The sequence below is a fragment of the Thioclava sp. 'Guangxiensis' genome, from assembly GCF_045348365.1.
GTDB lineage: Bacteria > Pseudomonadota > Alphaproteobacteria > Rhodobacterales > Rhodobacteraceae > Thioclava > Thioclava kandeliae.
Genome location: NZ_CP155822.1, coordinates 1420031 through 1476458 on the forward strand (window position 1 = coordinate 1420031; position 56428 = coordinate 1476458).

Genomic DNA, 56428 nt, shown 5'->3' on the forward strand with positions numbered 1-56428 from the left:
GAGAACCGACAGGAATTTGGCATGGAGCAGGCAGCCTGAGGTCCGTTCGCCGCCCCATTCATCATAGGTCAGGTTCAGGTTGCGGGGCAGGGCCATATGGGTCGAGCTGAGATAGACGTAGTGCTTCTGCCAGCGGATCAGCGGGATCTTGTTGAGCGAGGGTGCCTGATCGGGGGCGTCGGCAAAGAATTTCCGCGCGCGTGGCCCGCCCTGTATCCACAGGTTCTGGTGCAGATGGTTCTTGCTGATCGTGTAATTGCCGCTATCGAACCAGCAGGCGATATCGAACGGGTTCTGGCCCTCCTGATAGGGCTGATCCTCGAGCCGACCCTTGGGATACATATCCAGCAGCATCGCCGGAAAATGCGGGATCTCGTAGGTATCAAGCCAGTCGGTCAGCGCATCGATCGTGCGGGTATCGCAGAAGGGGAAGATAAAGAATTCGTCGGGATCGACGGTCAGGCACCAATGCCCTGTGCCATAGCGGCGCAGTAGATGGTTGATCCAGTCCATCCCGAAGCGCGAGCGCCGGTAGCTCGCATCGGTGCGCCAGAGAGAGACATCGGGCTGGGCCGCGAGATATTCGCGTGAGCCGTCATCCGAGCCGTTATCGACCATGATGAAATGATGGCAGCCCATCTCGCGATAGTAGCGCAGGAAATAGGGCAGGCGGATACGCTCGTTGCGCAGGGTCACGAACACGAGGATATCATCGGGACGGATCGCGCGGGTTCTATCGGCAACAGAGCGCAGCTCGCGGCGTTTGCGGAACGCACGGAACAGGAACTTCTTGCGTTCCAGACGTAATTTATAAAGTTGCCTGACTGTCACTCAATCACTCGCGCCCGCATGTGGCTTTATTGCCCGATCTTCTTTTCAACAGGATTAACGGGCCAATATTTTACCATGGCATCTGTCGTCTGATGGCGGGTTGACCGGGTGCGGTCACGCTAGGCCATCTCGCGGTGGGGGTAAATAATTCGTGGTTAATTAGCTGTGGTTTCATCGGATTTTGTGCCCCTGCTGCCGCGCGTGATCAGGCCCAGAGCCTCGAGATGCGCGGCCGTGGGGCCCGTGGCGGTTGGCGGTCCTGCAAGAATCGGGTCATCGGTCAGGGCGTCGTAATACCGGGTGTAATTCTCGACATGGGTGAAATGCTGCTTGCGATGCTGGTCCTCGCGGGCGCGATCCATCGACGAGGCCAGAAACTTGCTATGCAGAAGGGCACCTGTCATCAGTCCATGCCGTGGATCGAAACCGCGGTTCAGGCGGCGCGGCAGCAGAAGATGGGTCGAGCTGAGATAGGCATAGCGCCAGTGCCAGCGCAGCAGCGGTGTTTTGTGCAGATGGGGCGCATGATCGGGCCTCTCACGGAAGAAGCACCGCTTGCGGGGGCCACCACGGATCGAGATGTTTCCATAGCGGGGCTGATATTCCCAATCATAGCCCCATGCGTCGAATGCGGTAAGATCATCGAGCGACAAGGCACCAGACAGCGGGCCTTCGGGATAGAGATCCAGCATCAGCGCCGCCATCACGTCCTGGCCAGCCGCGTCGAGCTGGCGGGTCAGCGCGGGGAGGGGGGTTGTGTCATGGTCGGGATAGACAAGAAGCTCGTCGGCATCCACCGTCAGACACCATGCGCCCTGCCCATGGGCCAGAAGAAGCCCGTTGATCCAGTCCATACCGAAACGGGCATCGCGGTAGCTCGCACGTGTCTGCCACAGCCAGACGTCGGGTTGGGCGGCCAGATAGGCGGCGCTGTCATCATCCGACCCGTTATCCACCATAAGAAAATGGCGCACCCCGAGACGGCGGTAATGTTTCAGGAAATCGGGGAGGCGCTCCATCTCGTTGCGCAAACAGCAGAACAGCCGGATGTCATCCGGGCCGGCGGTAAATGCGCGCGCGGGCGGCGACAATTTTCTGCGCGCCAGATAGGCGCGCAGAAGGGCGTTCCGTCGTTTTTGTCGCAACCGGTATGCAGACCAGAGCGTGTGGGTCTGCATCGGACAGCACTCCTGACTGGGTCAGGAATTATTCTGCATATTCCGGCGCCTGATGCCAGCGCCATGCATCGGCAATCATGGTTTCCAGCTCGGCGCGTTTGGGCTCCCAGCCAAGGACATCCTTGGCCTTCACCGACCCCGAGACCAGAACAGCGGCATCGCCCTCGCGGCGTTCGCCCTCGGTGATCGGCACTTCGCGATTGGTGACATTGCGCGATTGCGCGATCACTTCCCGCACCGAGAACCCGTTGCCGGTGCCAAGGCAGAAGACCTCGGAGGGCTTGCCTTCCTCGAGCCATTTCAGCCCCAGAACATGGGCATCGACCAGATCCGAGACATGGACGTAATCGCGGATGCAGGTACCGTCGCGGGTGTCGTAATCCGAGCCGAAAACGGTCAGCGCCGCGCGTTTCCCGGCAATCGCATCCAGCATCAGCGGGATCAGATGGGTCTCGGGCACATGTTGCTCACCCACCTGCGCCTCCGGATCGGCACCGGCCACGTTGAAGTAGCGGAAAATCACCGAGCGCAAGCCGTGGCTCTTGCCGAAATCGCGCAGCATATCCTCGATGGCACGTTTCGAGCCGCCATAAGCGTTGATCGGGAATTGCGGGGTTTCTTCATTGAGAACCACACCGTCCTGATCGCCATAGGTCGCGCAGGTCGAGGAAAAGACGAATTTGTCGATCCCCGCATCGATGGCGGCCTCGATAAGGTTGAGCGCGCAATTCACATTGGTCGCCCAGTATTTCGAAGGGTTCTTCATCGACTCGCCAACGAGCGAGAGCGCCGCGAAATGCATCACGGCGACAGGCTGGTATTTGGCGATTACCTCGTCAAGGCGGGCCCGGTCATGAAGATCGCCGACTTCGAGAGGACCGAATTTGACGGCCTCTTTCCAGCCGGTGGAAAGATTGTCGAAACAGACGGGGACATAGCCCGCCTGCTGGAGAGCTTTACAGGCATGCGAGCCGACATAGCCCGCACCACCCGTCACAAGAACATGTTTCGTCATATTATTCGGCAGCAGCCCGCATGGTCATGACATCGCCGAGATATTCCGCGAATTCGTCCTTGAGGTCGTCGCGCGCCAAGCCAAAGGCCACGGTGGCCTGCAGAAAGCCCGCTTTGGAGCCGCAATCGAAGCGCTGGCCGTTGAAGCGGTAGCCATAGACCGGATTGCCGGCTTCGATTTCCTGCGCGATCGCGTCGGTCAGCTGGTACTCGCCACCGGCGCCGGTGGTCTTCGATTCGATTGCGGCGTCGATATTGTTCAGGATCTCGGGCGTCAGGATATAGCGGCCGATTACAGCGAGATTGGACGGCGCTTCTTCCGCCGGCGGTTTCTCCACCATGCCATTGACCTTATAGGTCGTGCTGTTCACCTGATCGCAATCAAGCACACCGTAAGACGAGATCTTCGAGTTCGGTACTTCCATCGCGGCCACATAGTTGCCGGGATTCTCGTTATAGGCCTCGATCATCTGTGCGAGACAGGGTTTGTCCGCGGCGATCACGTCATCGGTCAGGATGACGGCAAAGGGCTCGTCGCCGATCATGCGGCGTGCGCACCAGACAGCGTGGCCCAGACCCAGCGCGCGACGCTGGCGGACATAGGCGATGGCGCCCGACGGCATGTTCGTTTTCTCGAGTTCCTCGAGGATTGCGGTCTTGCCCTTGGCGCGCAGCGAGGCGTCGAGCTCGGGGGCGTCGTCGAAGTAATCCTCGAGCGCGGACTTGCCGCGCGAGGTGACGAAGATGAATTCGGTGATGCCTGCAGCACGCGCCTCGTCGATCGCATACTGGATCAGTGGGCGGTCAACCAGCGTAAGAATTTCTTTCGGAATGGATTTGGTCGCTGGCAGGAATCGGGTTCCAAGACCTGCCACGGGAAAGACAGCTTTAGTGACCTTGCGTGTCATCAAGCACCTTTTTTGTTATCCGAGTGCGGAGCTGCACCCAATGCATGTTGCTCAATGCTACACACGGAGTTTGGTTCCAAACAAGTCTGCGTGTGCGCATAAATTAATCCGGCGCGATTGCGATTCTGTCGCGGCTACCGGCCGGCTCTGTTGTTCAATGTGTTGAGATTTACCGATTAATCAAGTTAGCATATGGAACCTTCGGCTGAACTTCGCCATCTTTGCGTTGATCAATCAGTATATGAACAGGTTAACGTAGCGAAAATTTTAAGCAAAACAGTGGATCTTTGACTGGATCTTGGGGCGCATGGCTCGATACGCCATGCGCCAAAGCCGTCAGGCGAGTCCCATTTCGGCCATCATGGCCTCGATCCGCGCCACATCCGAGGGGTTGTTCAACTCCCAGAACTGCCGGCCTTTCGATTCGACCTCCACGCAGAGGATGTCATGGCCGTTCTCGAGGAATCGCAGCTGCTCGAGCCCTTCAAGCTGTTCGAGCGGGCCGATCTCCCATTCGGGATAGCGGGCCAACGCTTCGGCCCGATAAGCATAGGCGCCCACATGGTGGAAGACGGGGGTCGGCGCATCGGAGGCATAGGTCTGGCCGGTAAAGGGAACGACCTCCTTCGAGAAATAAAGCGCCTGATGGGCCGCGCCGAAAACCGCCGTCGTGCCGCCCACGCGGTCGTTGCGGCGGTCTTCCTTCAGGGCCTCGAGCATGGCGCCCTCACAGCGCAGCACCGGTGTGGCCAGATCCAGGTCACTTCCCTTGATGCCCTCGATCAGCGCCTCGATGAACCAAGGCGGCGTCAGCGGGGCATCGCCCTGCAGGTTGACCACATAATCGAACCCGCCACCCAGATTGGCATGGGCCTCGGCACATCGCTCGGTGCCATTGCGGCACTCGGGCGAGGTCATCACGACCTCGGCGCCAAAGCTCTCGGCCTCGGCCTTGATCCGGTCGTCGTCAGTGGCCACCACGACCCGCAGGTCGCCTTCCACCGACATGGCCGCGTCCCAGCTCCGGCGGATCAGGGTCTTTTTCTCGCCGGTCGAGCCGGTCAGCGCCACCAGCGGCTTGGCCGGATAGCGGGTCGACGCGTAGCGCGCCGGAATAACGATAAGGGTCGACATTATTTTACCAGCAGAACGCCCGGAGCATAGGCGATGAAGAAGGGATTGCGGAAGCCGTCCTTGCCATAGACGAAGGTCTTGTGCTCGTCGAAGGTGACCATGAGGCCACCCGCGCCGCGCAGGACCGCGTCACCTGCCGCCGTATCCCATTCCATAGTCGGCCCGAGGCGCGGATAGAGATCTGCCTCGCCTGTGGCCACCAGACAGAATTTCAGCGAGGAGCCCGCCGAGGTCATATCCTTCACGCCATACTGGCCGATATAGTCGTCGGTGGCCTGATCGCGGTGCGATTTTGAGGCCACGACCATCAGAGCGCGGTTATCGGGGGTGGAGACGGCAATCGGGCTCAACTCGCCCGGCTGATCCTTGTCAAAGCTGCCCTTCTCTTCGACCGAGCGCCCATCGGCCAGCGTATAGAAGAGACGCTTGATGGCAGGCGCATAGACAATACCCGCCTTTGGCACGCCATTCTCGACATAGGCAATATTTACGGTGAACTCGCCGCGACGTTTGATGAACTCTTTGGTGCCGTCGAGCGGATCCACGATGAGGAAGGTCGAAACCTCCAGATTATGGCTTGTAGCCTGCTCTTCGGTCACTAGCGCTACATCGGGGAAGGCCGCGCGCAGCCCGTCCGAGATGATCTTGTCGGCCGCTTCATCCGCCGCCGTGACAGGGCTGTCATCGGATTTGGATTTGATCTCGAAATCGGGGCCATCATAGATTTCCATGATTCGGTCACCGGCTTCGAGCGCCAGCTTGCGCATGGTGGGAACGAGCTTTTCATAATCCATGAGGTCTCCAATTCGTCGCGATTGCGGCTTATTACTGTCTAGCTGTCACAGTTATGCTAGGGCATCAAGCAAACAGCAAGTTTTGCAAGACATATTGTGTCTTACGCGGCAGAGTGCGGGATTATGTTCAAAGCGCAACAGAGTAATTCAACGATCGGGTCGGGCTTCAGTCTTCTGGGGCTGATCTATCACGCGACCGTCCGCGAGCTGCGCAAAAGCCACGGAAACGCGGTCATCGGGCTTTTGCTCAATATGCTGCAGGTGGTGATCCTCGTCTTCACCTTCTACATCATGTTCGGTGTGCTGGGGCTGCGCGGCAGCGCGGTGCGGGGCGATTTCCTTCTGTATATCATGAGCGGGATCTTCCTGTTCCTGACCCATACCAAGGCGATGAGCGCGGTCTTCGGGGCAGAGGGTCCGACCTCGGCGATGATGAAGCACGCACCGATGACGACTGCGATCTCGATCTCGGCGGCGGCCCTGAGCGCGCTCTATATCCAGCTGCTCTCGATGATCGTGGTGCTTTATCTCTACCATGCCGCTTTCACTCCGATCACTATCTATGATTGGGTAGGGGCGATGGGGATGGTGTTTCTGAGCTGGTTCACCGGCGCCGCCATCGGCATGGTCCTGCTGGCGGCAAAACCCTGGGCTCCCGATGTCGTGCGGGTCATCCACCAGATCTATTCCCGCGCCAATATGATCGCCTCGGGCAAGATGTTTCTGGCCAATACCCTGCCGCACAAGATGCTGGTCCTGTTCAACTGGAATCCGCTCTTTCACACGATCGATCAGGCGAGGGGCTTTACCTTCATCAATTACAACCCGCATTTCTCGAGCTGGCACTACGCACTCTATGTCGGGCTGGCGCTTATGATGATCGGGCTGATGGGCGAATTCTATACACGCCAATATGCGTCGGTCTCTTGGGGCGCCAAGCGTTAAGCCCTTTTTCGGCGAGGGCTTTGTGCGGCAAGTAAAAGCCCCCGCAACTGAAAGCTCTGCGGGGGCCTGCAGTTTGTCAGGATGCGCTTATTGTGCGGCTTCGATGGATTCACGCTGGACCACATGGCCTGCGGTCGTCACGTCCTGCCCGAAGCCATGCACGGTCGAGCAGGCGGATACGCCAAGCGAGGCCAGAATAAAGGCGGGGATAAGTAGTTTGGTCATGATGCGACTCCTTTGTCTCTGTCGCCATAACACACGAAAAACGCGCCGGTTCCGCAAGTTCCGTAATTATCGTAAATATTGCCCCATGAACGGTTTTCTGCCTATGAACGGTCGGATATCAGCCGATCGAACATGCTCAGGCAGGTTTGCATCTGGTCAAGGCTGACAAATTCGTCAGGCTTGTGCGCTTGCGCAATGGATCCTGGCCCGCAGATCACAACATCGGTGCCCAGCGCTTGAAACAGCCCCGCCTCGGTCGAGAAGGGCACACAGGACGCCTCGTTACGCCCTGTCAGGCCGAAGACCAGATCGCGCGCTGCATTCTCGGGCATCGGTTCCAGTCCCGCGACCTCGCCGATGGTTTCGGTGGTGATCGAGGCGTTGGGATGCGTCCGGCGCATCTCGCCCAGCAGGGTTTTGACATAGCCGGCAACTTCCGTTTTCACGAAGCTCATATCCTCCGTGCTCACGGGCCGGAATTCCCAATCGAGAACTGCATGATTGGCAATCACATTATGCGCGACGCCCCCTTCGAGCCGTCCGACATTCAGCGTGGTCCAAGGCGGGTCGAACCGCGATCCGTCGGGCGCGCGGGCGACCAGATCGCTGCGCAGGTCGAGGAGTCGCCCGATATAGCGCGCGGCATATTCCACCGCATTCACCCCGCGCTCGGGGGCCGAGCTATGGCCCTCGAGCCCTGAGAAGGTCACGCTATACTCACAACAGCCCTTGTTGCCTTCGATTACCTGCATCTCGGTGGGTTCGCCGATCACGCATAGGCGGGGCCGCAGCCCGCGCTGGGCCAGAACCTCGGTCAGGGCGCGGGCACCGAAGCAACCGATCTCCTCGTCATGGGTGAAGGCGAAATGGATCGGCTGATGATGGGTTATCATCGCCAGCTCCTCGGCCTTGGCCAGACAGCAGGCGATAAAGCCCTTCATGTCGCAGGCGCCACGGCCAAAGAGCTTGCCGTCCTCCTCGCGCATCACAAACGGGTCCGAGCTCCAGTTCTGGTTTGCCACCGGCACCACATCGGAATGCCCCGACAGCACCAGCCCGCCATCGCCCTCCGGCCCCAACGTGGCCCAGAGATTGGCCTTCCTGCCCGTCGGATCACGCAAGACCTCGACCCGCGCGCCTGCCGCCTCCAAGTGACGGGCGCAATAGCCGATAATATCGAGATTGCTCTCCGACGAGATGCTGGCAAAGCCGATCAGGTCGCCCAGGATCGCCTTCGCACGCTGGAGGTCCGACATGATCAGTCTTTCACGAAGAGCTTGCGCTCGATATTGCACAAAGGCTCGGCGGGGCCATCCTCGCGGATGAGGATGGTTTCAGTGGTTTCCATCCCCCAATCGTCCATCCAGAGCCCCGGCATGAAGTGGAAGGTCATCCCCGGTTGCAGCACGGTCTCGTCCATCGCGCGCAGCGAGACGGTATGCTCGCCCCAATCCGGCGGGTAGGAGCAGCCCACCGCATAGCCGCAGCGGGCAGGGCGCTCGATGCCCACTTTCAGCAATTCGGTATCGAGGGCGCGGGCGATGTCGCAGGCACGGTTGCCGGGGCGGGCGACCTCGATGCCGGCATTGAGGCCCGCGGTCAGCGCCTCGGCGGCATCCAGCATATGTTGCGGCGGCTTGCCCAGGTAAACCGAGCGGCAGAGCGGCGCATGATAACGCCGGTAGCAACCCGATTGCTCGACAAAGGTCATCTGGTCTTTCTGGAACGCCTCGCCATTCCATGTCAGATGCGGGGCCGAGGCATCCGCGCCGGATGGCAGCATCGGCACGATGGCGGGATAATCGCCCCAGCTGTCATCCTCGCCCTGCACGGCGGTCTTATACAGCTCGCCCACCAGATCATGCTTGTGATAGCCCGGCTCGATCAGCTCGACCGCGCGCGAGATCACCAGTTCCGAGATCCGCGCGGCACGGCGCATGAAGCGCAGCTCCTCGTCGGATTTGATCAGCCGCTGCCAGTTCACCAGCACCGAGGCATCCACCAGCGTGGCCTCGGGCAGCCCCTCGGCCAGCACGGCATGGGCGCGGGCGGTGTAGAAATAGGTCTCCATCTCCACCCCGATTCGCGCCTGACCATGGCCAAGGATACGCAGATGGGAGGCGAGATCTTCCATCGGATGCACGGTGTCGGATTGAACCATGCGGTCGGCATACCAGCGGATCTGGTCGTCACTCATCCACACGGTGCGCTTGGCACCATTGGCATCCATCATCCGGCCCCACCAGATCGGGTCGCCTTCCATTGTCAGGATCACGCCCTGATGGGTGTAGAAGGACCAGCCGTCATAACCTGTCAGCCAGAACTGGTTGGAAGGATTGGTGACAAACAGCACATCCAGCCCGCGCTCGGCCATGGATTGGCGCACCAGCGCGATCCGGCGTTGATATTCGGGCAGGCTGAAGGGGGCATTCTCGATGGGCATGGGATCTCCGTCTGAACCAGCAACGCGTCACTCGGGCGATGGTCCCATGGGACACCGCATGGAAGCGGGCGTCAAACGGAAATCCGTAAGTCTGGTCTAAGTGCCTATTGTCGCGGCATTATATCGCCGGAATGCAGCACCGGAGAGGCATCCATCGCATTGGCATCGAGCATCGCGGCGACCCGTTCCAGCGAGGCTACGAGCTGTGCCTGTTCCCAGTCCTGCAGACCCTCGAATTTCTTCACGAAGCGCTGCTGCAGGGCGTCGGGGGCCTCGTCGAGCGCATGATGACCGGCCTCGGTGATGACGATATCGGTCTGGCGGCGGTCGATTTCCGAACGCTGGCGTTTGACCATTCCCTTGTCGACCAGCTTGTCGACGAGCGAGGTGATGGTGGCCTGACTGACCCCCATGCGCGTCGAGATGGTCTTGGCGGTCGACCAGCCCTTTTCCGCCACGACTTGCAGCACGCGGAATTGCACGGGCGTCAGCCCGGCAGATTTGGCCAGATCCCGGCCAAACAGTTCGGTCGCGCGCAGGATACGGCGCAGGGCAATAAGACTCATATCGGTACGGTCGCTGCTCATACCGTCTCCATAACTGGTTAGAAGCTTCGAATGGCTTAATATTGCAGAGCTGGAGGCGGCAGGCAATTACGATCTCCTTTAGTTGAGCTAAGATTTTATCCCCGTTTCACTTAGGGTGCATAAAGGTTATTAGCAAATTATCGCTCTAATTTTCAATATTGGAAAAGAAAATTACTTTGAATGTTGAAATTTATGCTTCGATGATCTAATTAGATTGGCGAAGCAACTGAGGAAATGAAATCGTGCCGACAGTCGAAGTCATGAAACAGCCCAAGCTTACATTCCGGAAGCCGTCCGCCGAGGACGGATCAGAAATCTGGTCGCTTATCTCGCGCTGCAAGCCGCTCGACGAGAATTCGATGTATTGCAACTTGCTGCAATGCGACCATTTCCGCGACACCTGCGTGCTGGTCGAGAAAGACGGCGCGCCTATGGGCTGGGTCTCGGGCTACATCACCCCTTCGGCACCCGATACATTCTTCGTCTGGCAGGTTGCTGTGGCGCCCGAAGCGCGTGGTCTGGGGCTGGGCAAGCGTATGCTGTCCCATCTGCTCGACCGTCCCGAAGCGGCGCAGTGCACACGCCTGCAAACGACGATCACCAAATCGAACGAGGCCTCATGGGGCCTGTTCAGGTCCTTCGCCCGCTCGGCTGGCGGCGAGCTGACCTCCAAGGCACATTTCACTGAAGACGATCATTTCGACGGCCATGCGGCCACCGAGCATATGGTCACCATTACTTTCGAGGAAGAGGCAAAAGTGGCGGCCTAAGGGCTGCCCCCTCCTTCCATCATCCAGAAATACCAAACCCAAGAGGTTCTTATGCCGTTTGATAAAACAAACGATCGGTCGATCTTTACCCAACGCGAATCTGACGCCCGCTCCTATTGCCGTGGTTTCGATACCGTATTTACCCATGCCCGTGGCTCGGAGCTGTTCGATGCCGATGGCAAGCGCTACATCGATTTTCTGGCAGGCTGTTCCTCGCTGAATTACGGCCATAACGACCCCGATATGAAACAGGCGCTGGTCGATCACCTGATGGGTGACAAGCTGGGCCATGCACTCGATTTCCATACCGATACCAAGGGCGCATTCCTCGAGGTGTTCCAGGATCTGATCCTGCGTCCGCGCGATATGGACCACAAGCTGATGTTCATCGGCCCGACCGGCGCCAATGCCGTTGAAGCCGCAATGAAGATCGCGCGCAAATCGACCGGCCGCCAGAATATCATCGCCTTCACCAATGGCTTCCACGGCGTGACGATGGGCGCGCTGGCCGCGACCGGCAATGGCTACCACCGCGGCGGTGCCGGCATGATGCCGCAGGGCGTGACGCGCATGCCATTCGATAACTATGCCGATGGCGTGGATTCGGTGGCGCTTCTTGACCAGATGCTGTCGGATGCCTCGGGTGGGGTGGATGCGCCTGCCGCGATCATGATGGAAACCGTGCAGGGCGAGGGCGGTCTGAATGCCGCATCGCCGGAGTTCGTGCGCGGCGTCGAGGCCGTGGCCCGCAAACATGGCGCGCTGTTTATTGTTGATGATATTCAGGCAGGCTGTGGCCGCACCGGCACTTTCTTCTCCTTCGAGGAGATGGGCGTGACCCCCGATATTGTCACCATGGCGAAATCGGTCTCGGGCATGGGCTTGCCGATGGCGCTGGTTCTGGTGCGTCCCGAGCATGACGTGATGGGCCCTGCCGAGCACAACGGCACCTTCCGCGGCAATACCCATGCCTTCCTGACCGCGAAAACCGCGATCGAGAAGTTCTGGGCCGATAACGCCTTCCAGCGCCAGCTGGCCGATAAGGCCGTGGTGCTGACCATCGCGCTGTCCGAAGTTGCCGAGATGTTCGACGGTGCCTTCCTGAAGGGCCGTGGCCTGATGCAGGGTGTGGATGTCGGAACCGGCGAACGCGCCTCCGAGATCTGCGGCCTCTGCTTCGGGAAGGGCCTCGTGATCGAGACCTCGGGCAACGAGGATCAGGTAGTCAAGGTGCTGGCACCGCTGACCACACCGGATGCGATTTTCCGCGAAGGTCTGGACATCCTGATCCAGTCGGCCCGTGAAGTGAAAGCATCCGAGGCCGCTGGCCAATAACCCGGACTGGTGACTGGTGTAGCGTCCCCGGGCGCTTCCTTCCCAAAACCGATAGGAGATCAATATGATTGTACGCGATTTCAACGAACTGAAGCACACCGACAAGAACGTAGGCAACGAGCGCTGGACCTCGGTCCGCATGCTGCTGGCCGATGACAATATGAACTTCTCGTTCCATATCACCACGCTGGAAGCAGGCTCGGAACACGAGTTCCACTATAAGCACCATTTCGAGAGCGTTTATTGCATGTCCGGCACGGGGCGCATCATCGAGCTGGATAACGGCAACAAGACTCACGAGATCAAGCCGGGCGTGATGTATGCGCTCAACCTCCATGACCGTCACCGCCTGATCGCCGATGAAGGTGCGGATCTGGTCATGGCCTGCTGTTTCAATCCGCCGGTGACCGGCAAGGAAGTCCATCGTGAGGACGGCTCCTATGCGCCGGCCGACGAAATGGAGAAAGCGTAAGCCATCATGGCCAGTGCACCGCAATATCCCGCTCATACCGTCGAGAAGATCGGTGGCACGTCGATGAGCCGTGTGCGCGAACTGCGCGACACGTTGTTCATCGGCACACGCGAGGGCGCAGACATTTACGGGCGCGTCTTCGTGGTCTCGGCCTTCGGCGGCATCACCAACCTGCTTCTTGAGCACAAGAAGACCGGCGAGCGCGGGGTCTATGCCCGTTTCGCCGATGCCGATAACGATCACGGCTGGCTGGAAGCGCTGGATAGCGTGGCGCAGGCCATGGGAGAGGCGCATCGCAAGGTGCTCGACCATCCCGCCGATCTGGGCGCGGCTGACAGTTTCGTGCGTGACCGGATCGATGGTGCGCGCAACTGCCTGATCGATCTCGGAAGACTGTGCTCCTACGGGCATTTCCGTCTGTCGGACCATATGCTGGCCATGCGCGAGATGCTGTCGGGGCTGGGCGAGGCACATTCGGCCTATGTCACCGCGCTGATGTTGCAACGCGCGGGCGTGAACGCGCGCTTCGTGGACCTGTCGGGCTGGCGTGAAGAGGCGGAATACGATCTCGAGGACCGCCTGAAGGCGGGGCTCGCGGGCGTGGATCTGACCTCCGAGATGCCGATCGTCACGGGCTATGCCCAATGCGTCGAGGGGCTGATGGCCGAGTTCGACCGTGGCTATTCCGAAGTGACCTTCTCGCGCTTGGCGGCTCTGACCGGCGCGCGCGAGGCGATCATCCATAAGGAATTCCACCTGTCCTCGGCGGATCCCAACCTTGTGGGTCAGGAGGCCGTGCGCAAGCTGGGCCATACCAATTATGATGTGGCGGACCAGCTGTCGAATATGGGGATGGAGGCGATCCACCCCAAGGCGGCCAAGGCGCTGCGTCAGGCCGAGGTGCCTTTGCGCGTGACCAACGCCTTCGAGCCGGAGGATCCGGGCACGCTGATCGATGACAAACCGGCGGATACTCCAGCGGTCGAGATCATCACTGGCCTAGATATCCTCGCCCTCGAGTTGTTCGAGCAGGATATGGTGGGGGTGAAGGGCTATGATGCCGCGATCCTCGAGGTGCTGACGCGCCATGATGTGCGTATCATCTCCAAGGCGTCGAATGCCAATACGATTACCCATTATGTCGATTGTTCGCTGAAAGTGGCGCGGCAGGTGGAGAAGGACCTGAACCGGATCTACCCCTCGGCCAAGGTCTCGGCGCGGCCTCTGGCGATGGCCTCGATCATCGGGCGCGATCTGAACGGGCTCTCCACGCTGACACGCGGGCTGCAGGCGATTGCGGCGGCAGGCCATGAAGCGCTGGGCGCGACGCAGGGTCCGCGCAATGTGGATGTGCAGTTTGTGCTGGAGCGCCCGAGCCTGAAGCCGGTGATTGCGGCGCTGCATGGCGAGTTTATCGCGCCTTGCGAGCTGCAACTGAAAGCGGCCTGAGGGCGCTTTCCCGACCAGGTTTCCCGTTGCGGGGAAGGGGGCACCTTTCGGGGTGCCCTTTTTTGTTCTGAGGGGGGCGGTTTTGCCGCGGCCATCGAGGCCCCGACAAAACCGGTCGGGGGCGTTGCCCCCTCCCTAGCGGCCCGAGGTGAGGGAGAGGAACACGTCTTCCAGATCGGCCTCGGTGGTTTTGACATCGGCGATCTCGATATTGGCGGCGCGGACCGCATCGAGAATGGCATTGGCCGAGGTCTGGTGGCGGTTATAGTCGAACGCCAGCAGCCCGTCGGCGCGACGGTTGAGCTGCACACCCTGCGGCAGGGTAATGTCGGGCGCATCATTCATCGGCGTGATCAGCATGGTCTTGGCATCCATCTGGGCCAGCAGCGCCTCGGTCCTGTCGCGCACGATCAGCTCGCCATGATTGATGATGGCGATCTCGTCGCACATCTCCTGCGCCTCTTCCAGATAATGCGTCGTGAGGATGATCGTCATCCCCTGCTCGTTGAGTTTGCGGACATTGCGCCAGAGCATGTTGCGCAGCTCGATATCCACCCCCGCCGTTGGCTCATCCAGAACGAGAATCCGCGGCTTGTGGACCAGCGCCTTGGCCAGCAGCAGGCGGCGCTTCATCCCGCCCGAGAGGCTGCGGGCATAGGTCTCGGCCTTATCTGCGAGGCCCACCAGTTCGAGGATTTCGTCGGTCCAGCGCTCGGCCTTGGGCACACCGTAAAGCCCCGCCTGCAATTCCAGCAGATCGCGCGGTTTGAAGAACGGGTCCATGTTGATTTCCTGTGGCATCACCCCGATGGCCGCGCGCGACTGGCGGGGGTTCTCGTCCTGATCGAAGCCCCATATTTTCACCGAACCTGCGCTTTTGCGCACAAGCCCTGCGAGGATATTGATCGTGGTCGATTTTCCCGCGCCGTTGGGGCCGAGGAGGCCGAAGATCGAGCCTTCGGGGATATCGAGGTCCAGCCCTTTCAGCGCCTCTTTCGGGGCGGCGTGACGCGAGCCCGCGTAAGTTTTGCGTAAACCTTTGATCTCGATTGCCGATCCTGCCACTTGCCGGTCCTTTTCGCCTTGCTGTATCATAGGCCCCAGAACAGGGCACCTTTGCCTGACCTCAATATAGTGGAGCTATCGATGACCGCCACCACCCAGACCGAAACGACCCCCGCTGTAACCGCTCCCGATGCGCCCGAAACCGAGGTCGTGACCTCCTGGAAAGTGTGCTGTGATGGCGGTGTGGGGGCCTTGGGCCATCCGCGTGTCTGGCTGTCGATCCCCCATGACACCGGCTTTGTCGAATGCGGCTATTGCGACAAGAAATATGTGATCGACCGCGCCAAAGCGGGACATTGATCCGCCGCGCGATTCAAATTTGAGTCAACGGGCGTTTCAGTCTTAGGTCTTCGTTAAACAGCCGTCTTCTACTCTCACCCTAGAGTTGAAGCGGAGTTGTGTCGTGCTGGACCAGTCGACTGTTGCGATCGTGCGGGAAAGTTATGCGCTGGCGCTGTCGCGCAGGCCCTGCCTCATGCAGGATTTCTATCTGTTCCTGCTGGCGCGCCACCCCGATCTGGAGCCGCTCTTTCCCCGCTCGCTCGCAAGGCAGGCTGACAAGTTCTCGGGGGCGCTGCAGCTCCTGCTTTCCTATGCCAACGCGCCCGACGATCTGTCGCGGGCGCTGCGCCGGCTCGGGCGGGACCATCAGGGCTATGGGGCGCGGCCCGAGCATTATCCCGCCGTGATCGATGCACTGGTCGAGACATTGGCGATCCAGCTAGGCCGTGACTGGACTGAGTCATATGAAACAGCATGGCGCGGGCTTCTGGGTTTCGTCGGTGCCGAGATGCTGGCTGGTGCGGCCAACGCGGCCGCCTGACCTCCACGGTGTCGCAACCGCGACTGGCTCTCGCGCGTCGGTGATCGGTTTGTGCCGATCGCAGGAGCCCGGCCATACGGGGGCGCACCCGCCGATCCGCGCGCCGGTTGCGATAGTTTATGTCGGCGGTACGGGCTCCGCTTTCGCGGACCACGCCCGATGTTTCGGTTCTCCTCATTGTCTGCTGCAGCGTCAGAACCTTGCCGGTGATCGGCGCAAAAGAAAGTCCCGGTAGAACTGGAAGAAAGATGCGGATCATGCCAATAACGTCCCGGAATACGGGTATGTAGAAGCTGACCGAAGGGAAGAAAAATGGCGGAAGGTTTTGGCAAAGGGTGCCATCTGCATCTGATCGACGGGTCGGCGTTCATCTTCCGAGCCTATCACGCGCTCCCGCCGCTCACGCGCAAATCCGACGGCTTGCCGATCGGGGCGGTCTCGGGCTTCTGCAACATGCTCTTCAAATATGTCGAGGAGGCCAAGGGAAGCGATGCGCCGACCCATGTGGCGGTGATCTTCGACAAGGGCAGCCATACGTTCCGCAATGATCTCTATGACCAGTATAAGGCCAATCGGGATGCCATGCCCGAGGATCTGCGCCCGCAGATCCCGCTGACGCGCACGGCTACCGAGGCGTTCAATATCGCCTGCAAGGAATTGGCGGGCTATGAGGCCGATGACATCATCGCCACTCTCGCGCGTCAGGCACGCGAGGCCGGTGGCCGTGTGACGATCCTCAGCTCCGATAAGGATCTGATGCAGCTGGTGGGCGGCGGTGTCGAGATGCTGGACCCGATGAAGAACGTCCAGATCGGCCCCGACGAGGTCGAGAAGAAATTCGGCGTCACCCCCGATAAGGTCATCGACGTGCAGGCGCTTGCAGGCGATTCGGTCGATAATATTCCGGGCGCTCCGGGGATCGGTATCAAGACGGCGGCGCTCCTGATCAATGAATTCGGTGATCTGGAGACCCTTCTGGAGCGCGCGGGAGAGATCAAGCAGCCCAAGCGCCGCCAGACCCTGATCGACAATGCCGAGCAGATCCGCCTGTCGAAGAAACTGGTGACGCTTGATCCCGAGACGCCTATCGATTTCACGCTGGACGATCTCGAGGTCCGCGATCCCGAGCCAGCGACGCTGATGAAATTCCTCAACGAGATGGAATTCCGCACGCTGACCCGCCGTGTCGCCGAGAAATCCGGCACCACGCCGCCACCCGCGCCAGAGCCCGTGGCGCAAGCCGCGGGCGGGGCCGCCGAGGCGGGGGGGAGCGCAGTGACCCTCCCCGAAGCGGCCCCCTTCACCCCCGAGACCTACGTGCACATCAAGGATGCCGCGACGCTTGCCAAATGGCTTGATCGCGCCCGCGCATGCGGCTGGCTCGCCATCGATACCGAGACCACCTCGCTGGACGAGATGCAGGCCGAACTGGTTGGCGTCTCGCTGGCCATTACCCCCAACGAGGCCGCCTATCTGCCGCTCGGTCATACCGAGGGCGGCGATGATCTCTTCGGCGGTGCCCAGCTTGCGCCCGAACAGATGGACCTCAAGGAGGCGCTCGCGCTTCTCAAGCCCGTGCTGGAAGACCCCTCGATCCTCAAGATCGGGCAGAATATGAAATACGATTTCAAGATCCTCGCCCGCCAGGGCATCCGCATGGCGCCGATCGAGGATACGATGCTGCTGTCTTACTCGCTTCATGCAGGGCTGCATGGCCACGGCATGGACACGCTTTCGGACCGCTACCTCGGCCACCAGCCGATCCCGATCAAGGATCTGATCGGTTCGGGGAAATCCCAGATCACCTTCGACAAGGTGCCCGTCGACAAGGCCGTGGCCTATGCCGCCGAGGATGCCGATATCACCCTGCGCCTGTGGCAACTGTTCAAGCCGCAGCTCCACACCCAGAAAGCCACCACCATTTACGAGACCGAGGAACGCCCGCTCGTGCCGGTTCTGGCCGATATGGAGATGGCGGGCGTGAAGGTCGATGCCTCGGTGCTGGCGCGCATGTCCAATGTCTTTGCCCAGAAGATGGCCCAGCTTGAGGACGAGATTACCGAGATCGCGGGCCAGAAATTCAATGTGGGTTCGCCCAAACAGCTGGGCGAGATCCTGTTTGACGTGATGGGCGTCGAGGGTGGCAAGAAGGGCAAGACCGGCGCCTATTCGACAGGCGCGGATGTGCTGGAAGACATCACCACGATGGAAGACCGCAACCCCGCAGCCGCCAAGCTGGCCTCGGCGGTGCTGGACTGGCGCGGGATCTCCAAGCTGAAATCCACCTATACGGATGCGCTCCAGACCCATGTGAACGCCCATACGGGCCGCGTGCATACGTCCTATTCCATCGCGGGGGCAAACACGGGACGGCTCGCCTCGACCGACCCGAACCTGCAGAACATCCCCGTTCGCTCCGAAGAGGGCCGCCGCATCCGCGAGGCGTTTGTGGCCCCCGAAGGCCGCCGGATCGTCAGCCTCGATTACAGCCAGATCGAGTTGCGTATCCTCGCCCATGTCGCAGGGATCGAGGCACTGAAACAGGCGTTCCGCGAGGGCGTTGATATTCACGCGATGACCGCGTCGGAGATGTTCAATACGCCGCTCGAGGGTATGGATCCGATGATCCGCCGTCAGGCCAAGGCGATCAATTTCGGCGTCATCTATGGCATCTCGGGCTTCGGCCTCGCGCGCAATCTGCGGATTCCTCGCGCCGAGGCGCAGGGTTTCATCGACCGCTATTTCGAGCGCTTCCCCGGTATCCGTCAATATATGGATGACACCACCGCCTTTGCCAAAGAGCATTCCTATGTGGAAACGCTCTTCGGGCGCCGGATCAACACGCCCGAGATCAATGCCAAAGGTCCGGGGGCGGGCTTTGCCAAACGCGCCGCCATCAACGCGCCCATTCAGGGGGCCGCGGCCGATATCATCCGCCGTGCCATGGTGCGCATGCCCGAGGCGATCAGGGGCATCGATGCGACCATGCTGTTGCAGGTTCATGACGAACTCATCTTCGAGGTGGCCGAGGCCGATGTGGACCGGCTCATCGCCACGGCGCGCGCCGTTATGGAAGGGGCGGCCGAGCCTGCGGTAAAGCTCGACGTTCCGCTGATCGTCGATGCGGGGCAGGGCATGTCCTGGGCCGAAGCGCATTGATCACGCGACCGTGACGCGCGGACCGGCTGTTCATCGGCCGGCCGCGCGCTAGGGTGGGAGCCAAAGGGAGGCCACCTATGCCGCATGATCACCATCACGGTCATTCACATGACCACGGGCACCACCATCACCACTATCTCGACCCCGATAGTGGCGACAAGGCGGTGATCTGGGCGGTGGCGATCAATATGGCGCTGACGGTCGCGCAGGTCGTAGGCGGAGCGCTGGCGGGGTCCATGGCCTTGGTGGCCGACGGGGTGCATAACTTCTCGGATGCGGCGGCGCTGATCCTTGCGTTTGGGGCGCGGCGTCTGGCGCGGCGCGGCCATGACGCGGCCATGACCTTCGGCTGGTCCCGCGCCGAAGTGCTGGCCGCGTTCACCAATTACATCACGCTGATCCTGATCTCGATCTGGCTGGTGGTCGAGGCGGTGGGCCGCATGATCGACCCGCCCGAGGTCGAGGGCTGGACGGTGCTGATCCTCGCGGGGCTGGCGCTGGTGGTCGATCTGGGCACCGCCGCTCTGACCTTCAAACTCTCGAAAGACAGCCTCAATATCCGCGCGGCCTTCCTGCACAATCTGGCCGATGCAGGCGCGTCGGTGGCCGTCATCATAGGCGGCGCGGTCATCCTGATCTGGGACTGGCGCATGGTCGACCCGATCCTGACTGTGCTGATCTCGGTCTTCATCCTGTGGCATATCTTTGGCGATCTCAAACCCGTCACCCGCATCCTGATGCTGGGCGCGCCTGCCGCGCGTGACACCTCCGAGGTCAAGGAGGCGCTCGGCCAGATCGAGGGGGTCGTCGGGGTCCACCATGTCCATCTATGGCAGATCGACGAGAAGCGGACCTCGTGCGAGGCGCATCTGGTGTTGGCGGAGGGCGCGGATTACGCGCAGACCATCGCGCGGGCCAAGGCGATGCTGGTCTCGCGGTTCGGACTGGCCCATGTCACGCTGGAGCCCGAGAGCCCCGCTCTGGGCTGCGCCGATACACAGCCCGCCTGAGACAGAGCGGCCCGAGAGTTACTCGCGCCACGCCTCCTCGATCCACGGGGTAGGTTTCATGAAATGGCGCAGATAGCGGAAGGCCGAGCCCTCGTTGGCCGGACGGTTCGGGAAATTGGCGAGGTGGTCGCGCAGGGTGAACCCCTCGCGCCCCTGCCAGCCGCCCTCGATCGCCGTTTGCGGATAGACCCCGCCCGGGAAGATCACGACCCGCGCATCGGGGTGCTTGCGCGCGGGCAGCATCCAGTTGAGCGGGAAGGTCGGCAGGCATTGATAGCGGAAATGCTGCACCCAGTTTTTCGGGAAGAGGTCGATCCCCCCCGGCGCATTGCGGGTCACGAAACGCTGCTCGTAGACATATTCCTCGGCGACCCCCAGCGGATCAGCGCAGAATTTCTCCTGCAACGGCAGGAGTTTGCCCACGGGGAAGCGGAAGCAGGAGGTCTGGCCCAGCCGTTCGAAAGGTTTGGCGGGGTTGCGTGACAGAACCACGCCATCAGGGTCGCCATAGGTAAAGAGATCATCGAGCGATCCGGTGATTACCAGATCCAGATCGAGAAACAGCACATTCCCTTTCAGGCTGCCCAGCTTCGGCCCCCAGAGGCGCGATTTCGGCCAGATGCCCTTTTTTGTCTTGGGGATCTCGATCGGGATCTCGGGCAGCGGCTCGGTCAGCACCTCGGGGCGGATGCCCTCGGGATTGTCGCAAAAGCAGGTGAAGGTGAAAGGCGGCGTGATATTGCGCGCGACCATGGCATAGAGGCGATTGATGAAGGGAGGCCCATATTTGGTGCCCCAATTGATGCAGATCACCTGTTTGATCATGGCGCTCTAGCCTTTCGCCTTGCGGGGCCGCCCCCGTGCCTTCTTGGGGGCAGGCTCCTCGGAAGGGGCATCCCCGATGATGCGTCTCAGCCATGCCAGCCCGCCTTCGGTGGTCTCGCGTGGTGTGTAACTGGCGCAGACATAGCCCTTATAGCCGGCCGCGTCGAGATGGGCGCATAAACCGGCCAGATCCATGTCATTGGGCTCTTGCCCGTCGGCGCCCGCCAGTCGGATATGACCGAGCTTTGGCAGATACGGGGTTATTTCGGCCAGTGGGTCGCACCCTTGCGCCAGAATGGCCCCGAGATCGGCCGAGAGCGCGAGATTTTTGGCGCCCACCGTTTCCAGCACGCCCGCACAGGCATCCAGATCTGGCAGGGGGCTTTGCGCCCCTTCCGGCCCGATCAGGAAACGGGCCTTGGGATGGGTCTTGCAGGCGGCCTTCAGATTGGCAGCCAGCACACCCAGATTGGCCTCCGGCCCCGCAACCAGCGTCAAAAAGCCGGATTTCAGCACATCGGCCACCCTGAGCGCGCGCTTGAGATCGCGCAGAAAACGGTCTTCCTGCCCCGCCACGCCTGCAAAACCGGGCAGCCCGCCGGTATAATTGGGCGGCGGCGCATCGAGGCCGGTCCAGAAAAGATCGTTCATCACCAGCTGGTAGCGCAGATCCGAGGCGGGCGCATCATAGGGGCTGCGCATCTCGACCGCGTCGAAACCGGCGGATTTGGCGGCAGAGAAACGGGTCATCAGCGGGCGGTCGGAAAACAGATGATCCAGATCGGCTGCAAATTTCGGCATTCAGAGCTCCGCCATGGGGATGATGGGGAAGAATCGGTGTTCCGACCACAACCCTAACCAGTCTTCTTTACCATGTTTCCCGCTTTGCGCGAGGTCAACCAGCCGGTAGAAAGTTTTCCGGTCGATCAGCGCCTCGAGCCCGCGCCGGATATGGATATAGGGCGAGGGCTCGCCCGAAGCGTCGAAGCTTATGCGGATCGGATGTTCGGGCCCTGCGGTGACCTCGTCGCCCACATTGGTGCGAAACCGCAGGCTTTGTGCCTCGCCTGCGCCGACCGCCTCGGCATCCACCGCAACAAAGGGTGCATCCACCACGCGGATGCCCACCTTTTCGACGGGCGTGACCAGAAAGTAATCATCGCCCTCGCGTTTCAAAATCGAGGCAAAGAGTTTTACCAGTGGCTCGCGGCCGATGGGTGTGCCAAGATAGAACCAAGTCCCGTCGCGCCGGATCTCGATATCCAGATCGCCACAGAATGGCGGATCCCACAGATGCACCGGCGGCGGCCCCTTTTTTGCTGCCTCCCCGGCCGCGGCCGCGAGGCCATCGGCGGTAGGTGTCTTCACAGGCTTGTGTGTCTCAGTCATGCAGCCTCAAGAATTAGCTATTTGGTTTTGGGGTGTAATCTGGTTTTCTATACCTAATACTTTTCGCGGAGCATTGTCATGACCGAGCCTACAGATCTTGTTGCTGAAATCGAAACGCTTGGCACGAAGCTGATGGAGGCCAAAGCCTCGGTCAACAAGCGCTTCATAGGGCAGGAGAGGGTGGTCGAACTGGTTCTGGCCTCGATGCTGTCGGGGGGGCATGCGCTTTTGATGGGCTTGCCCGGTCTGGGCAAGACGATGCTGGTGGATACGTTGTCTACCGTGATGGGGCTGAAATCGAGCCGCATCCAGTTCACGCCGGATCTGATGCCCGCCGATATTCTGGGCTCCGAGGTGCTTGAGACCGCAGCCGATGGCTCGCGGGCCTTCCGCTTCCTCGAGGGGCCGGTCTTCTGCCAGCTCCTGATGGCTGACGAGATCAACCGCGCGAGCCCGCGCACCCAGTCGGCGCTGTTGCAGGCGATGCAGGAGCAGGAGGTCTCGATTGCCGGCGAGAGCCGTCCGCTGGGCCGTCCGTTCCATGTGCTGGCCACCCAGAACCCGATCGATCAGGAGGGCACCTATCCGCTGCCCGAGGCGCAGCTTGACCGTTTCCTCGTGCAGGTGAATGTGGTCTATCCCGACCGCGCGACCGAGCGCGAGATCCTGCTGGCGACGACGGGGGCCGAAATGGGCGAGGCCCATGAGGTTTTCACCCCCGAGGAGCTTCTCAAGGCGCAGCGCCTCGTGCGGCAGATGCCGGTGGGCGAGAGCGTGGTCGAGATGATCCTCGATCTGGTGCGCGCCTGCCGCCCGAATGAGCCCGATGCCTCAGCACTGGTGCAGGACAAGCTCAGCTGGGGTCCGGGCCCGCGGGCGGCACAGGCGCTGATGCTGACGGTGCGCGCACGCGCCCTGATGAACGGGCGTCTGGCGCCCTCGATCGAGGATGTGCTGGCGATGGCCGAACCCATTCTGGTGCACCGTATGGCGCTGAGCTTCTCGGCGCGGGCGCGGGGCGATGACCTGACCAAGATCATCGCGGCCGTGGCCGAAGAAGTGGCGTCCAAAGCCATGAAAGAAGCTGCGGCGTGAACGCAACCGGCTCCCCGGCAACCGTTCTGGGCCTGCGGCAGGCGGCCGATCAGGAAGCTTCCACCCTGCCGCCCCTGATGCTGGCCGCCGAGCAACTGGCGCGCACGGTGCAGATGGGGTTCCACGGCAAGCGCCGTGCGGGGATGGGCGAGGAATTCTGGCAATACCGCCCCATGCATGCGGGTGACGAGGCCCGCTTCGTGGACTGGCGGCGCTCGGGGCGGTCGGACGCGCAATTCGTGCGCGAGCGCGAATGGCAGCTGGCGCAGACGCTGCATCTATGGGTCGATGATGCGGCCTCGATGCGGTTTACCGGCATGGAAACCGGCCGTGCGGCACGGCCCGAGAAGGGCGCGCGGGCACGGCTTCTGGCGCTGGCACTGGCAATTTTGTCGGTGCGCTCGGGCGAGCGTGTGGGGCTGACCGGCGCGCTGGTGAACCCCAAGCCGGGACGCGGGCAGATCATGACGCTGGCGCAGATGATGTCGCAGGCGGGAGAGGTGGATGATTATGGCATCCCCGAGACCTCCGCCGTGCGCGCACAGTCCAAGGTGGTGTTCCTGTCGGATTTTCTGGGCGACCCGCAGCGGATGGCCGAAAGCCTGCGGCGGTTGTCGGGGCGCGGGGTGACAGGGGTGATGCTGCAGGTGCTTGATCCCGTCGAGGAGGATTTCCCCTTCGATGGCCGCACGATCTTTGAATCCATGTCGGGCAGCCTGCGCCACGAGACCCGCAAGGCGGGTGATCTGCGTGAGCGCTACCGGCTGCGTCTGGCCGAGCGGCGCGACCGTCTGGCGCAGATGGCCCATGCGGCGGGCTGGCAGTTCGGCACCCATCATACGGGCGAGACGGCACAGGCCGCGCTCTTGTGGCTGCATTCGGCACTGGAAAGGGGGCGCTGATGTGGGGTCTTGGACCTGTCGGATTTACCGCGCCGTGGCTTCTTCTGGGGCTGATCGCGCTGCCGGTTCTGTATCTGCTGTTGCGGGCCACGCCGCCCGCGCCGGTGCGCCGCCGCTTTCCGGGGGTGGCGCTTCTGCTGGGTCTTTCGGATGAGGAGGTGCAGGCCGCGCGCACGCCATGGTGGCTGATGGCGCTCAGGATGCTGGCCGTGGCCGCCGCGATCATCGGTTTTGCGGGACCGGTGCTGAACCCCGTGATGTCCGCGCATGGCACTTCGGGGCCGCTGGTCATCCTGACCGATGGCAGCTGGGCCTCGGCGCGGGACTGGGCGCGTCGTCAGGAGCGGATCTCGCAGGCATTGACGCAGGCGCAGGCCGACGGTCGGCCCGTGGCGCTGATCTCGCTGAGCGATCCCCCGCCCGAGCCGCCGCCTTTTGTGAATGCCGATACGGTGGCGCGGGGGCTCGCGGGGGTGAAGCCTGTGGCATGGGAGCCGCAGGATACTGATCCGGCAAAGATTCTGCCGCAGGGGAATTTCGAGACGCTGTGGATTTCGGACGGGCTCGACCGCCCGGGCCGGGCACGCCTGACGCAGGCGCTGCAGGCGCGGGGGCCACTGACCGTCTGGCAATCGGGCGCGCCGGTGATCGCGCTGGGGCATGCCAAGATCACCGATGGTCAGGTCGAGGTTCCGGTGAACACCCAGGCCCCGCTGACCGCGACCATCGAGGTCACGGCCATCGGGCTCGACCCTAACGGGATCGAGCGGGAACTGGCCCGTGTGCCGGTCGGGATGGCGGGCGTTGCGGGCATGGCGCGGTTCGATCTGCCGCCCGAGCTGCGCAACCGCGTGAGCCGTTTTGCCGTGGCGGGCATCCGCTCGGCGGGGGCTGTGAGCCTGACCGATGATGCGGTCAAGCGGCGCAAGGTGGCGCTGGTCTCGGGGACCAATTCGCAAGAGGGGCTGGAGCTTCTGGACCCGGCGCATTACCTGCGCGAGGCGCTTGAGCCCACTGCGGATCTGATCGAGGGCACGCTGGATGACGTGCTGGTGGCCAATCCCGATGTGATCATTCTGGCCGATGTGGCCGAGATCTCCGCGCCCGACCGTCTGGCGGAATGGGTGGAGGAAGGGGGCCTTCTGGTGCGCTTTGCCGGTCCGCATATGGCTGCGGCCGATCTGAGCAACGATCCCCTGCTGCCGGTGCATCTGCGGGCGGGCGGGCGCTCGATCGGGGGCACCATGAGCTGGGGCCAGCCGCGCGCGCTTGCGCCATTTCCGGCGGGCTCGCCCTTCGAGGGGCTGACCGTGCCGCCTGATGTCACCGTGAAGGCACAGGTGATGGCCGACCCCTCTCCCGATCTGGCCGATCGCACGATTGCGGGGCTGGCCGATGGCACGCCTCTGGTGACGCGCTCCGAGCTGGGTGACGGGCAGATCGTGCTCTTCCATGTGGCGGCCGATGCCGAATGGTCGACGCTGCCGCTTTCGGGGCTGTTCCCGCAAATGCTTGAACGGCTTGCGATTTCCAGCCGCCCCGCGCAGCCCGATCCGGGGGAGCTGGCGGGCACCACATGGGTGCCGCAAAAGCTGATCGACGGGTTCGGGCGGTTGTCGACCGCAGAGAATGCCGGCGGTGTGGCGGGCGAGAAACTGGCGGAAGGACCTGCTGGACCGGATCTGAAACCGGGCCTCTATACCGCCGATGACCGTGCGATTGCGCTCAATGCGGTGGCGCCCGACAGGGTGCTCAAGCCCGCGCTATGGGCCGCTGACATTCCCGTGGAGGGGGCGCAGACACAGGAGGCACGGCCGTTGAAAGGTGTGATACTGGGGCTGGCCCTGCTGGCGCTTCTCGTGGATATTCTGGCCTCGCTTTTCGTGTCTGGCAGGCTTTCAGGGCCGCGGGCGCAGCGTCTGGCGGGCATTGCGATCGTGGCGCTGGCGGTGGGGCTGATGGCGCCCGATGCGCGGGCACAGGAGGAAAAGATGCCGGTGGACCGTGCCATCGAGGCCGCGTCCAATGTGGTGCTGGCCCATGTGGTGACGGGCGATGCCGAGGTCGACCGGATCGCGCAGGCGGGGCTTCAGGGGCTGTCGGATACGCTTTTTGCGCGCACCACGGTCGAGCCCTCGACGCCGATGGCGCTGAACCTCGAAACCGATGATCTGGCGCTGTTTACCTTCATCTACTGGCCCGTGACGGCTGACGAGCCCGCACCCAGCCCCCAAGCCTATGCGAAACTCAACCGGTTTCTGCGCGGCGGCGGCATGATCCTGTTCGATACGCGCGATGCAAATATGGCGGGGACGGGCAACTCGCCCGAGGGGCAGCGGCTGAAGGCGCTGGCCGCGCCGCTCGATATTCCGCCGCTCACGCAGATCCCGCCCGATCATGTGCTGACGCGGACCTTCTATCTCCTGAACAGTTTCCCCGGCCGATATGATGGGCCGATCTGGGTCGAGGCGGCCAATCCGCAGGCGGCGCAGGCCGAGGGAATGCCGTTCCGCGACCTCAATGACGGCGTGACGCCGGTGGTCATCGGCGGCAACGATTGGGCGGGTGCCTGGGCGGTGGATGCACGCGGCGCGCCGATGCTGCCGGTGGGACGCGGGATGGGCGGAGAGCGCCAGCGCGAGATGGCGTTGCGGTTCGGGGTGAACCTCATCATGCACGTGCTCACCGGCAATTATAAATCCGATCAGGTGCATGTGCCCGCACTTCTGGAAAGGCTCGGTCAGTAATGAACACCCTCTCGGTGATCTGGGCGCCTCTGGTGCCATGGGAAATTCTGGCCATTGCGGGCGCGATCTGCGTAGTCCTTCTGGGCTTTGCGGTCTGGCGGGGCCTGCGCGGCTGGATCCTGCGCGGTCTGGCGCTCGGCGTGATCCTGTTGGCCATTGCCCAGCCCTCGATCCAGACGGAGGAGGGCAAGAGCCTCTCGGATATCGTCTTCCTGCTTGATGACCGCTCGTCGAGCCAGAAACTCTCGGATCGGGCCGAGCAGACCGATGAGGCCGTGGCGAACCTCACCCGCCAGATCGAGGCGCGGCCCAATACCGAGCTGCGCCGGATCACGGTGGGCGATGCGCCCGATAATGCCGGATCGCTTCTGGGATCGGCCATGGCCGAGGCCTTGGCTGCCGAGCCGCGTGCGCGGGTGGCGGGGGCGCTGATGGTCACCGACGGGCAGGCGCATGACGCGGCCCTGATGCCTGATCTGCCCGCGCCCCTTCAGGTGCTGCTGACGGGCCATAAAACCGATTGGGACCGCCGTCTGGTGATCCAGTCCGCGCCAAGTTTCGGGATCATCGGCGAGCCGGTCTCGATCCGGCTGAAGGTCGAGGATATGGGGCAGGTGCCCGCGGATGCGCCCAAGACCGCCGAGCTGAAGATCGCCATCGACGGCGCTGCGCCGCAGAGCTATCAGGTCAATGTGGGCGAGGATTTGGAACTGCCGCTGACGCTCGATCATGGCGGGCAGAATGTGGTGCAGTTCTCGCTGACGCCGGTGGCGGGCGAGCTGACCGACCGCAATAATGACGCCGTGGTGCAGATGAACGGGGTGCGTGACAGGCTGCGCGTGCTTCTGGTCTCGGGCGAGCCGCATGCGGGCGAGCGCACATGGCGCAACCTGCTGAAATCGGATGCGGCGGTCGATCTGGTGCATTTCACTATCCTGCGTCCGCCCGAAAAGCAGGACGGGGTGCCGGTATCGGAACTGTCGCTGATCGCTTTCCCGACGCGGGAGCTGTTTGTCGAGAAGATCCATGAGTTCGATCTGATCATCTTCGACCGTTATGCGGCGCGAGGGATCCTGCCGCAGGGCTATTTTGCTAATATCGCGCAATATGTGCGTGATGGGGGCGCGGTGCTGGTTTCGGCGGGGCCGGAATTCGCCACCGTCGAGAGCCTCTGGCAGACGCCGTTGAAAGATATCCTTCCGGCACGTCCCACGGGGCGGGTCTTCTCGGAAAGCTACCTGCCGCGCCCGACCGAGCTGGGGCTGCGCCATCCGGTGACGGCAGGGCTGACGGGGGCACCGCCAGTGGATCCGTCCAAGGATGGCGAGGCGCCGCATTGGGGCCATTGGCTGCGCCAGATCGAGCTGGGTGATGTGACCGGCGAGACGGTGATGACCGGTGCCGAGGGCTCGCCCTTGCTGGTGATGAGCCGCGAGGGCAAGGGGCGCGTGGCGCTTCTGGCTTCCGATCAGGCATGGCTGTGGGATCGCGGCTATGATGGCGGCGGGCCGCAGCTGGAGCTGCTGCGCCGGATCGCGCATTGGGAAATGAAGGAGCCCGAGCTGGAGGAAGAGGCGCTCTTTGCCGAGGTCCAGCCCGGATCACTGGGCTTTACCATCGTGCGCCGGAGCATGGCCAAAGAGGCGGGGCCCGTGACCATCACCGGCCCCGATGGCACCAGCACGACAGTTGCGCTGCAGGAGACCGCACCGGGGCGCTTTACCGCGCAATGGACCGCGCCCGAGGCAGGGCTTTACCGGTTGAAACAGGGCGATCTGGAGCGGGTCGTGGCGCTGGGTCCGGCCAGCCCGCGCGAATACGAGCATACCATCGCCTCGGGTGATGTGCTGGCGCAGGCGGTGGCGGGCTCGAACGGCGGCGTGACACGGCTCGAGGATGGCATTCCGCAGATCCGCACCGTGCGCGAGGGGCGGCCCTCGGCGGGCACCGGCTGGATCGGGATCACGCCGCGTGGGGCCTCGGAAGTGGCCGATATCCGCGTGATGCCGGTGCTGCCGCCTTGGGCATGGCTGGTGCTGGCGGCGCTGCTGAGCATCGGGGCATGGCTCTGGGAAGGGCGGGGCAGGCGGCGCAGGGCCTGAGCGGATTTCGGGACAAACATGATCTCGGTCAAAGTGCTCACCTTCCGGTGAGGGTAGATGATCGTTATATTATGATGATGATCCATCCCGGGACGAGCGATGTTCACACTTACTAACCTTATCAAAACGGTGCTCGGTCTGGCGGGCGCGCTGGTGTTTTTCCTGATCGGAAGCTGGGCGGCGCAGGCGCTTTACACCGTGGGCGGCGATGTGGAGACGGCAGGCATGTCGGATGCACCTGGCGGGTTGATCGGCGGCGAGGCGGCCGCCCCTGCAGCGCCTGTAGATGTGATCGCGATGGGCGAGGGGGATCCTGCCGCAGGGGCCAAGGTGTTCAACAAATGCAAGGCCTGCCACAAGGTGAATGGCACCAATGGCGTTGGTCCGCATCTGGATGGTGTGGTGAACCGCCCCGTGGGCTCGGTGGAGGGCTTCAACTACTCGGCGGCTCTGCAAAACCACGGGGGGAGCTGGGATTACGCGGCACTTGATGCGTGGCTGAGCGACCCCAAAGCCTATGCGCCGGGCAACAAGATGACCTTCGCAGGGCTGAAAAAAGCGGAAGACCGCGCCAATGTGGTCGCCTATCTCGAAAGTCTTCAATAAGCCGACGCACCATAGTTCCGAAGGGCCGCATCCCACGCGGCCCTTTTTTCATGCCCCTGCTTCACAATTTTGCTGTTTGACAGGGAAAATCATGATTTCACAGGCCTTTCACAGAGAAGCAACTTGATAGCAGCCCGTTCCGCCCTTTACCTATATTCAAGGGAAATCACGCAAAGGGGATAGGAATGCCGGAACGGACGAGGGCCTATGCGCAGCCGAAGGGAATGCGGCGGTATCTGATGCCTTTCGCCATGATGGCGGCCTTGGGGACACCCGCAGTCGCACAAGATGTGGCAGGTGAGGTGAGCGAGGCGCAGGAGGGCGGCCAGACAGTGATCTCGGCCTATGGCATCTCGACCCTGAACGACCTGAAATATCCGGCGGATTTCAAACATCTGGACTATGTGAACCCCGGTGCACCCAAGGGCGGCGAGATCTCGGAATGGACCACGGGATCGTTCGATAACTACAATCCCTATTCCATTCAGGGCCGTGCGGCAGCGTTATCTTCGGCGCCGCAGGAAAGCATCCTTGCGACGACTGCCGATACCGTGGGGCAGGCCTATTGCCTGATGTGCACCACGATGGACTATCCCGAGAGCAAGGACTGGGTGACCTTCCATCTGCGTGAGGGCATCACCTTCTCGGATGGCACGCCGATGAGCGCCCGAGATATCCTCTTCTCCTACGAGCAGCTGCGTGATTACGGGCTGTCGAGCTTCCGTCAGGTGCTGGAGCAACAGGTGGCGAAGGCCGAGGTGATCGACGACAGGACGATCAAATTCACCTTCACCCCCGATGCGCCGCGCCGTGATATCATCCAGCTGGTGGGCGGGCTGCCGGTGTTTGAACAAAAGCAGTTCGAACGGCTGGGTCTGACGCTCGACAAGACCTTCCCAGAGGCGCTGGTGGGCACCGGCCCCTATATGTATGACAGCGACAAGAACAACCGCACGATCACATGGAAGCGCAATCCCGACTATTGGGGCGAGGATCTGCCGATCAATGTGGGGCGCAACAATTTCGACAAGCTGCGCATCGAGTATTTCGGCGATTACAACGCGGCATTCGAGGCGTTCAAGGCGGGGATCTATACCTTCCGCAACGAGGCGTCGTCCAATACATGGGCCACGGGCTATACCTTCCCTGCCGTCGAGAACGGGCAGGTGATCAAGACCGAGCTACCCAATGGCAATGTGGCCTCGGGTCAGGCGTTCCTGCTGAACATGCGCCATCCGGTCTTTGAAGACCCGAAAGTGCGCGAGGCCGTCGGGCTTGCCTTCAATTTCGAATGGTCGAACAAAACGCTGTTCTACGGGCTCTACGAACGGGTGAATTCGATCTGGGAGAACTCGTCTCTGGAGGCGACCGGCAAACCCTCGCCCGAAGAGCTGAAGATCCTCGAGCCGTTGAAGGCCGATCTGCCCGAAGGCGTGCTGACCGATGATGCGGTGATGGCGCCGGTCTCGGGGGATCGCCCGCTCGACCGTAAGAACCTGCGCAAGGCCGCCAAGCTCCTTGAGGAAGCGGGCTGGATCGTGGGTGATGACGGGCTGCGCCGCAAGGATGGCAAGGTGCTGCATATTGATATTCTCAATGACAGCCAGAGCTTCGACCGGATCATCAACCCCTATATCGAGAATCTCAAACAGCTGGGAATCGAGGCGGTTAACGAGCGGGTCGATGACGCGCAATATCAAAACCGCCAAAGAAGCCACGACTATGACATGATCACCAGCCAGATCGGGCAGGACCTGCTGCCGGGCTCGGGGCTACAGCAGTATTTCGGCTCTAAATCCACAGGCGATGTGTTCAACGGGATGGGCCTTGCTAATCCGGCGGTTGACAAGCTGATCACGCTGGTCGAGCAGGCGCAGACCGAGGACGAGCTGACCACCCGCGTCCATGCGCTGGACCGCGTGCTGCGGGCGATCCGCTTCTGGGTGCCTCAATGGTACAAGAACACTTATACGGTCGCTTATTATGATATGTATGACCACCCCGAGACCCTGCCGCCCTATTCGCTGGGCGAGATGGATTTCTGGTGGTATGACGCCGCAAAAGCAGAAAAACTGAAGGCCTCCGGCGCGCTGTAACGCGGGTCGGGGCACGGGCAGAAAGGGGCGAGGCCACTTATGGGCGCCTATATCCTGAAGCGGTTGCTTCTCGTGATACCGACACTTCTCGGGATCATGATCGTGAACTTCACCCTGACGCAATTTGTGCCCGGTGGCCCGATCGAGCAGATCCTCGCGCGGGTCGAGGGATCGGGCGATAGCATGCGCAACCTCACGGGCGGCGGCGATGCCGGTGCCGGTCAGGGGGGCGTAGAAGAGGGCGGCTATCAGGGTGCGCGGGGCATCTCGCCACAGCAGCTTGCCCAGCTCGAGGTGCAGATGGGCTTCTCGCGCATCGTCTGTGATGCGAGCCATCAGGGCGAGCCTACCATCGGCGCCCCCGGCTGCACCACCGAGAAAATCGGCGCGGTCGAGCGGTTCTTCATCATGATGGGCCATTACCTGACCTTCGATTTCGGCAAGAGCTATTTCCACAACGAGACCGTGATGCAGCTGATCATGGAGAAGATGCCGGTCTCGATCACGCTGGGGCTCTGGTCGACGCTTCTGGCCTATCTGATCTCGATCCCGCTGGGCATCCGCAAGGCGGTGCGCGATGGCACGTCCTTCGACACATGGACCTCGGCGGTGATCGTGGTGGCCTATGCCATTCCGGGGTTCCTGTTTGCGGTGCTTCTGCTGGTGCTATTCGTCTCGGGCAACTGCTTCCATATCCCGTTTGTCCCCGAAAGCTGGAACCCGACCTGTTACAGGCTGTTCCCGTTGCGCGGCCTGACCTCGGATAATTTCGATGCGCTGAGCACCTTGGGCAAGGCCAAGGATTACCTCTGGCATATCGTGCTGCCGATTACGGCAATCACGATCTCCAGCTTCGCCACGCTGACGCTTCTGACCAAGAACTCCTTCCTCGACGAGATCAACAAGCAATATGTCGTTACCGCCCGCGCCAAGGGCCTGACCGAACATCGCGTGCTTTACGGCCATGTGTTCCGCAATGCGATGCTGATCGTGATCGCGGGCTTTCCGGCGACCTTCCTTGGCGTGTTCTTCGGCTCCTCGATCATCGTGGAGACGATCTTCTCGCTTGATGGCTTGGGGCTTCTGGGCTTTCAGGCGGCGGTCGAGCGCAATTATCCGGTGATCTTCGGCACGCTCTATGTCTTCGGGCTGATCTCGCTGGTCGTGGGGATCCTGTCGGACCTGATGTATGTCTTTGTCGATCCACGGATCGATTTCGAGAAGAGGGGTGGCTGAGATGGCGCTCTCTCCGCTGAACCAGCGCCGCTGGGCCAATTTCAAGGCCAACCGTCGGGCGCTCTGGTCGCTGATCATCTTCACGGTGCTTTTTATCGCTTCGCTCTTTGCCGAGGTGCTGGCCAATGACAAACCGATCGTGGTGAACTATCAGGGGCATTACTATTTCCCCGCCTATAAATTCTATCCCGAGACGGCCTTTGGCGGCGATTTCCGCACCGAGGCCGTTTACCGCGAGCCCGAGGTGCAATGCCTGATTGTCACGGGCGGCAACGAGGCCTGCTGGGATGACCCCGACGCCTATATGAAAGAGGCGCAGGAGAAGGGCACCGTAGACGGCGAGAAAATTGACAAGGGCTGGATGATCTGGCCGCCGATCCGCTATAATTACCGCACGATCTCCAACGATGCTCCTGCGTTCTCGCCCCCCGATGGCGAGCACTGGCTGGGCACTGACAATACTGCCCATGACGTCCTGGCACGGGTGATCTACGGCTTCCGCACCTCGATCCTGTTCACGCTGATCGTCACCGGCGTGGGCTCGCTGATCGGGATCGCGGCGGGGGCGGTGCAGGGCTATTTCGGCGGCAAGGTCGATATTGTCTTCCAGCGGCTTCTGGAGATCTGGGCCTCGACGCCCTCGCTCTATGTCATCATCATCCTCTTCGCCATTCTGGGGCGGAGCTTCTGGCTTCTGGTCTTTGTCTCGATCCTCTTCGGCTGGCCCGCCTTGGTGGGGGTGGTGCGCGCCGAGTTCCTGCGGGCACGGAACTTCGAATATGTCCGCGCCGCGCGCGCTCTGGGCGTGACCGACGGCACGATCATGCGCCGCCATATCCTGCCCAATGCGATGGTCGCGACGCTGACCATGCTGCCCTTTGTCGTGACCGCGACGATCTCGATGCTGGCCTCGCTCGATTACCTCGGCTACGGGCTGCCCTCCTCGGCGCCCTCGCTGGGCGAACTCGCGCAGCAGGGCAAGGAGAACCTGCAGGCCCCGTGGCTCGGACTCTCGGCCTTCTTCACATTCGCGGCCATGCTGTCACTTCTGATCTTCATCTTCGAGGGTGTGCGTGATGCCTTCGACCCGCGCAAGGTGTTCCAATGACCACGATCCTCGATGTCAAAGACCTCAAGATCAGCTTCGGTCGCGGGCCGGAGGTGGTGAAAGGCGTAAGCTTCACCGTGGCCGAGGGAGAGACCGTGGCGCTGGTGGGCGAGAGTGGTTCGGGCAAGTCGATCACCGCGCTGTCCTCGGTGCAGCTTCTGGGGCCGAATGCCCATCTGACAGGATCTGTGCGCTATAAGGGCCAAGAGATGGTTGGCGCCCCCGAACGCCTTCTGCGCAAGGTGCGCGGCAATGATATCAGCTTCATCTTCCAGGAGCCGATGACCTCTCTCAATCCCCTCCATACGCTGGAAAAACAGCTGGGCGAGAGCTTGGCGCTGCATCAGGGGGTGCGGGGCGCACAAGCCAAGGCGCGGATCATCGAGCTTTTGGATAAGGTTGGCATCCCCGATCCCGAGAGCCGTCTGGCCGATTATCCGCACCAGCTTTCGGGTGGGCAGCGCCAGCGGGTGATGATCGCGATGGCACTGGCCAATGGGCCGGATCTGCTGATTGCAGATGAGCCGACCACCGCGCTTGATGTGACGATCGAGGCGCAGATCCTCGAACTGCTTGCGGATCTGAAACGCGATATGGGGATGAGCCTTCTGTTCATCAGCCATGATCTGGGCGTGGTGCGCCGCATCGCCGACCGTGTCTGCGTGATGCAGAATGGCGAGATCGTCGAGCAGGGGACGGCCGAGGAGATCTTCGCTAATCCTCAGCACGCCTATACGCGCAAGCTTCTGGCGGCCGAACCCAAAGGCACTGCCGAGCCTGTGCCCGAAGGTGCGCCCGAGCTGGTGCGCACCGAGGATCTCAAGATCTGGTTTCCGGTCAAGCGCGGGCTTTTGCGCAAGGTCACCGGCCATGTGAAGGCCGTCAATGGCGCATCGCTTTCGGTGCGGGCAGGGGAAACCTTGGGCATTGTGGGCGAGTCGGGCTCGGGCAAGACCACGCTGGCATTGGCCATCATGCGGCTGATCGAGAGCGATGGGCCGATCATCTATGCGGGCGAGAATATCGCCGCATGGGAAGGCAAGCGCCTGCGCGCACTGCGCCGCGACATGCAGATCGTGTTCCAGGATCCGTTCGGCTCGCTCAGCCCGCGGATGACTGTCGAGCAGATCATCGCCGAGGGGCTGACCGTGCACGGGGTCGAGCCTGGTCGTGACCGCACCGAGATGGTGGCCGAGATCATGACCGAGGTCGGTCTGCCCCCCGAAGCGATGCATCGCTATCCGCATGAGTTCTCGGGCGGGCAGCGCCAGAGGATCGCCATTGCGCGCGCCATGATCCTGCGCCCCAAGGTGGTGGTGCTCGACGAGCCGACCTCGGCACTCGACATGACGGTGCAGGTGCAGATCGTCGACCTTTTGCGCGATCTACAGCGCAAGCACGGGCTGGCCTATCTTTTCATTAGTCACGATTTACGGGTGGTTAGGGCCTTGAGTCATAAGGTGATGGTGATGAAACGCGGCGAAGTGGTCGAGCAGGGGCGAGCGGAGGATGTCTTCGCCAACCCGAAATCCGGCTATACCCGCGACCTTATGGCCGCAGCCCTCGGAGAGACTGTTTGAAAATCCTCTTTGTCCACCAGAACTTTCCGGGCCAGTTTCCGCATCTGGCCCCGGCCTTGCAGGCGCGTGGACATGAGGTGACGGCCCTGACGGCGGAAAAGAACAACCGCCCCTCGCCGGTGAGAGTGGTCAAATATCGTGAACCGCAAGAGATCACATTGTCCTCGCGGCTGACCCGCATGTATGCGCAGGTCTCCGAACGCGGGTTGCGAGCGGCACGGGCCGCGCGCCAGATGCGCCGCGATCATGGCTATGTGCCGGATGTGATCTTCGGCCATCCCGGCTGGGGCGAGACGCTCTATCTGCGCGAGATATGGCCCGAGGCGCGGCTGCTGGTCTATGGTGAGTTGATGTATCGGACAACGGGGCTCGATACCGATTTCGACCCCGAATTCGCCCGCGACGGGTTCGACAGCCGTATCTCGACGGTGGCGCGCTCTGCCCATCTGATCCAGACTATCGCCCAGGCGGATGCCGCCCTCTGTCCGACGCAATTCCAGGCCGATACCTTTCAACCCGAATTCCGTTCCAAGATTACGGTCTGTCATGATGGGGTGGATACCGACAGGCTCTGCCCGGACCCGTATGCTGTCTTCGAGATCCCCGAAAAGGGGGTGAGCTTCCGGCCGGGGGATGAGGTGATCACCTTCGTGAACCGCTCGCTCGAACCTTACCGCGGGTATCACAGCTTCATGCGGGCGCTGCCCGATGTGCTGGCGGCGCGGCCCCAAGCGCATGTGCTGATCGTCGGCGAGGAGGGGCAGAGCTATGGTGCGGCGCCAACAGACGGGATCAGCTGGAAGGAACGCTACCTGAACGAGGTGCGCGACCGGCTGGATCTGGCGCGTGTGCATTTTCTGGGCCGCATCCCCTATGACAGATATATCAAGATGTTACAGGTCAGTCGCGTGCATGCCTATCTGACCTATCCCTTCGTCCTGAGTTGGTCGCTGATGGAAAGCATGAGCGTGGGCTGTCATGTCATCGGCTCGGATACTGCGCCTGTGCGGGAGATGATCCGCCATGGCGAGACCGGCCATCTGGTTGATTTCTTCGATATCAAGGGCTGGTCTGCACGGCTGACCGAGGCGCTTTCCTCGTCCGAAAGATTCATTCCGCAACGGGTGGCCGCGCGCCGCGCGATGGTGGAGCGCTATGATCTCAAACGCTACTGCCTGCCGAGACTGGTGGAGTTCGTCGAGACGGCTGGACAGGGGCCGGGCCGCGCGCTTCCAGCGTCCTGAAATATCCCGGGGGGGCCGAATTGCAGCGGGGCATTGAGCCCCGCCGCAATTCGGTCGGGGGCAGAGCCCCCTCCAGCCCCGGCCTCTTGCGTGGCACTCAAATGGCAGAGCTGTGACCCGCTCTCGACAAATCATAGGCGTCGAAATGCCGGGCGATCAGGCGGGTGAGCGGGCGGCCCTTCTCTGGAATGCGCAGCCCGGACGGAGTCATCTCGACGCAATCCTCGAATTCGGCCGCGCACTGGCCCAGCATCTGGCTCAACTGCGCCAGTGACACATCATGGGTCCGGATCAATTCATCCGTCTTCAATTCGAAATCGCACATCAGCGCCTCGATAATCCGCGCCCGTAGCTGATCTTCGGACGAGAGCTTATGCCCGCGCGCGGTCGAGAAACGGCCCTCGCGTATGGCGCCCACATATTTTCCGGTGGCCGGAGCATTCTGTGCATAGCCCTGCGGGAAGCGCGAGATGGCGCTTGCGCCAAGCCCGACCAGAACCTCCGCCTGATCGTCGGTATAGCCCTGGAAATTCCGCCGGAGGCGGCCTGTGCGCTGGGCGACAGCCAGCCCGTCCGCGGGCAACGCAAAATGGTCGATGCCGATCGCATGGTAACCATCGGCTCGGAACAGTATCGCGGCACGGTCGAACAGGTCGAGCCGTTCCTCGGGCGTCGGTAACTCGTCGGAGGGCAGCATGTTCTGGCGCCGTGCCATCCATGGCACATGGGCATAGCCATAGAGCGCCACGCGGTCGGGGGCGAGGGACAGGAGCTTCTGCACCGAGGCGGAGATCTTCTCGGGCGTCTGGCGCGGCAGACCGAAGAGGATATCGGCATTCAGGCTCGCGATACCGCGGGCACGGATCATCTCGACGGCGCGGGCGGTCTCCTCGAAACTCTGCTCGCGGCCGATGATCTTCTGGATCTCGGGGTCGAAATCCTGCACCCCGATCGAGGCACGGTTCATGCCCGCACCAGCCAGCGCATCAAGGCGGGCCGCATCGATCTCGCAGGGGTCGATCTCGACCGAAAATTCCGCCCCCTCGGCCAGCGGGACGGCCTCGAACGTGGCTTCGGCCAGACGGGCTATTATACCGGCAGGCATAAGGGTGGGCGTGCCGCCGCCCCAATGCAGCCGCGAGAGCGTCACGCCGGGGGCAAGACGCTCTTTCAGCATCTTCAACTCGCGCAGGAGCACCTCGGAATAGGCTTGCACCGGCTCGGCGCTTTGTGTGCCCTGCGTGCGACAGGCGCAGAACCAGCACAGCCTACGGCAGAAGGGCACATGCATGTAGAGCGAGATTGCGCTTCCCGCAGGGATCGCCTCGATCCAGGAGGAGAACGTCTGCGGTCCCACATCCGCATTGAAATGCGGGGCCGTCGGATAGCTTGTGTAACGGGGGACGCGCGCGTCGAACAATCCGAGACGGGCGAGTTGCGATTTATGTTCCATGCGCCTATCGTTACGATATCAACGCGCAACAGAAATTGACCCATATCAAATGTCCATTACGAAAGACGAAGTGCCATCGGTCACGCTGCAATGCGGCGACTGCACGATCCGCCATCGGGCGGTCTGTGCGCGTTGCACGCCGGATGAAGTGTCCGATCTCGAGAAGATCAAATTCTACCGCACCTACGAGGCGGGTCAGACCATCGTCTGGGCCGGTGATGATATGGAATTCGTGGCCTCAGTGGTGACAGGGATCGCCACCATCACGCAGGCGATGGAGGACGGTCGAACGCAGATGGTGGGGCTGTTGCTGCCCTCGGATTTCGTGGGCCGTCCGGGGCGCACGACGGCGGCTTATAACGTGACCGCGACCACCGATGTTCTGATGTGCTGCTTCCGGCGCAAACCTTTTGAAGCGATGATCGAGCGCACACCGCATCTGGCGCAGCGCCTGTTGCAAATGACGCTCGACGAGCTGGATGCCGCGCGCGAGTGGATGCTTCTGCTGGGCCGCAAGACCGCGCGGGAAAAGATCGCCTCGCTTCTGTCGATCATCGCGCGGCGCAATGCGTCCTTGCAGATGAAGAACCCGTCCGAGAGCATGACCTTCGATCTGCCGCTGACCCGCGAGGCGATGGCGGATTATCTGGGGCTGACGCTCGAAACCGTCTCGCGCCAGATTTCGGCGCTCAAGCGCGACGGGGTCATTATACTGGATGGCAAGCGCCATGTGACGGTGCCCGATATGGAGGCGCTGTTGCTGGAAGCGGGGGATGATGCCGATGGCGGATTGTTCAACTAGGGACTTTGTGACGCTCGACGTGTTCACCGACAGGCCCTTTGCCGGAAATCCGCTGGCGCTTCTGCCCGATGCCTGCGGGCTGGGCACGGCGCAGATGCAGGCGATCACGCGCGAGTTCAACCTATCGGAGACCATCTTCGTGCTGCCGCCCGCCGATCCGGCGCATCGCGCGCGGGTGCGAATCTTCTATCCGGGGGGCGAGATGCCTTTTGCCGGCCATCCGACATTGGGCTGTGCGATCTGGCTGGCCACGCAGGATGCGGGCGAGGGGGATTTCGACCGCGTGCTGGTGCTGGAAGAAGAGGCGGGGCTGGTTCCCGTGCATGTAACTCGCAAGGACGGTGCGCTCCGGGCCGAGTTCCAGGCATCCGTTCTGCCCGAGATCCAGCCGCAGGCAGCCTCCCACGGGGCCTGTGCCGAGGCTTTGGGGATCAGTCCGCAGGACCTGCGCGCCGAGTCGATGGCCGTGATCTCGGGCGGGCCGAGCTTTGCCTTTATCGGGGTGACGGATACCGAAGCCCTGGGCCGTGCGCGTCCCATGCAACCCGCGTTCGACACGGTGCAGACCGCGCTTTCGGCGGACGGGGTCTATGTTTATGCGCAGACCGGCGCGCAAAGCTGGCAGGCGCGGATGTTCGACCCCGGTGGCGGGATCCCCGAGGATCCCGCCACCGGTTCGGCTACGGCGCTGTTTGCCGCGCAGCTTCTGGCGATGGGGGGCCTGGCCGAGGGCGAGACGCGGCTCTCGCTGCGTCAGGGTGTCGAGATGGGCCGCCCCTCCGAGCTGGGACTACGGGTCATCTGCAAGGACGGCGCACTGAGCGCGGTCCATGTCTCGGGCTCGGCAATCGAGATCTCGCAGGGCCGCATCAGGGTGCCCGCCCTCTGACGCTTTGGCCTGTTAACTACGGGCCTGTTCCATACGGGTCTGCTAACTACGGGCCTGAGGTGCCCCGTCAGGCGGGGCAGCGCATATAACGCAGGGGCGCAGGCGCTGCGCCATCACCGGTCTCGGTGCGGATCAGGGTTTGGCCGTCATCCTTCAGTTCGAGAAGCTCGTGATAGGACCAAGACTGTCCCTCGCCGGTAAAGTCGAACATGCCGGACAGGCGGGCCGGTTGCTGTTCCTGCGGTTCGGTCAACACGCCGCGCGATTCGTAGAAGGTGAGGGTGTCGGCGCTGACGCTCATTAGCCCCTTGGCATCATCACGGCCGGGGGTGCAATCATTGAGGCTCATGCCCCAGCGGCCTTGAAACCCCGCGGGGATCGGTCCGGCGGCCATCTTGTCGGCGCTCTGGCTGGCACCTCCGGGCGGCATGCAGGCGGCAAGCGTCAGGGTCGCCAGAAGCGGAAGGGCCAAGGGTCTCATCGAATTCCTCCGGTCGGATATACAGTCATCAGGATCGGAATAAACCATTGGAGCTGCAGCCCGAACTGTCCAGCCCACAGCAGAACGGGCGGCAAGAAGCCGCCCGTCGGGATCATATCCGGTGTATTTCCGCCGGTCCGCCAGGCCGTCGGTCAGTGCGACATCAGCACCGGAACATCGGCCATCTCCAGCATATGGCGGGTGGCCCCACCCAGAATCGCCTCGCGGAAGCGCGAATGGCCATAGGCACCCATCACGATCATATCGGCGCTGGTATCGCTGACATGGCGATTCAGCACGTCGGAGATGCGCGGCATGGTCTTGGGCAGAACCGTCACCTCGGCGGCCACCCCGTGACGCACCAGCATCTGGCAGAGCGCCGAACCCGGATCGGCGCGTTCAGGCCCGTGGGCGGGCGGCGCGATGACCGTTATATCAACCTTCTCGGCGGCTTTGAGGAGCGGCAGCGCATCGCGCACGGCATCGAGCGACTCGTCCGAGCCGTTCCATGCCACCACCACACGGCGCCCGCTGAGACGGCCATTGAAATCATCGGGCACGATCAGCACGGGCACATTGCCCTCGAAGAGCGCCGCCTCGATGGCCGCCTCGATCTCCTGACCACGATCCTCGCCATAGGGGCGGCCCATCACCACCAGATCGGCAAAGCGCGCCCGCAGCGCCACGGCAGGCGCGATGGCGCCAAGCTGCACGACCATCGTCTCGGTGGCCCAGCGGATATCCTCGTTTTTCAGCCGCGCCAGCACACCGGCCTCGACCTTGGCGGCCTCGTCCTGTGCCTGCTCGATGACCTCTTTCTGGACATAGGCCGTGGCGCCCGCGTAGTAATATCCGGTCTGCGAGACATCGACGCCCAGGCACAGCACATCCAGATGTGCCTGCTCCTGGCGCGCCATCACGATAGCGGCGTCCAGCTGGGCTTTGGCCGCGTCGAGATCGGTAACGATAGAAAGAATGGTTTTGTAGGACATGGCTTTGCCTCGTCGTTTGATTTCACCGACGATCATAGGCCTGCTTGCGATCGGCGACTTTGACCAAGATCAAATCATGGATCGCAGACCCGTTTTTTATGCTCCCGAACAGTTGATGCAGATCAAGGCAGTGTGATCGGCCTCCCCGCAAAAGGGACTGAAGTCGTGCCCGCATTCCTTCGTGCAGGGCAGAATAAGACAAAGGGACGCAATATGTGGGATTACCTCAAGCTTGCCATGCTGGGCCTTGTCGCCGTTCTGGCGGCGATCGCCGCAAGCTATGGTCGCGATCTCGCCTATACCGTGAATGCGATCGAAGTATTCGTGGCGGCAGTGATCGCATTGATCTGGGTGATGCGGGGCATGGAGAAAACCAGCCCCGTCTCGCAGACCGAGTATTTCGATAGTGTCATCCGCTATGGCGTGGTGGCGACGGTATTCTGGGGGCTCGTGGGGTTTCTGGTCGCGGTCTTTATCGCCTTCCAGCTGGCCTTTCCGGCGCTGAATTTCGAATGGGCTCAGGGCTATCTGAATTTCGGAAAGCTGCGGCCCCTGCATACCTCGGCAGTGATCTTCGCCTTTGGCGGTAACGCCCTGATCGCGTCGTCCTACTATGTGGTGCAACGAACTTCCGCCGCACGTCTCTTTGGCGGCAGCCTCGGCTGGTTCGTGTTCTGGGGCTATAACCTGTTCATCGTTCTGGCGGCCTCGGGCTATATCCTCGGGGCCACGCAATCGAAGGAATATGCCGAGCCCGAATGGTATGTGGACCTGTGGCTGACCGCGGTCTGGGTGGCTTATCTGATCACTTTCCTCGGCACGATCCTCAAGCGCCGCGAGCCACATATCTATGTGGCCAACTGGTTCTACCTCTCTTTCATCGTGACCGTGGCAATGCTGCATATCGTCAATAACCTCGCGGTGCCCGTATCGGTCTTCGGGTCGAAATCGGTGCAGCTGTTTGCGGGTGTGCAGGATGCGATGACGCAATGGTGGTATGGCCATAACGCGGTGGGCTTCTTCCTGACCGCAGGCTTCCTCGGCATGATGTATTACTTCGTACCCAAACAGGCGGGGCGTCCCGTCTATTCCTACAAACTCTCGATCATCCACTTCTGGGCGCTGATCTTCCTCTATATCTGGGCTGGTCCGCACCATCTGCATTATACCGCGCTGCCCGATTGGGCCTCGACGCTGGGGATGGTGTTCTCGATCATGCTGTGGATGCCCTCGTGGGGCGGTATGATTAACGGCCTGATGACGCTCTCGGGCGCCTGGGACAAGCTGCGCACCGATCCGGTGATCCGCATGATGGTGGTGTCGATCGGTTTCTACGGCATGTCCACCTTTGAAGGGCCGATGATGTCGATCAAGGCGGTCAACTCGCTCTCGCATTATACCGACTGGACCATCGGCCATGTGCATTCGGGCGCGCTCGGCTGGAACGGGATGATCACCTTCGGGATGCTCTATTTCCTTGTGCCGAAACTGTGGAAACGCGAGGCGCTCTATTCGCTCAAAGCCGTAAGCTGGCATTTCTGGCTCGCCACTATCGGGATCGTGCTCTACGCGGCCTCGATGTGGGTCACGGGGATCATGGAGGGCCTGATGTGGCGCGAGGTCGATGCGCAGGGCTTCCTCGTGAACTCCTTCGCCGACACGGTGGCTGCCAAATTCCCGATGTATGTCGTCCGGGCTCTGGGGGGCGTGATGTATCTGACCGGCTCGCTGATCATGGCATGGAACCTCTGGGCGACGGTCGCCAAGCAACCGAAAGCGCGCGTTGCCGCCCACGCCGTTGCGGCAGAGTAAGGAGATAGGTCTATGTCCATTCTGGATAAACACGGGATCATCGAGAAGAACGCGACGCTCCTTTTGATCGGCTCCTTCCTCGTGGTCACTATCGGCGGCATCGTTGAAATCGCCCCGCTCTTCTATCTCGAGAACACGATCGAGAAGGTCGAGGGCGTGCGTCCCTACACTCCGCTCGAGCTGACCGGTCGCGATATCTATATCCGCGAGGGTTGCTATGTCTGCCACAGCCAGATGATCCGTCCGATGCGTGACGAATACGAGCGCTACGGGCATTACTCGCTGGCCGCAGAATCGATGTATGACCACCCGTTCCAATGGGGCTCCAAGCGCACCGGCCCCGATCTGGCGCGGGTTGGCGGGCGCTATTCGGATGCGTGGCATGTCGATCACCTGAGCGACCCGCAATCGGTGGTGCCGGAATCGGTGATGCCGAAATACGGCTTCCTCAAGCATAGGCTCCTCGACACCGGCCATCTGGAAGAACGTCTGGAAACCGACGCGTTGGTCGGGGTGCCCTATACTTCCGACATGATCGAGGCGGCCAAGACGGATTTCGCGGCCCAGCTGGACCCCTATGCCGATACCGATGGTCTTTTCGCCCGCTATGACGCGCGGGTGAATGTGCGCAATTTCGATGGCCAGCCTGCCGTGACCGAGATGGATGCGCTGGTGGCCTACCTGCAGGTGCTGGGCACGATGGTCGATTTCTCGACCTTCGAACCCGCACCGAGCCGCTGAGGAGAGCGAGATGGATTATCATATCTTCCGCGAATTCGCCGATAGCTGGATGCTCCTGTTCATGGTGGCGATGTTCGTGATTGCCATCCTCTGGGCCTTCCGTCCGGGAGCGCGCAAATCGCAGGCCGACAGTGCCGCCATTCCCTTCCGCCACGAGGACCATCCCGCAACGGCCCCAAGCGGGTTGGCCAAAAGGGAGTTGGATCAATGAGCAAGCTGAACAAGAACCTGCCCGACGACCCGTCGACGACCGGCCATAGCTGGGACGGAATCGAGGAGTTCAACAATCCGCTACCGCGCTGGTGGCTCTGGACCTTCTATGCCTGCATCCTTTTCGCGCTCGGCTATACGGTCGCGATGCCCGCATGGCCGCTCCTGAATGGGGCGACACCGGGTTTGTTGCACAAATCGACCCGTGCCGATCTGGCCGCCGATCTGGAGCGGTTCGACGCGATGAATGCACCCGTCGAGGCGCGGCTCGTGGCCGCGGATCTGGGGGCGATCGCCTCCGATCCGGAGCTTGCGAACTATACCCAGAATGCGGGCGCGGCCGTCTTCCAGACATGGTGTGCGCAATGCCATGGTGCGGGGGCGGGCGGCCAGCAGGGGCTGGGCTATCCGAACCTGCTCGATAGCGACTGGCTCTGGGGCGGCAGGATCGGTGATATCTACACCACCGTCACCCATGGTATCCGTAATGCGGATGACCCCGAGGCGCGCTTCAGCCAGATGCCCGCTTTTGGAACGGATGGCATTCTGGAAGAGGCGCAGATCGATCAGGTGGTGCAGTTTGTCCGCCAGATTTCGGGGCAGGAGGCCGATCCGGCGCTGGCCTCCGAAGGGGCCACCGTCTTTGCCGAGAATTGCACCGCCTGCCATGGTGATGCGGGCAAGGGCGACCCGTCGCAGGGCGCACCCAATCTGACGGATGCGGTCTGGCTCTATGGAGGCGATGTCGCAACCCTTACCCAAACGGTCCGTGAGGCCCGCGCAGGCGTCATGCCCAACTGGAACGCCCGCCTGAGCGAGGCCGAGATCCGCGCAGTGGCCTCTTATGTCCACGGGCTCGGGGGCGGGCAGTAAGCCGCTCCCCACCAGATCCCCGTGGCCGCGGCTAGGGCGCGGCTGCGGGGCTCACCGGCACCCTGTCCCGTTCGCGCGTTTCATATGCAGGGTGCCGGTGTTTTTTGTCCCTGACCTTCGCGACGTCCTGTCGCGCGCGCTCCGGAGCTTTGCCCGGGGCGCTTTTTTATCCGGCGCCATCGCATCGGGAAAAATGCATCCGAAATCGCGATTTTGACGCATGTCAAAGAAGCACGGACCGCAAACGCGCATTGAAGACCAACGCGCAGACCGATCCGAGGAGACCGCAACATGAGCATACCAGACCCTGTTGCCCCGCCGCCCCTTTACACCAGCCGCGAACCCGTTTTTCCGCGCCATGTGCGTGGCCGTTTCCGGCAGCTGAAATGGGGGCTGATGGCGGTGATGCTCGGGGTCTATTACCTCCTGCCGTGGATCCGTTGGGACCGCGGTCCGGCGCTGCCCGATCAGGCGGTGCTGGTGGATCTGGCGAACCGTCGGTTTTTCTTCTTCATGATCGAGATCTGGCCGCATGAATTCTATTTCGTGGCGGGGCTTCTGATCATGGCGGGGCTGGGGCTGTTTCTGTTTACCGCCGCGATGGGGCGGGTCTGGTGCGGCTATGCCTGTCCGCAGACGGTCTGGACCGATCTTTTCATGCATGTCGAGCGATGGGTGGAGGGCGATCGTAACGCCCAGATCCGCCTGTTGCGCGCGCCATGGGGCGCCGAGAAGATCCGCAAACGCGCCCTCAAATGGGCGCTATGGCTGGTGATCGCGCTGGGGACGGGGGGCGCATGGGTGTTCTATTTCGCCGACGCTCCCACCCTGATGCGCGATCTGGTCACGGGCCAAGCGGCGTTGGTGGCCTATCTGACGATGGCCTTCCTGACCGCCACGACCTTCTTCTTTGGCGGGTTTGCCCGCGAGCAGATCTGTATCTATGCCTGCCCGTGGCCGCGCATCCAGGCGGCGATGATGGATGAGGATACGCTGACCATCGGCTATCGCGACTGGCGCGGCGAGCCACGTGGCAAGCTGAAGAAAGGCGTGAAACTCGACGCGGCGCAGGGCGATTGTATCGATTGCAATGCCTGTGTCGCGGTCTGTCCGATGGGGATCGATATCCGCAATGGCCAGCAGATGGAGTGCATCACATGCGGGCTCTGTATCGATGCCTGCAACGAAATCATGGATAAAACGGACCAGCCGCGCGGGCTGATCGGCTATATGGCGCTGCGCGATGAAGAACGCGAGAAGCGTGGAGAGGCCCGTGTCAGCCCGTGGCGCCACATCTTCCGCCTGCGCACGATCATCTATTTCCTGCTCTGGGGCGGGATCGGTGTAGGGCTTTTCGTGGCGCTTCTGATGCGCTCGCCCATCGAGTTCAACGTGACCCCCAGCCGCTCGCCGCTTTATGTGACCCAGCCCGATGGCACGATCCGTAACATTTACACGCTGCGCCTGCGCAACAAGGACCATGCAGCCACGGCCTATGTGATCTCGGTCGCGGGGCCGGATGGCCAGCCGGTTGAGGGGCTGGTGGCATCGGTCGAGGGGCATGCGGGCGGGGTGGTCGAGGTGGCCCCCGATGCCACGCTCTCGGCGCGGCTCTACCTCGAGGCCGCGCGCGGAACGGCGCTGGCACAGGCCAAGCGCTCCGATGTGGTCTTGCGTGTCAGCCAACGCGATGGCGCTGGCTCGGTGACGGAACAGACGGTCTTCAATGGAGCAGGACAGCAATGATGACACGCGAACTGACCGGAAAGCATGTGCTTTCCATCACCATAGGGGCGTTCTCGGTGATTATCGGGGTCAATATCTTCATGGCGTATAACGCGGTCCATAGCTTTCCGGGTCTGGAGGTCTCGAACTCCTATGTCGCCAGTCAGGAATTCGACCGGCTGCGCACGGCGCAGGTGGCGCTTGGTTGGCGGGTGGAGCCTCGATATGCCGATGGCCAGCTGAGTTTCCGTATTCTGGGGATGGACGGGCTGCCGGCGCAGATCGCGCAGTTCTCGGCACTTATCGGGCGCACCACGATGGCGCGCGAGGATGTCACGCCCGTGTTCCGGCGTGTGAACGGGGCCTATGTGACCGATCTCGACCTGGCGCCCGGAGCATGGCTCGTGCATCTGGAGGCCGTAGCGAGCGATGGCACGCCCTTCCGGCAGCGGATCGACCTCTTCGTACGGGGCTAGGCGATGACGTCCGCCCCCGATATCGAGAGCCGTATCTCGGCCTGTCCGGCCTGTATCGCCGCACCCGCGGCGCAGGATATCGCGCGGCGGGGGATGGCTTCGCCCGATCTGATGCTGTCCTTGCCACAGGTGCATTGTGCGGCCTGTATCACCGATGTCGAGGCGGCGCTTCTTGGTGTCGAGGGGGTGCGGGATGCACGGGTGAACCTGACGCTCAAACGGGTCGCGGTGCGGGCGGAGGGGGTGACGCCCGACATCTTGGTCGGCGTGCTGGGGGCAATTGGCGTCGAGGCACATGAGCTGGACCCCGACCTGCTGCAGGCGACCGAGGCCGACCGTCAGGGCCGCGATTATCTGATGCGTATCGGCGTCGCGGGATTCGCGATGATGAATATCATGCTTTTGTCGGTGGCCGTCTGGTCGGGGGCGGGAGAGGCGACCCGCGACATGTTCCACTGGATCTCGGCGGCGATTGCCTTTCCCACCGTGATCTTTGCGGGCCAGCCTTTCTTTGCCTCGGCCTATCGGGCGCTTAAGGGGCGGCGTCTGGGTATGGATGTGCCGATTTCGCTGGCGATCCTTCTGGCCAGTGGCATGTCGCTTTACGAGACGATCCATTCGGGGCGGCATGCCTATTACGATGCCGCCGTCATGCTGATCTTCTTTCTGCTGGTCGGACGATATCTCGATTACCGCTCGCGGGCGGCGGCGCGCTCTGCCGCCGAGGAGCTGGCCGCGTTGGAGGTGCCGCGCGCCTTTGTGTGGCGTGACGGGGCCGAGGTCGAATTGCCCGTGGCCGATCTGCGCGTGGGCGATCATCTGCATCTGCGCGCGGGCGGGCGGCTGGCGGCGGATGGGGTGATCATCGAGGGGCGATCCGAAATGGACCGCTCGCTTCTGACGGGGGAGAGCTTGCCGGTGAGCGTGGGGCCGGGGGCTGTGCTCGCGTCGGGAGAGGTCAATCTGACCGGGCCGCTGACGGTGCGCCTGACAGCCGTAGGACGGGACAGCTCGCTCCACCGGATGGCGCAGCTGGTGGCCGCAGCCGAAAGCGCGCGCACGAAATACACCACGCTCGCCGAACGCGCGACCCGCGCCTATACGCCGCTCGTGCATCTGCTGGCGCTTTCGGCCTTTGGCGGCTGGCTCTGGGCCTCGGGCGATCTGCGTCTGGCGCTGAATATCGCGGCGAGTGTGCTGATTATCACCTGCCCCTGCGCTCTGGGGCTGGCGGTGCCTGCGGTGGTGACGGCGGCCTCGGGGCGGCTCTTCCGGCAGGGGCTTCTGGTGAAGGACGGCTCCGCGCTCGAGCGGCTGGCCGAGGTTGATACCGTGGTCTTCGACAAGACCGGCACGCTGACCACCGGCCTGCCCGAACCTGCCGATCTGGAGGGGCTGGGCGAGGCGGCAGGCGGCGTGGCGCTGGCCCTGGCTGCGGGCTCGTCGCATCCGCTGTCGCAGGCGCTGGCCGGGGCGCTGGCTGCGCGCGGGACCATGCCTGCAGCGCTCGATGATCTGCGCGAGGTTTCCGGCTGCGGGGTCGAGGCGCGGTATCGGGGCCGGATCGTACGGCTGGGTCGCGCCGATTGGGTCGGGGCGGAGGGCGAGGGGACGTGGCTTTGCCTCGGCGAGGGGCGCGTCCACCGGGTCCGTTATCGGGACCGTCTGCGCGAGGGTGCGGCCGAGGCGGTTGCAGCCCTTCAGGATCTGGGGCTTTCGGTCCGGCTTGTGTCGGGGGATACGGTACCCGCGGTTGCGGCCTTGGCCGAACGGTTGGGGATAGCCGATTGGCAGGCCGCGGCCCGCCCCGAAGACAAAGCCCGCATTCTGGCAGATCTGGCATCCGGGGGGCATCCAGCGTTGATGGTGGGCGACGGGCTCAACGATACGATCGCGCTCGCGCAGGCCCACGTTTCGATCTCGCCGGCCTCGGCACTCGATGCGGCGCGCACGGCGTCTGACATCGTGCTGCTGGGCCGGAGCCTTGCGCCGGTTGCGCAGGCAGTGGTGACGGCCCGCAATGCACGGGCGCGGATCAAGCAGAATTTCGTGATCTCGATCGGCTATAATCTGGTCGCGGTGCCGCTGGCGCTCTGCGGACTGGCGACGCCACTGGCGGCGGCCCTTGCCATGTCGGCCAGTTCGATCACCGTCTCTCTTAATTCTTTACGGCTGAAATAGGCTCTGGAAGGTTACCTTATGTCGATTCTCGGTTTTCTGATCCCGATCTCGCTTGTTCTGGGGGGCGTTGGGCTTCTGGCATTCTTCTGGGCGTTGAAGTCCCGCCAGTTCGACGATCCCAAAGGCGATGCCGAGCGCATCCTTTCGAACGCATGGGATGACCATCCGAAACGGTGATTCCGGTCAGCGCCCCCCGACCTGTCATCGCATAGAAAAACGGGCCGCTTCCCAATAGGAGGCGGCCCGCTTAGTTGAAGCAGAGAGGGGCGGGGGCTCAGGGCCCCACGACCCCGCATTCCATGCTGCGCGCGGCCAGTCTGGCGCAGGCGAGGCTGGCCTGTTGCTGGCTCATGCCCACAAAGGTCGCCTCGTAGCCAAGCTTGCGCTTGACCACCTTGCGCAGGGCGTCGCCCAGCGTATCGCTTTCCATCAGCGCGATCTTCAGCATGTCCTGCTGGGCGTGGAATTCGGATGTTTTCAGCCCGATGGTCACGCCCCAGTTGCGCCCGCCCGAAGTCGAGGCGCGGGCGACGACGCGCGGCGTCTCGGAGGCTGCGGCCTGCGGCGGGTTCAGGGCCGCCAGAATGACGGTATCGGCTTTCTTGTCCTTCCCCATCAGAGCGAGTGTCTCGGGTTGCGGTTTGCTGGTCTGCTGGAAGATCGGACCGCCCGGATCGGTATCGCCCTGCGCGATCTGGCCGGCGAATTGCTCCTCGTCCTGGTCGGGCGCGCCGTCCTCGGCGCCGGTTTCAGCTGCGGCAACCTGAACCTCCTCTCCCGCCAGATCCTCGACAGGAGCCTCGACCGGTGCGGCTTGCGCCACGGCTCGGTTGGGCGCCAGAACGGGACGGGGGCTGGCATCAAGCGCCTCGGCAGAGGCCATGGTCACAGCCTCGTCCACCGCATCGGCATCGACAGGGCTGGTCTCGGGCGCGGGGTCGGCATTTGCCACGGCCACGGCGGCGGCAATCGCATCCGCGTCATGCGATGTCGCACCGGGGCGGACAAGCGGGCGCGGGCTGCTCTGCATCGGACCGTTCGCCACGAGAAGACCGCGGGTCGGACGGTTGAGATCGATGATTTCGGGGGCATCGGGGCGGCGCAGCGGGCTGTTCTCATTCACGCGCTTGAAGCCCAGATCAAGGAGCTCCATCATCTTCGCGTTCCGCTGGGCGGTCGAGGTGCCGCCGAAGACGGTCGCGATGATACGGTCATTGCCACGCTGTGCCGAAGCCGTCAGGTTGAACCCGGATGCCACGGTATAGCCCGTCTTGATCCCGTCGGCGCCTTTATAGGCATCGAGGAAACGACGGTTGGTGGAGTAGACGGTCTTCATGCCCGCATCAGCGGAGCGGCGCGAGAAGATATTGTAATATTGCGGAAAATCATAAAACAGGTGACGGCCCAGAATGGTCATGTCATGGGCGCTGGAGAGGTGTCCCTCGCGGGTCAGACCGTTGGCATTCTTGAAGGTCGAGTTTTTCATGCCGAGGGTCTTGGCAGTGGCGGTCATCCGCGCGGCCCAGTTCTCCTCGTTGCCACCCAGCGCATCGCCGATCGCGGCAGCCGCATCGTTTGCGGATTTCACGGCGGCGGCGCGGATCAGATAGCGCAGTTTGATCTTCTGTCCGGCGCGCAGCCCCAGACGCGAGGGCGGTTGCGAGGCAGCATTCTTCGACACCGTGATTTCGCTGTCGAGGCTCACCTCACCGGCTTCAATGGCCTGAAAGGTGATGTAGAGCGTCATCATTTTCGTAAGCGACGCGGGGTAGAGTCGCGTGTCGGCGTTTTTCTCGTAGAGGACCTCACCAGAGCGCATGTCCATCACATAGGCAGCAAAGGGCGCGGCTTGAACGGCCAGCGGCAAAAGCACCAATGTGAAGAACGCGCATACCCCTGCTCGGATCCAGCGCGAAAGCGTGGTCACGGTTCTTATCCTTATATCTGCCTCGATGCCCCGTTGTTTTTTGACCGGGGCTTATGATTGGAAAGATAGCACGGAGGATTGAATGTGAAAATTAGGAAGTTCAAATCACATTAACTGCGTTTTTCCTGCATCACCACATCATGTGGTGGTTGCAATGGGTTGCGATACCTCAAGTTGTGTTGTTAACTGATCCTTAACCTTATATTCCCTTGCGGCAGTCAAGCCTCGTTCACGGGGCAGTGAGTGTTTTTTACTCGAAGGGATTCACTCGAGCGCGAATTTGTGCAGAGCCTCGGCAAGATTTTCCATCGATTCGAGTGTTAACAGGCGCGGATGGGAGGCGGGGGCCTCGGCATGATCGAGCGCCCATGTGACCCCCCGATCGGGAATGTGGATGGCGCGCCCACCGGCCTCGAGCATCGGGAGGATGTCCGATTTCATGGAGTTGCCCACCATGATGCCCTGTCGGGCCCCCATGCCGTGACGGTCAAAAATGCGGGTATAGATCTCGGGCGTTTTCTCCGACACCACCTCGACCGCCTGGAAACACGGTCCAAGCCCGGATTGTGCCAGCTTGCGTTCCTGATCGAGCAGATCGCCTTTTGTGATCAGCACGAGCTTATACGATGCGGCGAGGGTGGTGATCGTGGTTTCCACATGCGGCAGCAGCTCGATCGGATGCGCTAGCATTTCGCGGCCCGCCTCCAACAGCTCGGCGATCACCGTGGCGCTGACCCGTGCCTCCGAAACCTCGATCGCGGTTTCGATCATCGAGAGCGTAAATCCTTTTACCCCAAAGCCATAGCGTCCGATATTTCGGCGCTCAGCGGCCAGAAGGCGGTCCTCCAGATGATCCCGTCCGGCAAAATCGCCCATCAATTCAGCAAATCGCGCCTGGGTAAGCGTGAAGAACCGCTCGTTATGCCATAGCGTGTCATCGGCATCGAAACCCAGCATTGTCATTGGCCCTGTTTCCTTCCTATTGTCGGGTAAGAGATTACATTTCGAATTGCGAGCCGGGGCAGAAAGGGTTTTCTTCTGCTCCCGTCTTCCTATATTCGCCACAAGACCTGAGATATTCGGAACCCGGGAAAAGCGATGATGACAGGCGACTTCAAGCCGTTCAGCATGATGGCCGACGACGAGAATGGCAATGACGGCGATGCCGGTCTGGCCACGAAAACGCGGCCCAAGACCCGTAAGCCTCCGTTATATAAGGTGATGCTGCTCAATGATGACTATACGCCGATGGAATTCGTGGTGCATATCCTCGAACGTTTCTTCGGGCTCAATCATGCGCAGGCCTTCGAGATCATGTTGACCGTGCACAAGAAGGGGCTGGCTGTGGTGGGGGTGTTCTCTTTCGAGATTGCCGAGACCAAGGTTGCGCAGGTGATGGATTTCGCCCGCCGCCACCAGCACCCTCTGCAATGCACGATGGAAAAGGAATGAGCGCGGCCTTCCGCGACGAACCCAATGACACATCCGCGACTTTCGCTGGCGCTCGAACAGGCGCCCCTGCCGGAGACGGGCACGATCCTCGTGCTCGGTGCTCTGGCCGATACCGATCTTTCCGATTTGCCTAGGGACAGGCTGGAGCTGGTGCAGGGGTTTGCCCCTGATCATGCGGGGCTTTCGGCCCGTGGCTATACCGTCAGCCCCGCGCCTCAAAGCACGGGATATGCGGCGGCAGTCCTCTTTCTGCCGCGCGCCAAGCAGGAGGCCCGCAACGCGCTGGCCCGTCTCTGCGCCTTGGTCGATGAGGGCGGTATGATCCTCGTGGACGGTGCCAAGAATGACGGGGTGGATTCGGTTCTGAAATCCCTCAAACCACTGGTTTCGCCCTCGAGCGCCATCGCCAAGGCGCATGGCAAGGTGTTCCGCTTTGCCGCGCGGCGCGATGTGCTGGACGAGTGGGTCGTGCAGGCCCAGACCCCGACAGAGGGATTCGTTACCACACCGGGCGTGTTTTCGGCCGATAAGGTCGATGCAGGCTCGGCACTGCTGGCGCAGGCGCTGCCCGGCCGCCTTCCGGCGCGTATGGCTGATCTAGGGGCGGGCTGGGGCTGGCTCTCGGCGCAGATTCTCGCTCGCGAGGGGGTCGAGACGCTCGATCTGGTCGAGGCAGATTTTGCAGCCCTTGACTGCGCCAAGCAGAATATCACCGATCCGCGTGCAAGCTTCCATTGGGAAGATGTCACGGGCTTCGAGCCCGCCGCCCGCTATTCGGGGATCGTCATGAACCCGCCCTTCCATGTGGGCCATGCGGGCGATCCGAACCTCGGTCAAGCCTTTATCCGTAAAGCAGCCTCTATCCTGTCGCTTTCAGGCAAGCTATGGATGGTCGCCAACCGCCATCTTCCCTATGAGGACACGCTCAGGCAGGTGTTCCACCATGTCGAAGAAATCGGTGGCAATACCCAGTTCAAACTGTTCTTCGCCGAAAAGCCGCTGAGCAAGTCGCAGGCCGCCAAGGCTGCCCCTACACAGACGAAACGCGGCCGCTAACCGGCCGCGTCTTTGCTTCAACCACTCCGCAGGAGACTGCATGTCGCTTTCCATTTCCGGCAAGACTGCCATCGTGACGGGCGCCGCCCACGGGATCGGGCTCGCCATCGCGCGCCATTTCGTGGACCGCGGTGCCAATGTGATGTTCGCCGATATCGACGAGAGCCGTCTGAAGGATGAATTTGCCGACACCGATACCTCGGAAGGTCCGGTGCGGATCTTTGCAGGCGATCTGTGCCAGAAGCTGAATGTCGCCAACCTTCTGTCGGCCACGATCGATGCGTTTGACCGGATCGATATTCTGGTGAACACGAACCGCAGCTTCACGCCCTGCGATCCGCTTGACCCCGACCAGACCGTGCTCGACGACATGCTGAGCCAGAACATGAAATCCTCGCTGCGGATCTCGCAGCTGACCGCCAAGCGCATGATCGCGCAGGCCGAGAAGGACGGGCGGACCGAGGGCGAGATCGGCTCCATCGTCAATATCTCGACGCTGGCCTCGACCCGCTCGCAACCCGAGACGCTGGCCTATTCCATTGCCTGCGCCGCGCAGGAACAGGCCGTGCGCGGACTGGCGGTGGCGCTTGCGCCGCATCGTATCCGCGTGAACGGGGTCAGCTTCGCCTCTGTCATGAGCCGTTCGCTGCAGGACGCGCTGAAGGAAAACTCCGAATGGCGCGAGGAGATCATCGGGGGCACGCCTTTGGGCCGGATCGCGGCGCCGAGCGAGCTGGCCGAAACGGTGCAGTTCCTTGCCTCGTCAGGGGCCAGCTTCACCACCGGCCAGATCATCCGCATCGATGGCGGGCGCGGGCTACTGGATGCGGTGCAGGTTCCCGTCTTCTGACGGGGACCGGTCAACTCTCGGTTTCGGGATAGGTCACCTTGCAGGCGGCGATATTGGCGCGCGCCTGCGGCTCGAGCGATTTGATCTTGGCCACCAGCCCGTCACGTTTACGGGTCTCGGAGGCCGGATCGATCGGCACGCGGCGCTGGAGCGTCTCTGTATAGTCCTGCCAGCAATGATAGGGGCGGCGGATCTTCTTGCCGTCCTTGGTGACATGCTCGTCATAGCCGCAGACCGTGTAGCGCGAGCGTTCGACCTCGTAGCTTTCCCATGCGTAGCCGCGCGCGAGGTTGCTGTTGACCTCTTCGAGCAGCCCGTTGAGCACGCGAATCTCCTTGGTGGAGCGGCCGATGCAGCGTTCCTGCGGCGTGCCGCAGGCGGCCAGAAACGCCAATGCGCCGAGGCCCAGAATGGCGGGAGAGAAGATGCGGATCATTGCTTGGCTCCTTTGGCGATCAGATTAGCTTCTAGCGGGCCGCACGGCTAGAGGGCTCATGCGAAAGAGGCATTTGCCCCCGCCAGCGCGGCCCGCTAAGACTGCGCCCAAGAAAAGGAGTGCCCATGACCGACCAGCCCCTATTCGCGGATGAGAAATCCCGCGCCAGCCAGTGGTTTTCCGATTTGCGCGACCAGATTGTTGCGGCCTTCGAGGGGCTTGAGGACAGTCAGGTCACGGGTCCCCATGCCGAAATTCCCGCAGGCCGGTTCGAGGTCACACCCACGGTGCGCACCGGCCCCGAGGGCGAGGATCATGGCGGCGGCAAGATGAGCGTCATGCGCGGGGGGCGTGTGTTCGAGAAGGTCGGGGTAAATATCTCCACGGTCTGGGGCACTCTGGGCGAGCGCGCGCAAAAGGCGATGGCGGCGCGCGGCGTGCCGGGGATGGATCAGGACCCGCGCTTCTGGGCCTCGGGGATCAGCCTTGTGGCGCATATGCAGAACCCGCAGACCCCCGCGGTCCATATGAACACGCGGATGTTCTGGACCCCGGGCGCATGGTGGTTTGGCGGTGGGGCGGACCTCAACCCCTGTATCGAATATGAAGACGACACCGCCGAATTCCACACAGCATTGCAAGCGGCCTGCGATGCGCATGACGAAAGCTACTATCCGCGTTTCAAGGCATGGGCGGACGAGTATTTCTATATCCCGCACCGCAACCGTGCGCGCGGGGTGGGCGGCATCTTCTATGACGATCTGAACACCGGCAACTGGGAGGAGGACTTCGCCTTTACCCAGGATGTGGGTCGTGCCTTCCTCAAGGCATTCCTTCCGGTCACCGAGAAGCGCCGTAACCAGCCTTGGACCGATGCCGACCGCGAGACGCAATTTGTCCATCGCGGGCTTTATGCCGAATATAATCTGGTCTACGATAGGGGCACGAAGTTCGGTCTGGAAACCGGCCACAACCCCGATGCGGTGTTGATGAGCCTTCC

General features: G+C 62.2%; 53 protein-coding genes (2 of these 53 cut by a window edge). 33 read left to right on the forward strand and 20 right to left on the reverse strand.

Annotated elements, in window-relative coordinates; translation table 11 throughout:
* The 6 genes from ABEB22_RS07040 to cysQ form a co-directional block, all read right to left on the reverse strand.
* A protein-coding gene (locus tag ABEB22_RS07040; RefSeq protein WP_339113580.1) for a glycosyltransferase family 2 protein crosses the window boundary here: on the reverse strand, positions 1-831 show its 5' portion. 180 nt of this gene lie to the left of the window's left edge; only the first 831 of its 1011 coding nucleotides appear in the window; its start codon is at positions 829-831; its stop codon lies off the left edge, out of view.
* A 155-nt stretch (positions 832-986) separates the two neighbouring features.
* Positions 987-2009, reverse strand: coding sequence for a glycosyltransferase family 2 protein (locus ABEB22_RS07045; protein WP_406869930.1), 1023 nt, complete (start codon positions 2007-2009; stop codon positions 987-989).
* Between the two features lie 28 nt (positions 2010-2037).
* A complete protein-coding gene (galE, locus tag ABEB22_RS07050) occupies positions 2038-3024 on the reverse strand; it encodes a UDP-glucose 4-epimerase GalE (RefSeq protein ID WP_339113578.1) in 987 nt (328 codons plus the stop codon).
* Position 3025: 1 nt separating this feature from the next.
* Complete coding sequence (galU, locus tag ABEB22_RS07055; RefSeq protein WP_339113577.1) at positions 3026-3931, reverse strand: UTP--glucose-1-phosphate uridylyltransferase GalU; 906 nt, start codon at positions 3929-3931, stop codon at positions 3026-3028.
* Between the two features lie 336 nt (positions 3932-4267).
* Positions 4268-5065 (reverse strand): manno-octulosonate cytidylyltransferase, encoded by a 798-nt coding sequence (locus ABEB22_RS07060; RefSeq protein WP_406869931.1) that lies wholly within the window; start codon positions 5063-5065, stop codon positions 4268-4270.
* On the reverse strand, positions 5065-5859 hold the full coding sequence (gene cysQ, locus ABEB22_RS07065) for a 3'(2'),5'-bisphosphate nucleotidase CysQ (RefSeq protein WP_339113575.1): 795 nt from the start codon (positions 5857-5859) through the stop codon (positions 5065-5067). Before cysQ ends, ABEB22_RS07060 begins: the two co-directional genes overlap by 1 nt.
* Positions 5860-5982: 123 nt before the next feature.
* Between cysQ and ABEB22_RS07070 the strand changes: the two genes are divergently transcribed.
* Positions 5983-6804, forward strand: coding sequence for an ABC transporter permease (locus tag ABEB22_RS07070; protein WP_339113574.1), 822 nt, complete (start codon positions 5983-5985; stop codon positions 6802-6804).
* An 87-nt stretch (positions 6805-6891) separates the two neighbouring features.
* Here ABEB22_RS07070 and ABEB22_RS07075 read toward each other — a convergent pair whose 3' ends face one another.
* From ABEB22_RS07075 to ABEB22_RS07090, 4 genes are all read right to left on the reverse strand, one after another.
* The gene (locus ABEB22_RS07075; RefSeq protein WP_339113573.1) at positions 6892-7029 is read right to left on the reverse strand and encodes an entericidin, EcnA/B family; all 138 of its coding nucleotides are present in this window, start codon (positions 7027-7029) and stop codon (positions 6892-6894) included.
* Between the two features lie 101 nt (positions 7030-7130).
* Positions 7131-8285: an acetylornithine deacetylase gene (gene argE / locus ABEB22_RS07080; RefSeq protein WP_406869932.1), complete on the reverse strand. Its 1155-nt coding sequence runs from the start codon at positions 8283-8285 to the stop codon at positions 7131-7133.
* Positions 8286-8287: 2 nt separating this feature from the next.
* Complete coding sequence (locus ABEB22_RS07085) at positions 8288-9472, reverse strand: M24 family metallopeptidase (protein ID WP_350934858.1); 1185 nt, start codon at positions 9470-9472, stop codon at positions 8288-8290.
* Between the two features lie 104 nt (positions 9473-9576).
* Entirely contained in the window at positions 9577-10059 is a 483-nt protein-coding gene (locus ABEB22_RS07090; protein ID WP_406869933.1) for a MarR family winged helix-turn-helix transcriptional regulator, read from the reverse strand.
* 260 nt (positions 10060-10319) lie between these two features.
* Between ABEB22_RS07090 and ectA the strand changes: the two genes are divergently transcribed.
* The 4 genes from ectA (at position 10320) to ABEB22_RS07110 (ending at position 14085) form a co-directional block, all read left to right on the forward strand.
* A complete protein-coding gene (gene ectA, locus ABEB22_RS07095) occupies positions 10320-10829 on the forward strand; it encodes a diaminobutyrate acetyltransferase (protein ID WP_339114438.1) in 510 nt (169 codons plus the stop codon).
* Positions 10830-10880: 51 nt separating this feature from the next.
* Positions 10881-12164: a diaminobutyrate--2-oxoglutarate transaminase gene (gene ectB, locus ABEB22_RS07100; RefSeq protein ID WP_406869934.1), complete on the forward strand. Its 1284-nt coding sequence runs from the start codon at positions 10881-10883 to the stop codon at positions 12162-12164.
* A 64-nt stretch (positions 12165-12228) separates the two neighbouring features.
* Positions 12229-12636: an ectoine synthase gene (locus ABEB22_RS07105; protein WP_339113568.1), complete on the forward strand. Its 408-nt coding sequence runs from the start codon at positions 12229-12231 to the stop codon at positions 12634-12636.
* A 6-nt stretch (positions 12637-12642) separates the two neighbouring features.
* Entirely contained in the window at positions 12643-14085 is a 1443-nt protein-coding gene (locus tag ABEB22_RS07110; protein ID WP_339113567.1) for an aspartate kinase, read from the forward strand.
* 135 nt (positions 14086-14220) lie between these two features.
* Here the strand turns inward: ABEB22_RS07110 and ABEB22_RS07115 are convergent, their stop codons facing one another.
* Complete coding sequence (locus ABEB22_RS07115) at positions 14221-15150, reverse strand: ABC transporter ATP-binding protein (protein ID WP_339113566.1); 930 nt, start codon at positions 15148-15150, stop codon at positions 14221-14223.
* Between the two features lie 81 nt (positions 15151-15231).
* Between ABEB22_RS07115 and ABEB22_RS07120 the strand changes: the two genes are divergently transcribed.
* The 4 genes from ABEB22_RS07120 (at position 15232) to ABEB22_RS07135 (ending at position 20142) form a co-directional block, all read left to right on the forward strand.
* Entirely contained in the window at positions 15232-15450 is a 219-nt protein-coding gene (locus ABEB22_RS07120; RefSeq protein WP_339113565.1) for a zinc-finger domain-containing protein, read from the forward strand.
* 103 nt (positions 15451-15553) lie between these two features.
* Positions 15554-15973, forward strand: a complete 420-nt coding sequence (locus ABEB22_RS07125; protein WP_350934867.1) for a globin domain-containing protein — start codon at positions 15554-15556, stop codon at positions 15971-15973.
* Between the two features lie 312 nt (positions 15974-16285).
* Positions 16286-19132, forward strand: coding sequence for a DNA polymerase I (gene polA / locus ABEB22_RS07130; protein WP_406869935.1), 2847 nt, complete (start codon positions 16286-16288; stop codon positions 19130-19132).
* Positions 19133-19209: 77 nt separating this feature from the next.
* Positions 19210-20142 (forward strand): cation diffusion facilitator family transporter, encoded by a 933-nt coding sequence (locus tag ABEB22_RS07135; RefSeq protein WP_406869936.1) that lies wholly within the window; start codon positions 19210-19212, stop codon positions 20140-20142.
* 18 nt (positions 20143-20160) lie between these two features.
* Here ABEB22_RS07135 and ABEB22_RS07140 read toward each other — a convergent pair whose 3' ends face one another.
* Genes ABEB22_RS07140 through ABEB22_RS07150 form a run of 3 tightly spaced genes read right to left on the reverse strand, consistent with a single transcriptional unit; the run spans position 20161 to position 22356 of the window.
* Positions 20161-20967: a glycosyl transferase gene (locus tag ABEB22_RS07140; RefSeq protein ID WP_339113561.1), complete on the reverse strand. Its 807-nt coding sequence runs from the start codon at positions 20965-20967 to the stop codon at positions 20161-20163.
* A 6-nt stretch (positions 20968-20973) separates the two neighbouring features.
* Positions 20974-21768: a TIM barrel protein gene (locus ABEB22_RS07145; protein WP_406869937.1), complete on the reverse strand. Its 795-nt coding sequence runs from the start codon at positions 21766-21768 to the stop codon at positions 20974-20976.
* The gene (locus tag ABEB22_RS07150; protein WP_406869938.1) at positions 21769-22356 is read right to left on the reverse strand and encodes a DUF1285 domain-containing protein; all 588 of its coding nucleotides are present in this window, start codon (positions 22354-22356) and stop codon (positions 21769-21771) included.
* 78 nt (positions 22357-22434) lie between these two features.
* On the opposite strand from ABEB22_RS07150, the gene ABEB22_RS07155 reads away from it, so the two are divergent.
* The 10 genes from ABEB22_RS07155 (at position 22435) to ABEB22_RS07200 (ending at position 37072) form a co-directional block, all read left to right on the forward strand.
* A complete protein-coding gene (locus ABEB22_RS07155; protein ID WP_406869939.1) occupies positions 22435-23451 on the forward strand; it encodes an AAA family ATPase in 1017 nt (338 codons plus the stop codon).
* Positions 23448-24353: a DUF58 domain-containing protein gene (locus ABEB22_RS07160; RefSeq protein WP_406869940.1), complete on the forward strand. Its 906-nt coding sequence runs from the start codon at positions 23448-23450 to the stop codon at positions 24351-24353. The genes ABEB22_RS07155 and ABEB22_RS07160 overlap by 4 nt, the downstream gene beginning before the upstream one ends.
* The gene (locus ABEB22_RS07165; protein WP_406869941.1) at positions 24353-27100 is read left to right on the forward strand and encodes a DUF4159 domain-containing protein; all 2748 of its coding nucleotides are present in this window, start codon (positions 24353-24355) and stop codon (positions 27098-27100) included. The genes ABEB22_RS07160 and ABEB22_RS07165 overlap by 1 nt, the downstream gene beginning before the upstream one ends.
* Positions 27100-29202 (forward strand): hypothetical protein, encoded by a 2103-nt coding sequence (locus ABEB22_RS07170; RefSeq protein WP_406869942.1) that lies wholly within the window; start codon positions 27100-27102, stop codon positions 29200-29202. Before ABEB22_RS07165 ends, ABEB22_RS07170 begins: the two co-directional genes overlap by 1 nt.
* Positions 29203-29301: 99 nt before the next feature.
* A complete protein-coding gene (locus ABEB22_RS07175; RefSeq protein WP_406869943.1) occupies positions 29302-29808 on the forward strand; it encodes a c-type cytochrome in 507 nt (168 codons plus the stop codon).
* A gap of 185 nt (positions 29809-29993) precedes the next feature.
* On the forward strand, positions 29994-31904 hold the full coding sequence (locus ABEB22_RS07180; protein ID WP_339113554.1) for an extracellular solute-binding protein: 1911 nt from the start codon (positions 29994-29996) through the stop codon (positions 31902-31904).
* A 39-nt stretch (positions 31905-31943) separates the two neighbouring features.
* Positions 31944-33140: an ABC transporter permease subunit gene (locus ABEB22_RS07185; protein ID WP_339113553.1), complete on the forward strand. Its 1197-nt coding sequence runs from the start codon at positions 31944-31946 to the stop codon at positions 33138-33140.
* A gap of 1 nt (position 33141) precedes the next feature.
* Complete coding sequence (locus ABEB22_RS07190) at positions 33142-34248, forward strand: ABC transporter permease (RefSeq protein ID WP_406869944.1); 1107 nt, start codon at positions 33142-33144, stop codon at positions 34246-34248.
* Positions 34245-35828: an ABC transporter ATP-binding protein gene (locus tag ABEB22_RS07195; RefSeq protein WP_406869945.1), complete on the forward strand. Its 1584-nt coding sequence runs from the start codon at positions 34245-34247 to the stop codon at positions 35826-35828. Before ABEB22_RS07190 ends, ABEB22_RS07195 begins: the two co-directional genes overlap by 4 nt.
* A complete protein-coding gene (locus tag ABEB22_RS07200; protein WP_406869946.1) occupies positions 35825-37072 on the forward strand; it encodes a glycosyltransferase in 1248 nt (415 codons plus the stop codon). The genes ABEB22_RS07195 and ABEB22_RS07200 overlap by 4 nt, the downstream gene beginning before the upstream one ends.
* Before the next feature lie 97 nt (positions 37073-37169).
* On the opposite strand, the gene hemN is transcribed toward ABEB22_RS07200, so the two are convergent.
* Entirely contained in the window at positions 37170-38525 is a 1356-nt protein-coding gene (gene hemN / locus ABEB22_RS07205; RefSeq protein ID WP_406869947.1) for an oxygen-independent coproporphyrinogen III oxidase, read from the reverse strand.
* A 55-nt stretch (positions 38526-38580) separates the two neighbouring features.
* Between hemN and fnrL the strand changes: the two genes are divergently transcribed.
* Together fnrL and ABEB22_RS07215 are read left to right on the forward strand one after the other, a co-directional pair.
* Positions 38581-39327 carry a transcriptional regulator FnrL gene (gene fnrL, locus ABEB22_RS07210; RefSeq protein WP_350935193.1) on the forward strand — a complete coding sequence of 249 codons (747 nt, stop codon included), beginning with the start codon at positions 38581-38583 and terminating at the stop codon, positions 39325-39327.
* Positions 39308-40216, forward strand: a complete 909-nt coding sequence (locus tag ABEB22_RS07215) for a PhzF family phenazine biosynthesis protein (protein WP_406869948.1) — start codon at positions 39308-39310, stop codon at positions 40214-40216. The genes fnrL and ABEB22_RS07215 overlap by 20 nt, the downstream gene beginning before the upstream one ends.
* 67 nt (positions 40217-40283) lie before the next feature.
* Here the strand turns inward: ABEB22_RS07215 and ABEB22_RS07220 are convergent, their stop codons facing one another.
* The gene (locus ABEB22_RS07220; protein ID WP_339113546.1) at positions 40284-40697 is read right to left on the reverse strand and encodes a hypothetical protein; all 414 of its coding nucleotides are present in this window, start codon (positions 40695-40697) and stop codon (positions 40284-40286) included.
* Positions 40698-40849: 152 nt separating this feature from the next.
* Positions 40850-41689 (reverse strand): universal stress protein, encoded by an 840-nt coding sequence (locus ABEB22_RS07225; protein WP_339113545.1) that lies wholly within the window; start codon positions 41687-41689, stop codon positions 40850-40852.
* 213 nt (positions 41690-41902) lie between these two features.
* On the opposite strand from ABEB22_RS07225, the gene ccoN reads away from it, so the two are divergent.
* From ccoN to ccoS, 8 genes are all read left to right on the forward strand, one after another.
* Positions 41903-43501 carry a cytochrome-c oxidase, cbb3-type subunit I gene (gene ccoN / locus ABEB22_RS07230; RefSeq protein ID WP_406869949.1) on the forward strand — a complete coding sequence of 533 codons (1599 nt, stop codon included), beginning with the start codon at positions 41903-41905 and terminating at the stop codon, positions 43499-43501.
* A 12-nt stretch (positions 43502-43513) separates the two neighbouring features.
* The gene (gene ccoO, locus ABEB22_RS07235; protein ID WP_339113543.1) at positions 43514-44242 is read left to right on the forward strand and encodes a cytochrome-c oxidase, cbb3-type subunit II; all 729 of its coding nucleotides are present in this window, start codon (positions 43514-43516) and stop codon (positions 44240-44242) included.
* A 10-nt stretch (positions 44243-44252) separates the two neighbouring features.
* On the forward strand, positions 44253-44453 hold the full coding sequence (locus ABEB22_RS07240) for a cbb3-type cytochrome c oxidase subunit 3 (protein WP_339113542.1): 201 nt from the start codon (positions 44253-44255) through the stop codon (positions 44451-44453).
* Positions 44450-45325, forward strand: a complete 876-nt coding sequence (gene ccoP / locus ABEB22_RS07245) for a cytochrome-c oxidase, cbb3-type subunit III (protein WP_406869950.1) — start codon at positions 44450-44452, stop codon at positions 45323-45325. Before ABEB22_RS07240 ends, ccoP begins: the two co-directional genes overlap by 4 nt.
* A gap of 291 nt (positions 45326-45616) precedes the next feature.
* Complete coding sequence (gene ccoG, locus ABEB22_RS07250) at positions 45617-47071, forward strand: cytochrome c oxidase accessory protein CcoG (RefSeq protein WP_406869951.1); 1455 nt, start codon at positions 45617-45619, stop codon at positions 47069-47071.
* Complete coding sequence (locus tag ABEB22_RS07255; RefSeq protein ID WP_339113539.1) at positions 47068-47526, forward strand: FixH family protein; 459 nt, start codon at positions 47068-47070, stop codon at positions 47524-47526. Before ccoG ends, ABEB22_RS07255 begins: the two co-directional genes overlap by 4 nt.
* Before the next feature lie 3 nt (positions 47527-47529).
* Entirely contained in the window at positions 47530-49707 is a 2178-nt protein-coding gene (locus ABEB22_RS07260) for a heavy metal translocating P-type ATPase (RefSeq protein WP_406869952.1), read from the forward strand.
* An 18-nt stretch (positions 49708-49725) separates the two neighbouring features.
* On the forward strand, positions 49726-49884 hold the full coding sequence (ccoS, locus tag ABEB22_RS07265) for a cbb3-type cytochrome oxidase assembly protein CcoS (protein ID WP_339113537.1): 159 nt from the start codon (positions 49726-49728) through the stop codon (positions 49882-49884).
* A 97-nt stretch (positions 49885-49981) separates the two neighbouring features.
* Here the strand turns inward: ccoS and ABEB22_RS07270 are convergent, their stop codons facing one another.
* Both ABEB22_RS07270 and ABEB22_RS07275 read right to left on the reverse strand, forming a co-directional pair.
* On the reverse strand, positions 49982-51532 hold the full coding sequence (locus tag ABEB22_RS07270; RefSeq protein ID WP_339114436.1) for a D-alanyl-D-alanine carboxypeptidase family protein: 1551 nt from the start codon (positions 51530-51532) through the stop codon (positions 49982-49984).
* Positions 51533-51898: 366 nt separating this feature from the next.
* Positions 51899-52597, reverse strand: coding sequence for an HAD family hydrolase (locus tag ABEB22_RS07275; protein ID WP_406869953.1), 699 nt, complete (start codon positions 52595-52597; stop codon positions 51899-51901).
* Between the two features lie 138 nt (positions 52598-52735).
* Here ABEB22_RS07275 and clpS point away from each other — a divergent pair, with 138 nt between their 5' ends.
* The 3 genes from clpS to ABEB22_RS07290 are packed head-to-tail and all read left to right on the forward strand — an operon-like array spanning position 52736 to position 54992.
* The gene (gene clpS, locus ABEB22_RS07280) at positions 52736-53086 is read left to right on the forward strand and encodes an ATP-dependent Clp protease adapter ClpS (RefSeq protein ID WP_406871134.1); all 351 of its coding nucleotides are present in this window, start codon (positions 52736-52738) and stop codon (positions 53084-53086) included.
* A 24-nt stretch (positions 53087-53110) separates the two neighbouring features.
* On the forward strand, positions 53111-54142 hold the full coding sequence (locus ABEB22_RS07285) for a methyltransferase (RefSeq protein ID WP_406869954.1): 1032 nt from the start codon (positions 53111-53113) through the stop codon (positions 54140-54142).
* Between the two features lie 40 nt (positions 54143-54182).
* Positions 54183-54992: an SDR family oxidoreductase gene (locus tag ABEB22_RS07290; RefSeq protein ID WP_339113534.1), complete on the forward strand. Its 810-nt coding sequence runs from the start codon at positions 54183-54185 to the stop codon at positions 54990-54992.
* Between the two features lie 10 nt (positions 54993-55002).
* On the opposite strand, the gene ABEB22_RS07295 is transcribed toward ABEB22_RS07290, so the two are convergent.
* Positions 55003-55428, reverse strand: a complete 426-nt coding sequence (locus ABEB22_RS07295; RefSeq protein WP_339113533.1) for a hypothetical protein — start codon at positions 55426-55428, stop codon at positions 55003-55005.
* Positions 55429-55553: 125 nt separating this feature from the next.
* Here ABEB22_RS07295 and hemF point away from each other — a divergent pair, with 125 nt between their 5' ends.
* Positions 55554-56428, forward strand: partial view of an oxygen-dependent coproporphyrinogen oxidase gene (gene hemF, locus ABEB22_RS07300; RefSeq protein ID WP_406869955.1) — the 5' portion only. The gene runs 22 nt beyond the window's last position; 875 of the gene's 897 nt are visible here — the first part of the coding sequence; it begins with the start codon at positions 55554-55556; its stop codon lies beyond the right edge, outside the window.

What these genes read in the sequence shown, in the direction of transcription:
- ABEB22_RS07045 (WP_406869930.1), bottom strand. Translation starts at nt 2,009, where the DNA reads ATGCAGACCCACACGCTCTGGTCTGCATACCGGTTGCGACAAAAACGA.
- galE (WP_339113578.1), bottom strand. Translation starts at nt 3,024, where the DNA reads ATGACGAAACATGTTCTTGTGACGGGTGGTGCGGGCTATGTCGGCTCG.
- galU (WP_339113577.1), bottom strand. Translation starts at nt 3,931, where the DNA reads ATGACACGCAAGGTCACTAAAGCTGTCTTTCCCGTGGCAGGTCTTGGA.
- ABEB22_RS07060 (WP_406869931.1), bottom strand. Translation starts at nt 5,065, where the DNA reads ATGTCGACCCTTATCGTTATTCCGGCGCGCTACGCGTCGACCCGCTAT.
- cysQ (WP_339113575.1), bottom strand. Translation starts at nt 5,859, where the DNA reads ATGGATTATGAAAAGCTCGTTCCCACCATGCGCAAGCTGGCGCTCGAA.
- ABEB22_RS07070 (WP_339113574.1), top strand. Translation starts at nt 5,983, where the DNA reads ATGTTCAAAGCGCAACAGAGTAATTCAACGATCGGGTCGGGCTTCAGT.
- ABEB22_RS07075 (WP_339113573.1), bottom strand. Translation starts at nt 7,029, where the DNA reads ATGACCAAACTACTTATCCCCGCCTTTATTCTGGCCTCGCTTGGCGTA.
- argE (WP_406869932.1), bottom strand. Translation starts at nt 8,285, where the DNA reads ATGTCGGACCTCCAGCGTGCGAAGGCGATCCTGGGCGACCTGATCGGC.
- ABEB22_RS07085 (WP_350934858.1), bottom strand. Translation starts at nt 9,472, where the DNA reads ATGCCCATCGAGAATGCCCCCTTCAGCCTGCCCGAATATCAACGCCGG.
- ABEB22_RS07090 (WP_406869933.1), bottom strand. Translation starts at nt 10,059, where the DNA reads ATGAGCAGCGACCGTACCGATATGAGTCTTATTGCCCTGCGCCGTATC.
- ectA (WP_339114438.1), top strand. Translation starts at nt 10,320, where the DNA reads ATGAAACAGCCCAAGCTTACATTCCGGAAGCCGTCCGCCGAGGACGGA.
- ectB (WP_406869934.1), top strand. Translation starts at nt 10,881, where the DNA reads ATGCCGTTTGATAAAACAAACGATCGGTCGATCTTTACCCAACGCGAA.
- ABEB22_RS07105 (WP_339113568.1), top strand. Translation starts at nt 12,229, where the DNA reads ATGATTGTACGCGATTTCAACGAACTGAAGCACACCGACAAGAACGTA.
- ABEB22_RS07110 (WP_339113567.1), top strand. Translation starts at nt 12,643, where the DNA reads ATGGCCAGTGCACCGCAATATCCCGCTCATACCGTCGAGAAGATCGGT.
- ABEB22_RS07120 (WP_339113565.1), top strand. Translation starts at nt 15,232, where the DNA reads ATGACCGCCACCACCCAGACCGAAACGACCCCCGCTGTAACCGCTCCC.
- polA (WP_406869935.1), top strand. Translation starts at nt 16,286, where the DNA reads ATGGCGGAAGGTTTTGGCAAAGGGTGCCATCTGCATCTGATCGACGGG.
- ABEB22_RS07135 (WP_406869936.1), top strand. Translation starts at nt 19,210, where the DNA reads ATGCCGCATGATCACCATCACGGTCATTCACATGACCACGGGCACCAC.
- ABEB22_RS07140 (WP_339113561.1), bottom strand. Translation starts at nt 20,967, where the DNA reads ATGATCAAACAGGTGATCTGCATCAATTGGGGCACCAAATATGGGCCT.
- ABEB22_RS07145 (WP_406869937.1), bottom strand. Translation starts at nt 21,768, where the DNA reads ATGCCGAAATTTGCAGCCGATCTGGATCATCTGTTTTCCGACCGCCCG.
- ABEB22_RS07150 (WP_406869938.1), bottom strand. Translation starts at nt 22,356, where the DNA reads ATGACTGAGACACACAAGCCTGTGAAGACACCTACCGCCGATGGCCTC.
- ABEB22_RS07155 (WP_406869939.1), top strand. Translation starts at nt 22,435, where the DNA reads ATGACCGAGCCTACAGATCTTGTTGCTGAAATCGAAACGCTTGGCACG.
- ABEB22_RS07165 (WP_406869941.1), top strand. Translation starts at nt 24,353, where the DNA reads ATGTGGGGTCTTGGACCTGTCGGATTTACCGCGCCGTGGCTTCTTCTG.
- ABEB22_RS07170 (WP_406869942.1), top strand. Translation starts at nt 27,100, where the DNA reads ATGAACACCCTCTCGGTGATCTGGGCGCCTCTGGTGCCATGGGAAATT.
- ABEB22_RS07175 (WP_406869943.1), top strand. Translation starts at nt 29,302, where the DNA reads ATGTTCACACTTACTAACCTTATCAAAACGGTGCTCGGTCTGGCGGGC.
- ABEB22_RS07180 (WP_339113554.1), top strand. Translation starts at nt 29,994, where the DNA reads ATGCCGGAACGGACGAGGGCCTATGCGCAGCCGAAGGGAATGCGGCGG.
- ABEB22_RS07185 (WP_339113553.1), top strand. Translation starts at nt 31,944, where the DNA reads ATGGGCGCCTATATCCTGAAGCGGTTGCTTCTCGTGATACCGACACTT.
- ABEB22_RS07190 (WP_406869944.1), top strand. Translation starts at nt 33,142, where the DNA reads ATGGCGCTCTCTCCGCTGAACCAGCGCCGCTGGGCCAATTTCAAGGCC.
- ABEB22_RS07195 (WP_406869945.1), top strand. Translation starts at nt 34,245, where the DNA reads ATGACCACGATCCTCGATGTCAAAGACCTCAAGATCAGCTTCGGTCGC.
- hemN (WP_406869947.1), bottom strand. Translation starts at nt 38,525, where the DNA reads ATGGAACATAAATCGCAACTCGCCCGTCTCGGATTGTTCGACGCGCGC.
- ABEB22_RS07215 (WP_406869948.1), top strand. Translation starts at nt 39,308, where the DNA reads ATGGCGGATTGTTCAACTAGGGACTTTGTGACGCTCGACGTGTTCACC.
- ABEB22_RS07220 (WP_339113546.1), bottom strand. Translation starts at nt 40,697, where the DNA reads ATGAGACCCTTGGCCCTTCCGCTTCTGGCGACCCTGACGCTTGCCGCC.
- ABEB22_RS07225 (WP_339113545.1), bottom strand. Translation starts at nt 41,689, where the DNA reads ATGTCCTACAAAACCATTCTTTCTATCGTTACCGATCTCGACGCGGCC.
- ccoN (WP_406869949.1), top strand. Translation starts at nt 41,903, where the DNA reads ATGTGGGATTACCTCAAGCTTGCCATGCTGGGCCTTGTCGCCGTTCTG.
- ccoO (WP_339113543.1), top strand. Translation starts at nt 43,514, where the DNA reads ATGTCCATTCTGGATAAACACGGGATCATCGAGAAGAACGCGACGCTC.
- ABEB22_RS07240 (WP_339113542.1), top strand. Translation starts at nt 44,253, where the DNA reads ATGGATTATCATATCTTCCGCGAATTCGCCGATAGCTGGATGCTCCTG.
- ccoP (WP_406869950.1), top strand. Translation starts at nt 44,450, where the DNA reads ATGAGCAAGCTGAACAAGAACCTGCCCGACGACCCGTCGACGACCGGC.
- ccoG (WP_406869951.1), top strand. Translation starts at nt 45,617, where the DNA reads ATGAGCATACCAGACCCTGTTGCCCCGCCGCCCCTTTACACCAGCCGC.
- ABEB22_RS07255 (WP_339113539.1), top strand. Translation starts at nt 47,068, where the DNA reads ATGATGACACGCGAACTGACCGGAAAGCATGTGCTTTCCATCACCATA.
- ABEB22_RS07260 (WP_406869952.1), top strand. Translation starts at nt 47,530, where the DNA reads ATGACGTCCGCCCCCGATATCGAGAGCCGTATCTCGGCCTGTCCGGCC.
- ccoS (WP_339113537.1), top strand. Translation starts at nt 49,726, where the DNA reads ATGTCGATTCTCGGTTTTCTGATCCCGATCTCGCTTGTTCTGGGGGGC.
- ABEB22_RS07270 (WP_339114436.1), bottom strand. Translation starts at nt 51,532, where the DNA reads ATGGACATGCGCTCTGGTGAGGTCCTCTACGAGAAAAACGCCGACACG.
- ABEB22_RS07275 (WP_406869953.1), bottom strand. Translation starts at nt 52,597, where the DNA reads ATGACAATGCTGGGTTTCGATGCCGATGACACGCTATGGCATAACGAG.
- clpS (WP_406871134.1), top strand. Translation starts at nt 52,736, where the DNA reads ATGACAGGCGACTTCAAGCCGTTCAGCATGATGGCCGACGACGAGAAT.
- ABEB22_RS07285 (WP_406869954.1), top strand. Translation starts at nt 53,111, where the DNA reads ATGACACATCCGCGACTTTCGCTGGCGCTCGAACAGGCGCCCCTGCCG.
- ABEB22_RS07290 (WP_339113534.1), top strand. Translation starts at nt 54,183, where the DNA reads ATGTCGCTTTCCATTTCCGGCAAGACTGCCATCGTGACGGGCGCCGCC.
- ABEB22_RS07295 (WP_339113533.1), bottom strand. Translation starts at nt 55,428, where the DNA reads ATGATCCGCATCTTCTCTCCCGCCATTCTGGGCCTCGGCGCATTGGCG.